The following is a 57,671-nucleotide window of genomic DNA, read 5'->3' on the forward strand; positions in this document are numbered from 1 at the left end:
TCAGCGGGTTGGCAATGGGCTGCTATCAGACCAGAAGGAAATCGCTGGTGGAGAGCGTCGAGACGTTGTCCAGGGTTGCGAGCAAGACGGATTCCTTGTCGCCGCCTTTGCCGTCGGCGTCGAACCAGAGCCGGTGCGTATCCTTTTCGTAAAGGAAGGTCGGGCCTGATGTCGTGAAGACGGCGTCGTCGGCGAGGACGAGCTTGATTGCCGTTCCGGCCTTGAGACCGAAGGCGGTGTTGTCGATGGCGATCTTGTCCTCGCCGCGCTTGAAGTCGGTGATCTGGTCGCCGCCGTCGGTGACGTAGTTGAACTGGAACGTATCCTTGCCGGACCCGCCCGTGAGGTGATCGCCGCCGGAGCCGCCGATCAGCGTGTCGTTGCCACCGCGGCCCTGCAGGATATCGTCCTTGCTGCCGCCGTACATCCATTCGCTGGCGTTCGAACCCCTGATGTCGTCGTCCTGGCTCGTGCCCCAGAACCGTTCGATGTTCTTGACCGTGAGGCCGCGGGCGAGGCCATCGTTCTTGGTGCTGTCGAGCAGGTCAAGCTTCACCGAGGCGTCGTAGCCGTAATAGTTGAAGTCCAATATGTCGCTGCCGGCGCCGCCGTCGAAGAGGTCCTTTCCGGTGAACTCGTTGCGGGTGAAACTATCGTCTCCCGCGCCGCCCAGGAGAGTGTCGTTGCCGGCGTCGTCATAGAGGAAGTCCTTGCCGTCACCGCCGTTGAGCGTGTCGTTGCCCGCATTGCCGCGCAGCGTGTCGCCGCCGGCGCCGCCGGTCACGACGTCGTTGCCCTTCGTGCCGGTGAAGTCGAGCGCTTCCATGCCGGAATAGGAGGTGGTGGCGTTGACTTTCACCGTGCCGGTGCCGGAGGTGAACTTGACGCCGGTCGTGAGCGCCGAGACGTCGACATAGACCGTATCAATGCCGGTGCCGCCGATTGCGGTGTCGCCGTTGTTGATATGGACATAGTCGTCGCCTGCGCCGGCATCGATCGTGTCGGCCGCCGCGTCGTCGTTCGATCCGGCCGCCCAGATCGTGTCGCGGCCGTCGCCGCCCTTCAGCGTGTCGCGACCATTGCCGCCGTAGATCCAGTCGTCGCCGCCAAGGCCGACAAGCGTGTCGTTGCCGTCGTTGCCGTCGAGCGAATCCGACAGGTTGCCGCCGGTGAACTTGTCGGCGCCGGAGCCGCCGGTGATGTCGATGCGCTCGAAATTCTTCAGCGTGACGTCGCCGTTGACGACGGTCGCATTGGCGCTCAGCGTGAAGGTAAGGGCTTTGGTGGTCTCGTTGCGGTCGATGATCGCGAGGTCCGTGCCGGTGCCGCCGTCGGCGTTGAGCTTGCCGAAGGTGTAGCCGAGGCCGGCATTGAACTCCACGCTGTCGTTGCCCGCGCCGAGATCGAGCGTCGTTGTATCCCCGCCGGCATGGGCCTCGAAGATCGACAGGTGCGCCTCGTCGTCGCCGTCGCCGGCCGACAGGTTGTTGTTGCCGCCGAGATCGTACAACACGTCGTCACCCTTGCCGGCGACGATCTTGTCGTTGCCGAGCCCGCTGTCGAGCAGGTCATCACCGACGCTGCCGTAGAGCTGGTCATTGCCGCTGTAGGACTTGAACCAGACGCTCTGGGCATTGCCGGCCTTGAGGACGTCGTCGCCATAGGCGGAGGTGAAGATGTTGAAAATCTCGGTGTTCTGCGCGTAGGAGCCGTTCGACAGCGTTCCCTTGCCGTTGACGACGTCGAAGGTGTAGTTGATCGTCTGGTAGCTGTAGACGTCGATGTACACCGTGTCGGTGCCCGAACCGCCATCGATCGTGTCCTTGCCCGAACCGGCGAAGATCGTATCGTTGCCCGCTTCGCCATAGAGCTTGTCGTTGCCCGCACCGCCGTCGATGGAATCGTCACCGGCGCCGGCCTTGACGGTGTCGTCGCCATCGTAGGTGACGATGTGGTCCTTGCCGCCCAGCGTGACGATCGTGTTCTTGTCGTTCGTGCCGTAGAGATCGTAGTTCTCGACATTGACGATGGTCGTGCCGTCGGCGAGCGTGTTGACGACCGTGGAGGCCTTGGCGGTGAAGGTGCCCGAGATGTTGCGGATCTCGATCTCGTCGATACCGGCACCACCGTCGACCTTGTCGGCGCCATCCGCCAGGTTGATCAGGATCTCGTCGTCACCATCGCCGGCATTCACCGTGTTTTTGCCGCTGCCGGTGATGATGTAATCCGCGCCTGCGCCGCCGTTCAGCGTGTCGTTGCCTTCGCCGGCCCAGAGATAGTCGTCGCCGTTTCCGCCGTTGAGCACGTCGTTGCCGTCTTCACCGTAGAGCGCGTCGTCGCCATTGCCGCCAGTGAGGGTGTCGTTGCCGCCGCCGCCCTGCAAGTTGTCGTCGCCATAGCTGCCGTCGAGCTTGTCGTCGCCGTCGCGGCCATAGAGATAGTCGTCACCCTGGCCGCCGTTCAGCGTGTCCTTGCCGTCGCCGCCATCGAGCGTGTCGTTGCCGCCGTTGCCGGACAGCGTGTCGTCCCCGTCCTGCCCGTTGAAGCGGTCGTTCCAGTGGCCGCCGGTCAGCGTGTCGGCGAAATTGGTGGCCGTGACCCAGTATTGTTCGATGTTCTTGACGTTGAAGCCGAACAGGTTGACCGACTTGGTCGGATCCTGCACCGTGAATTTGATGCCGGCCGTATTGTATTGCAGGTTGATGTCGAGCGTGTCCGTGCCCAACCCACCATCGACGACGTCACCCTTCCAGTCGCCGATGGAATAATCGGTGAACCGGTCGTCGCCCAGCCCGCCCGACATCGTGTCGGCACCGCCGCCGCCCGACAGGACGTCATCGCCCTGGCCGCCCGATAGCGTATCCGTGCCGAGGTCGCCATAGAGGGTATCATCCTGGAAGCCGCCGCTGAGCGTGTCGTTGCCGTCGCCGCCTGACAGGTTATCACGGGCGAACAGGCCATAGATCTTGTCATGGCCGCCCTGGCCGTAGATGTAATCCTGGTCAAGGCCGCCGTTCAGCGTTTCCGATGCATCCGTTCCGTATTTCGTCGCCATTTTGCTCACCCATGATTCTCTGTTTCGGACAACAGCGACCGCCCGCCATCCGCAGTGCGGATGCTCGAAAGTGCTGCATAAACGTTGGAAGTCAGGCCCCCGCAGTTCGGTGGCGAGTGCAGTCCCGCCGTGACCGCATCTGCTCACAAGCAGGGGGCTCATCGTGTTCCCTGGGGAACAGCTGCCTGCCCATCAGCACGACGTTGAGCGACTTCTATCGGCTAATCAAAGGTTGCGTCAGCGTTTCGAAAATACGCTGAAACAGGAACCTTGGGTGGGTTTGGGCAGTTCTTCTGTGGCAAGTTCACCAAAGGAGAACGACAATGGTCGCTGCAAATGAAATTCGCGAACATATGGAAGTGCGCGCCGCCGATGGCGGTCATGTCGGAACCGTCGATCATATGGAGGGCGAAAGCCGCATCAAGCTGACCCGGAGCGATTCCGAGGATGGCAAGCACCATCTCATCCCGCTCGACTGGGTCGACCACGTCGATGCCCATGTGCATCTCAACAAGGATGCAGACGCGGTGCGCCAGGAATGGTCCACGCTGAACTGAACGGAAAAAGCCGCCTCCGGGCGGCTTTTTCATATCCGCTTTTTGACATCAGTCCTTCTTGTTGACGAAGCTGACATTGCCGAGGCCCGTGCCGATCGTCACGGCGGCCCAGGCCTTGGTATCGGCCATGCGCGGTACTTCCGAGAGCCCCTGGACCACGGCGTCGTTGTGCATGATGACGAAGGTCGGCTGATCGTCGATCTCGGGGATAGCCTTGCGAAGTGCCTCCGGCAGGTTGAAGTGCGTGCTTTCCCAGTTGCCGCCCGGCAGGTTCTGCCCGCCGCGTGCAATCGACCCATCGGAGGCGATGATACCGGGGCAGCCGATGCCGATGACCGGAGCCAGCGCAAGCTTCGCCTTTTTCGCCTTTCCGATCAGCGTTTCGATCATGCGCACGAGATATTCGATGGTCGCGGTGCGTTTCGGCTCGTCGTCGGCATGGCGCCACAGTTCCGATTTCCAGACCTTGGCCTTGCCGAAATCCTTGGCGTCGTCGAGGTTCAGCTTGACGACGCCGGCGCGGATGTTCGTGCCGCCGATATCGACGGCCAGGATCGCGTCATGCCCCTTCAGCATCCAGGAGGGGATGAGATGGACGGCGCCGATAAGGCCCGCTTCATCGGGATGATGGGCGATCGGCATCAACTGGACCTTCACGCCCTCGGCCTTCAGCAGCAGCTGCGCGCGCGCGATCGCCATCATGCCGGTCCTGCTGTCCTTGAACCCGCCACCGACGGCAATCCGCTCCGTGCCCTTCCACGCCTCCTCCTTCAGGTAGCGCATCAGCACATCGGCAAGCTCGGCGGCGAAATCATCGACCGCCGCGCGCACGAGGGTGGCGGCTTCCGTTTCCTCGTCTTTGAGCAGCGCATCGATTTCCTTCTTGGAAAGCGTGTCGGTCGCGACCTCGCCCAGTGGATCATCGCCACCCTTACGAATGCGCATGCGCCAGGCCTCGAGTGCATCCCGGAAAGCGGATTTGTTGGCGCGGTCGCCGATGAAGCCCTGCTTGTCGCGTGTTTCGAGATTGTAGCTGGCGACCGTTACCGTCGGCAGGTCCTCGGCACCGTGGATGACGGGGGCGTCGCTGTCGGCGGTCCGTTGTGCTTTCCGATGACCCATGGCAGTTCCCTTGCTGCAATTGCGTGGCGAAGGGCACAATGCGGCGCGCGAAAACTTGTTCCTGCCGGCCTTGCCGGCGTGGCCTCGCCGATCTACTTGCAAGGCGATGGACGAGCTGGAAAAATTGCGGCCATCGGACGCCGCCACCCGCCATCTGGTGCGCCGCCTGGTCGATGAGCCGGACCGCTGGGCGCTGTTTCTCGATATCGACGGAACGCTCCTGGATCTTGCGGCGACGCCGGATGCCATTCAGGTGCCGTTGTCGCTCGCCAGCGATCTGCAGGCCGTCGCCAATCGCCTCAAGGGGGCGCTTGCGCTGGTGACGGGGCGGAGCCTGCTTTATGCCGACGCGCTCTTTGCGCCCTGCCGCTTCCCGATCGCCGGTTTGCATGGCGCTGAATTCCGAGGTGCCGACGGGCAGACGGCCGTCGTGGCGCCAACGCCGGCCTTCATCTCGCTCAAGCAGCGCCTGGTCGAGCAGACGGCGTGGATGGAGGGCGTGTTGATCGAAGACAAGGGGGCGGCGGTGGCGGCGCATTTTCGGCTGGCGCCCGCTTTCGACACGGCGCTGGAAGGCATCATGAAGGCCTTCGCCGAGGAGGCGGGGCCGGGCTGGGTGTTGCAGCCGGGCAAGATGGTGTTCGAAATCCGCCCCGCACGCGCCGACAAGGGCGACGCGGTGGCGGCCTATCTCGAACAGCCCGCCTTTGCCGATCGCCTGCCGATCACCATTGGCGACGACCTGACGGACGAGACGATGTTTGCCCTTGCCAATGCCCGCGGCGGGCAGTCGATCCGGGTCGGCTCGCTTTCGACGGCCACCTGTGCGCTGGCAAAAGCCTCGTCGCCCTCGGCCATCCGCTCGGCGCTTTCGACTATCGCTGCGGCCGGCGAGGCTTAAACCTCAACCGGGCGCGCTTCCTGCACATCCGTGCCGAAGACGCTGCGGTAGCGTGCGATCTCGTGCGGATCGCCGGTCGCCTTCAGCGGATTGTCCGACAGCTTGACCGCCGGGCGGCCGTTGGCGCTGGTCACCTTGCAGACCAGCGAGATCGGATCGAGGCCGTTGCCGCCGTCCGGGTCGCAGCCGCGGAAATCGTTGGTGAGATTGGTGCCCCAGCCGAAGCTCATGCGCACGCGGCCGTGGAAATGCCGGTAGGTCGCCTCGATTGTGTCGACATCCATGCCGTCGGAGAAGATCAACAGTTTGTCGCGTGGGTCGCGGCCCTTCTCCTGCCACCAGCGGATGATCTGCTCGCCGCCTTCGATCGGCGGCGCGCTATCAGGGCGAAAGCCGGTCCAGTCCGCCAGCCAGTCCGGCGCGTGGGCAAGGAAGGCCGTGGTGCCGAAGGCGTCGGGCAGGGCGATCAGCAGGTTGCCGTTATAGTGCTGGCGCCATTCCTCCAGCACCTGATAGGGTGCGCGGGCAAGGGCTGCGTCATCCTCGGCAAGGGCTGCGGCGACCATCGGCAGTTCGTGGGCATTGGTGCCGATCGCTTCAAGATCGGCATCCATGGCGAGCAGCACGTTGGAGGTGCCGATGAAGCGTTCACCGAGCCCTTCCTTCAGGGCCTCCACGCACCAGCGCTGCCACAAAAAACCGTGCCGGCGGCGCGTGCCGAAATCGGAAATGACGAGGTCGGGCAGGAGCCTCAGGCGCTCGACTTTTTCCCACAAATGCGCCTTGGCGCGGGCATAAAGCACGTCGAGCGCGAAGCGTCCCTTGTCGCGCATGGCGGCACGGGATTTCATTTCGTTGATGATGGTCAGCGCCGGGATTTCCCACATCATCGTGTGGGTCCACGGGCCTTCGAAATGTAGCTCATACTGCCCGTCGGCCTTGCGCAATTCGTAGTCCGGCAGCTGGAAGGCGGCAAGCCAGGCGATGAAATCCGGGCCGAACATGCGCGCCCGGCCGTAAAAGCTGTTGCCGGCGAGCCAGATCAGTTCCTTCTTGGTGAAGCGCAGGCTGCGGGCATGGTCGAGTTGGGCGCGCAGCTCTCCCTCGTCGATGATCTCGCCGAGCCGCACGCTCTTCGTGCGGTTGATCAGGGAAAAGGTCGCCTTCACATCCGGATGGAGCTGCCGGATCATCTGCAACATCAGCAGCTTGTAGAAGTCCGTATCGAGCAGGCTGCGCACGATCGGGTCGAGCCGGAAATTGTGGTCGTAGGTGCGGGTCGCGAAATCGGTGACGGTCACGCGGCTCTCCTTCCGGCCGGGTGCGCCGCGATTGGACTTGCGATAGGCATGCAGATTCTCCCGTTTCGATGGCGCCACCTTAACGCGATATCGCCGGGGTGGGAGGGGTGACGGCGATTTTTACCGTGCCGTGCCCTGCGCCAAATGCACAAAGGCCCGCGTGAGCGGGCCTTTGTTTGACGTGTGTGGATCGGTAATCAGCCGATGGCCATCAGGCTGGCATTGCCGCCGGCGGCGGCCGTGTTGATCGAAGTCGAGACCTCCTCCAGCAGCCAGTTGAGGCAATAGGCTTCCGGGTCGCTCAGCAGTTCCTCGGTCGTCGCGGCCTGTACCAGAACCAGCGGGCCGGGAAGGGCCGCGATCTTGCGGTTGACGGCGCGGACCGCCTCCGCATCGCCTTCCACCAGCGCGCCGGCGAAGGGGCCGTCCTTGGCCCAGTCCGCCGACCAGGTGAGGCGGGCGGCGACGGAGGCGGGCAGGTCGGCAAGCACGGGCTTCAGCGCGGTGGCATTGTCGATGGCAAGCATGTTACCCGTTGCGAGACCGGCGGCGACCTGACGCAGCAGGCCGGCTTCCGTCTGCGGCACGAGCAGCACGTTGCCGCGGGCATGCAGGGCATAAAGATTGCGTTCGCCGACGGGGCCGGCGAGTTCGCGCACCAGGCCGAGCGCCGAGCGGTTGGCGAAGCTGCGGGCGGTCTCGCCTTCCGCAGCCTTGCCCTTGCGGTCGAGCCAGGAGATGAAATCGCGCAACGCCTGATCGGTATGCACCGAATCCTGCTGCGGCGGCACCGGTGCCTTCTGCACGAGGCGGCCGATATAGAGCGGGCCGCCCGCCTTGGGGCCGGTGCCGGAAAGGCCGCGTCCGCCGAAGGGCTGCACGCCGACCACGGCGCCGATGATGTTGCGGTTCACATAGAGATTGCCCGCCTTGATGCGGCTGGTGACATGCGCGATCGTTTCGTCGAGGCGCGTGTGCAGGCCGAAGGTCAGGCCGTAGCCCGAGGCGTTGATGTCGTCGATCAGCCGGTCGAGATCGGCGCGGCGGAAGCGGATGACATGCAGCACGGGGCCGAAGACCTCGCGCTGGAGATCGGCGAGCTTCTTGATCTCGATGATGGTCGGCGCGACGAAGGTGCCGTGCGCGGCGGCGGCCGGCAGCGGCAACTGCTCGACCTTGTTGCCGAGGCCGCGCATGCGCTCGATGTGACCGACGATGTTGTCGCGCGCTTCGCCCGTGATGACGGGGCCGATATCGACATTCAGGCTGTCGGTACGGCCGAGCGTCAGCTCCTGAAGCGCGCCCTTCAGCATGGCGAGCGTGCGGTCGGCGACGTCGTCCTGAAGGCACAGCACGCGCAGCGCCGAGCAGCGCTGGCCGGCGCTGTCGAAGGAGGAGGCGATGACGTCGGCGACGACCTGTTCGGCAAGCGCCGAGGAATCGACGATCATACCGTTCTGGCCGCCGGTTTCGGCGATCAGCGGGATCGGCTTGCCGCCCACCGAAAGACGCTCGGCAAGCTGCGCCTGGATGAGGCGGGCGACTTCCGTCGAGCCGGTGAACATGACACCGGCCGTCTTGTCGGCGCCGACGAGGGCTGCACCGAGGGCGCCGGCACCGGGCGTGAACTGCAGGGCGCCGACGGGAACGCCGGCCTCGTGCAGGATTTTGACGCTCTCATAAGCGACGATGGGCGTCTCCTCGGCGGGCTTGGCGATAACCGGATTGCCGGCAACGAGCGCTGCGGCGACCTGGCCGGTGAAGATGGCGAGCGGGAAGTTCCACGGGCTGATGCAGACGATGGGGCCGAGCGGTAGGTGCGACGGACCGAGCGTGCGGCGGGCCTGTTCGGCATAGTAGCGCAGGAAGTCGATCGCTTCGCGCACTTCGCCGATGGCGTTGGCGGCGGATTTGCCGGCTTCGCGCATGATGATGCCCATCAGCGGCTCGATGCGGGCCTGCATGATATCGGCGGCGCGGTCGAGGCAGGCGGCGCGGTCGGCGGGGGAGACGGCGGACCAGCTTGCGACATTGTCGGCGGCCATGGCGACGATGCGTGCGGCATCCTCGGCCTTTGCCTCGGTGACGCTGCCGATGACGTCGCGGTGATCGGCGGGGTTCAGCACGTCCTGCGTTTCGCCGGCGGCGCTGCCATCCGCGAGAAGCGGGGCGGCGTGCCATTGTTTCGCGGCGGTGCCGGCGAGTTCAGCCGAGAGGCCGACGAGGGTCTCTTCGTTCGAGAGATCGAGGCCGGCGGAGTTCTTGCGCGACGCGCCGAACAGACCGTCGGGCAGGGCGATCTGGTCGTGCTGCGCGCCGACGACGGGCATGGCGGCGACGATCTCGACCGGGTCGGCGATCAGCGATTCCACCGAGACCTTCGGGTCGGAGATGCGGTTGACGAAGGAGGAGTTCGCGCCGTTTTCGAGCAGGCGGCGCACGAGATAGGCCAGCAGCGTCTCGTGGGTGCCCACAGGCGCATAGATGCGGCAGGGCCGGTCGAGCTTGTCCTTGCCGACGACCTCGTCATAGAGCGGCTCGCCCATGCCGTGCAGGCACTGGAACTCGTATTTGCCGACGGCGAAATCCGGGCCGGCGAGCTGGTAGATGGTGGCAAGGCTCTGGGCGTTGTGGGTGGCGAACTGCGGGAAGATCGCATCCGGCGCGGCGAGCAGCTTGCGGGCGCAGGCGACATAGGCGACGTCGGTATAGATCTTGCGGGTGTAGACCGGGAAGCCTTCCAGACCATCGAGTTGGGCGCGCTTGATCTCGGCGTCCCAATAGGCGCCCTTGACGAGGCGCACCATGACGCGGCGGCCGGAGCGGCGGGCGAGATCGATGATGAAATCGAGCACGAAGGGGCAGCGCTTGCCATAGGCCTGCACGACGAAGCCGAGGCCGTTCCAGCCCTTCAGCGCTTCATCGAAGCAGAGGCTTTCGAGCAGATCGAGCGACAGTTCCAGCCGGTCGGCTTCCTCGGCGTCGATGTTGAGGCCGATGTCGTAGCTCTTGGCCAGCGCTGCGAGCTTCACCACCTTCGGCAGCAGCTCGCCCATCACGCGGGCGGTCTGCGTGCGGCTGTAGCGCGGGTGCAGCGCCGAGAGCTTGATGGAGATGCCGGGACCGTTGTAGATGCCGCGGCCGCCAGAAGCCTTGCCGATGGCGTGGATGGCGTTTTCGTAGTCGCGGTAATAGCGCTCGGCGTCGGCCGAGGTCGTGGCGGCTTCGCCGAGCATGTCGTAGGAATAGCGGAAACCGCGGGCTTCCAGCGGCTTGGAGCGCTTCAGCGCCTCCTCGATGGTTTCGCCGGTGACGAACTGCTCGCCCATCATGCGCATGGCCATATCGACGCCGCGGCGGATGACCGGCTCGCCGGCGCGGGCGATGAGGCGCGTCAGGGCCGCGGACAGGCCGCGGTCGTTGACGGTAGAGGTCAGCTTGCCGGTGACGACGAGGCCCCAGGTCGCGGCATTGACGAACAGCGACTTGCCGCCACCGATATGGGAGGTCCAGTCACCCTCGGCGATCTTGTCACGGATCAGCGCGTCGCGCGTGTCGGTGTCCGGGATGCGCAGCAGCGCTTCGGCCAGGCACATCAGCGCCACGCCTTCCTGGCTCGACAGCGAATATTCCTGCACCAGACCCTCGACGCCCGTGCCCTTGTGCTTGGCACGCAGCGCCTCGATCAGCGTGCGGGCGGTGCTGCGGATGTCGTAGCGCTCGCGCTCGGATACGCGGGCAGCGGCGACCAGTGGCGGCAGGCATTCGGTCTCGGGGCGGCGATAGGCGGCCGTGATGGCCTGGCGCAGCGCGCTCTGCGGACGGATCGGCGGGGCGAAATCGGAGAACGGGGCGGTGGATGCGGCGGCGGGATTCTGCATGGAAGGACCTATGAGAAGCGTTCGGTGTCTGAAGGGATCAGCGGATGAAGGCAGGAGCAGGCTCGTCCCGGAAAGGGGCGTCATGGGTTTCGGTCGCGCCGGCAAGCATCACGCCTGCGCGATCGCTTTCGGACCGTTCCGCCCTGACGCTGCAGGCCGCCACGACGGCCCGGATGGCGAGCGGCTTGTAGTGGCGGATGAGGTCCGCCGGCATGCTAGCATCGAAAGTCCTGTCCTGCATCCCATCTCCCCTGTCTTGGCTCGGAATACGGCCGTCGCCGACACGCTCTGCTGGCGGCCGGTTCGGTGCGTTCATTGCTGGAAACTGGGCGCAATTGATATCATGCAGCTGGAAAACGGATGGACTTCATATCCGGATGATTTAGGCTATATGGGTTTACTTTTCGTCCTGTGGAGGTCCGATTGATCGAGAATTTGCAGACCGATGGGTCATTGGATGGTTTTGACCGGAAAATCCTCGAAGAACTCGGGGAAAACGGCCGCATCTCCGTCGCGGAGCTGGCGGAGAAGGTCGGCCTTTCCAAAACGCCGTGCCAGAACCGCTTCAAGCGGCTGATTGCGGAAGGCTTCATCCAGGGCTTCAAGGCGATCCTCAATCCGTCGAAAATGAATCTCGACCACATCGCCTTCGCCGAGGTGAAGCTGACCCATACGCATGAGGCGGCGCTGACGAGTTTCAACGCCGCGGTGAAGAAGATCCGCGAGGTGGAGGAATGCCACATGATCGCCGGCCGTTTCGACTATCTCCTGAAAATCCGCACGCGCGATATCAAGAAATACCGGCTGGTGCTGGGCGAGCGGATTTCAAACCTGCCCTATGTTGCCAATACCTCGACCAATGTGGCGATGGAGACGGTAAAGGAGAGCGGCTAGCGGAAAGCCGCCGGGATCGCGGTGTTACACATGAATTCGATCTTGTTGAACAATAGCATTTCTGTTATTCAACAAAAGTGGATTTCTTCGGGGCATGCAGCACCGTTCGGAGCGCGCCGCCGGGGACGAGAGGGAGGATTTTCATGAAGCCAGATCCGATAACCGCGGCTCCTGCCGATGCGAACACCCGCAAGGCGATCAGGCCGGTTGTCTGCTACCCAGTCGAGACGCTGCCGCGCCCGGATCTGTCGACCTATCGTGCGCTACGGGACGACCTCACGCTGGTCGAAACCGTGGTCGTGCCGCCGCGCGAGGCCGCGACCTGGTCGGTGCCGGCTGGGCACTTCTGCCGCATCGTCTGTTCGGAAGGCCCGCAGGTCGGCGACCTTAACCTCTTCAATGCCAACGATCTCAAGGAACGCCTTTACACCGGCAAGACGCGGGCGCTGAACGGCACCCATGTCGGCCTCGGCGACCAGCTCTTCTCGAACTTCCCCTATCTGCGCCCCATCGCGACCATCACGCATGACACGCTCGACTGGTACGGTTTCGACGAGTTCGGCGGCGCGGTGCATGACGTGATAGGCACGCGCTGCGATCCCTATACGCACAATCTGCTCAGCCACGGCGGCCAGTACCACCATTGCTGCCATTCCAACCTGACGCGCGCCTTCGCAGAGAAGACCGGCATGGCGCCGCGCGAGGCGGAGACCTATGTGCATGACGTGCTGAACGTCTTCATGTGCACGGGCTTTACGCGCGACACCGGCCAGTATTTCATGAAGGCAAGCCCGGTGCGGCCGGGCGATTATCTGGAATTCTTCGCCGAGATCGATCTTCTGGGCTGCATGTCGGCCTGCCCCGGCGGAGACTGCTCGGCCGAACACTCTTCCGACACGGCGGCCTGCCATCCCATGGTCGTCGAGATCTACAAGCCCAAGGGCCTGCCCGCAGGCTGGGCGCCGCCGCCGGTCAACGGCTACGACGGCACCCACGGCCTCTAAGGATCAGACACGTTCAGGACGGCGGACGACGCGGACTTTTCCGCTGCGTCCGCCGCCGCAGAAGAAGCGCTCGCCGCCATCGGATTCGAGGCCCGAAACGGCCGTGCCTTCGGGCATGACGAGCGTTTCCAGCACTGCGCCGGTCTCGGGATCGATCCGGCGAATGTCGCTCTCGTCCCCCTCCCAGGTTCCGTGCCAGAATTCGCCATCCACCCAGGTGACGCCCGTCACCATGCGGTTGCTCTCGATGGTGCGGAGGATCGTGCCGGTCTGCGGGTCGATCTGGTGGATTTTCCGGCTGCGGTGCTCGCCGACCCACAGTGACCCTTCCGCCCAGGTGAGGCCGGAATCGCCGCCCTTGCCGGGGGCGGGAATGGTGGACAGCACGGCGCCGGAGGCGGGGTCGATCTTGTGGATGACATCCTCGGATATCTGGAAGAGATGGCGGCCGTCATAGGCGGTGCCGGCATGGGCCGCGAGCGCGATCGCACCGACCACCTCGCCATTATCAGGATCGAGGGCATTGATCCGGTCGCCGACGGCAAACCACACCTTCTTGCCGTCATAGGTCACGCCGCCCACCTGCTCCACATCGGGAAAGGGGCCATATTCGCGCAGGATCTCAGCTTGCGAGGTCGTCATCGTCATCTCCTCTGGATCGTTGATGATCGCAATCTTAGTCGCCCGGCAGCGGGCCCGGGAGTAACAAGAGTGTCGAGAAGGCGCCCGGTGTCGGCGTGAGCCATCGCCGCGCCCGTCCGCTGCCGATCGCCTGCACCTTTCCCGCTGCCGAAAGCTGTTCCAGGGCGCGCTGCACGGTGCGGGCGCTGGTGCCGAGCGCAATGGCAAGCGCTGAACTCGACCATGCCTCGCCATCGGCAAAGAGCGCGAGAATGTCGGCATGCGGCTCGTCCAGCGGCGGCACCAGCACGGTCACCGCCCGACCACCGCGCGGCGCCAGCACGAAGCCGTATTTGGTGGCCTCGATCCCGGCGAACGGCTCCAGTTCGGCACGCAGCCGGCCCATTTCCACGCGTAGGCGGGCACGGTGCGATTCATCGGCATGCCGTGCGCGAAAGGCATTGAAGAGCAGTTTTTCCCGGCTGGCATCGCCGGGCAGGGCCTCGGCCAGGGTGCGCAGCAGGGAAAAGAGGATGGGGCGCGTGGCAAGCGACAGGATGGCCTCCTCGCAGCGCACGACATGGCGGCAGGCATCGATAATCAGCCTTTTGCCGGCAAAGAGCGCTTCTACGTCGTCGGGCAGCAGAGCCTGTTCCGCGCCGTTGGCGATTGCCCGTGCCGCCGGCTTTTCCAGCACCGTCGCGGCCAGTTCGATTTCGCGCAGCAGGGCGGGGATGCGGGCTTGTCGGGCGGCATCGATCGCGCGCGCGAAGGCGGCCCGCGCCACTTTCGTGCGCAGCCGGCGGATGGCGATGCCGGCGGCGGCAAGCTCGTGGGCGGCGCGCAGGGGTGCAGCGAGGGTGGCGGGGTCGGTTTCGGCAAGCCGGATGCTTGCCTCTTCCAGCCGACCGATGAGCAGCAGGCGGCGGATGGCGAGCGTGCGGGCATGGGCGGCGTTGAGGCTGTCGCCATGGGTGGCGAGTGTTTCGCCGGCAGCCTCAAGCGCCTTGGCCGGCCAGGTGAGGTCGCGGCTGGCGAGCGCGACCTCCGCCTCCGCCACGATACAGCGCGCCCGCGCCACCGTTTCGCGCGGGCCGAAGGCGATGATGGCACTCTTCAGCAGCGTTTTTGCCCGGTCGAGATCGCCAAGCTGCGCCATGGCGATGCCGCGCAGCGCAAGCGCCGGCGCATCGTCGCGCAGGGCCACGCGGTTCAGCGCGCCGAGCGGGTCGCCAGCGGCAAGCGCGCGGGCGGCGGCTGTGATCATCGAATCCATTGCATTCCCGTCACACTTGTCACTCCCGCCCGCGGAAGTCCGCCGCCTACTCTGGACTGGCCGTATCCGGGCAGAGCAAGGCGATCGTCCGAGGCGCATCAATAGATGGCAGCGCGATGGGTTTTGCGAAAGCGTAAAATTTCGCATGGTCGGTGTCGGAAACGGCGAATGACAGCGTCTTCCAGAGAGGCAAGCAGGGAGACTGTGCTGATGTCTTCCTGCTTCAGCCCTCGTCGGGAAGGTGTAGAGTGCGCGCCTGTCCTTGCTTTCTAGACAGGGACGGGGCGGCGCGATCAGTATCAGGTTTGGGGCGGTTCCGGCCGGGCCGGGCGATCGCGAAGGAGATGACAATGATCCATACGCATTATCGCTGGGTGATCGCGGCGGCGGGCGGCCTGCTCGGCTGCATCGCCATCGGCGCGATGTTCTCGCTGCCGGTTTTCCTTTTGCCGATTTCCAAGGATACCGGCTGGTCGGTGACGGGCATTTCCACCGCCATGACCATCGGCTTTCTGTCCATGGCCTTCGCCAGCATGGTCTGGGGCAGCCTGTCCGATCGCTGGGGGCCGCGGCCCGTCGTGCTGACGGGCTCGGTGCTGCTGGCCGCAAGCCTTGCCGCCGCAAGTGTCGCGACCTCGCTCTTGGCGTTCCAGTTCACCTTCGGCCTGGTCGTCGGGGCGGCTGCGGCGGCCGTCTTCGCGCCGATGATGGCCTGCGTCACCGGCTGGTTCGATACGCATCGCAGCCTTGCCGTCTCGCTGGTCTCCGCCGGCATGGGCATGGCGCCGATGACCATGGCGCCCTTCGCCGCCTGGCTGGTCTCCGGCCACGACTGGCGCACGTCGATGCAGATCATCGCGGTCATCGTCGCCGTCGCAATGATCCCTGCCTCACTGCTCATCAAGCGTCCGCCGGCACTGGAAGCGGGCAACGAGGCGCTTGCCGCGGCGGACGAGCCGCAGGGCGGCATGACGACGCGCGACGTGCTGCGCTCGCCGCAGTTCATCATTCTGTGCCTGACCAATTTCTTCTGCTGCGCCACCCATTCGGGGCCGATCTTCCACACGGTAAGTTATGCCATCACCTGCGGCATTCCGATGATCGCGGCCGTCACCATCTATTCCGTGGAAGGGCTTGCCGGCATGGGTGGGCGCGTGGTCTTCGGCCTGCTCGGCGACAGGTTCGGCGCCAAGCATATCCTTGTGCTCGGGCTTCTGGCGCAGTCTATCGGCGCGCTCGCCTATGTCTTCACCGGCGGGCTCGCCTCGTTCTATCTCGTGGCGGGGATTTTCGGCTTCATCTATGCCGGCGTCATGCCACTCTATGCGGTCATTGCGAGGGAAAACTTTCCGTTGCGGCTGATGGGCACGGTCATAGGCGGCACGGCCATGGCAGGCAGCCTCGGCATGGCGCTCGGACCGGTCGCGGGCGGGCTGATCTACGACACCTTTGCCAGCTATACCTGGCTCTATGTCGGCTCCTGTGGCATCGGCCTCGGTGCTTTCCTGATCGCGATGACCTTCAGGCCGATGCCCAAAACCCGCGAGGGGCTGGCGGCGGCCTGAACAGGAGGCGGGCGGTCGTTCAGGCCGCCCCCGCCGGATCGCCGATCGGCATCAGCGCGGGCTTCGTCGCCTGCTCGCGCTTGATCTTCTCGTCTTCCGTTTCCGGTTTCGTGTCGGTCTCGACCTCGCGGTTGTCGGGAGAGGAGGGCTTTGGCGTATTGTGTGCGTCGGTCTTCGTCATGGCCGTTTCCTTAAAAATTCAGGAATTGCTCGGGATCACGGCGCGCACGCATCAGGAGATCGAGCTCCCGTTTCGAGGGGCCGAATTTTTCGAAGAGCCGCTTGGCCTCCTGCGCGGGCAGGTCATAGGCCGCACGGAAGGTATCGATTGTGTAGCGCTCCCCCGAAAGCCTGCGGTGTTCGGGAAAAAGCTTGGACTGTTCCGTCATGTGCGATCACGCCCAATCATCATGGTACGGACCTTGAACCGGCAGGAGCCTCGATTGTTCCTGCCGGCCGATGGAAAAAATCAGGCGGTCTTGCAGAACTCTCTCAGCGCATGGGCGGCGGCCAGCATGTCGAAGGTGCGGTCCTCGCTGACCGGCTCGGCGTCCGTCGAGAGCTTGATCATCGCGAATTCCGCTTCCGGGTCCATGTAGAGATATTGGCCGAAAATGCCGAAGCACATGAAGACCGGGCTATCGGGCGCCTCGATCCAGAACTGGTTGTGATAGGCGCCGTTCGGAAGAGCGCCTTGGCGTTCGTTGCCGAAGACCTCGTGGTCGGCGGACGCATTGAAGCTGTCGATCCAGGCCTTCGGCACGATCTGCCTGCCATGTGCCTTGCCGCCGTTGAGGAGCAGCAGGGCGAAGCGGGCGAAATCGCGCAGCGTGGCATTGAAGCCGCCGTCGGCCAGCGCATAGCCGCCGCGGTCGAGCGTGATATAGGCGTCGTCCTCGGCGCCCATCGGCACCCACAGTTCCTCGCTGATCAGGTCGGCGAGGTGTTTTCCCGTCACGCGCTGCATGATGAAGGCGAGCACGTCCGTTTCGATGGAGCGGTACTGGAACAGCTGGCCGTGCGGGCGCTCCTGCTCGGTGAGCTGAAGGATCAGCTGCCAGACGGTCATCGGCCAGGTCGGCTCGGTCGCGTCGAACCAGCCGCAGGCCTGGCCGAGCTTCTGCATATGCGAGCCCGGCGTGGTGTAGGATTCATCGAACAGTACGCCGCTCGTCATGTCGAGCACATGCTGCACCTTGGCGCCGCGATAGCCGGTCGCCTCTAGCTCCGGCAGATAGTGCGTCACCGGTGCTTCCGGGTCGATGAGGCCGCGCTCCACGAGGATGCCGAAGACCGCCGAGGTGACGGATTTCGAGACCGACATGGCGAGGTGCTGGCGGTACGGCTTCAGGCCGTTCATGTAGCGCTCGTCGATGACAGCGCCGCGCGACAGGACGAGGAAACCGTCCGTCGCGCATTCCTCCAGCCATTGCGGAATGGTTCTGCGGCCGGCGCGGGCCTCGAAGCTGACGCCGTCGATGTCGCGCTTGCGCTCGGGCAGCGGCAGGACGGGGCCGGGTCCGCGCCAGATCTGGGCGGTCGGCACCATCTCACGCACATGCTGGAAGGTCCAGCGGTGATAGGGCGGAAAATCCCATTCGCCGCGCGGAATGATCGGGGCGCCGGGGTTCTTCGGGTCGCGCCGCCACGGCTGGGTCGTGCTGTTCATAAAGGTCTCCAAAAATCACGTGCTGAAAATCAGCCGGCCACGAGGTCCGGCAGGCGATGGATCGAGGCGACGAACTGTTGCGTATAGGCCTCGCGCGGATTGCTCAGCACATCCGCTGCCGGGCCGTGTTCGACGATCTTGCCGGAACGGAAGACATAGACGCGCTGGCAGAAGGAGCTGACCACCGACAGGTCGTGCGAGATGTAGAGCAACGTCAGCTTGCGCTCGCGCTGGAGGCGGGCGAGCAGATCGAGGATCTGCGCCTGCGTCGTCACGTCGAGCGCCGAGGTGATCTCGTCGGCGATCAGGATTTCCGGCTTGAGCGCAAGCGCACGGGCAATGCCGACGCGCTGGCACTGGCCGCCGGAGAGCTGGCCCGGCCGGCGGCTGCCGAATTCACGCTTCATCTCCACCATGTCGAGCAGCTTTTCCGCTTCCTTGAGGGCGGTCGCGCGGTCGGCGAGCAGGTGGCGCCAGATCGGTTCGGCGATCGTTTCCAGCGCGGTCATGCGCGGATTGAGGGAATCATAGGGGTTCTGGAACACCATCTGCACCCGGCGGCGGAAGGCGAGCAGGGCAGCGCCCGCGAGGTCGGCGAGCGGCCGCCCCTCCAGCGTCACGCCGCCCTCCGTCGCCCTGTTCTGCAGGATGATGGTGCGGGCGAGCGTGCTCTTGCCCGAACCGCTTTCGCCGACGATGCCGACGGTCTCGCCGGCCTTGACGGTGAGGTCGATGCCGTCGAGCGCCCTGAACGGTTCCGGCTGGCGGCGTTGCAGCACGTCGATGATGTCGCGCTTGACCGGGAAATGGACCTTCAGGTCCTTCACCTCCAGCAATGGCGCCTCGGCCGCCGCACCGCTCCAGCCGCTGGTCAGCGATTTCCGGCCCGGCTGCGAATTGACGAGCAGGCGCGTATAGGGGTGCTTCGGGTCCGTCACCACTTGCCGCGCTTCGCCTTCCTCGACGATCTCGCCGTGGCGCATGACGACGATGCGCGAGCAGATATCGGCGAGCACGCCGAGATCGTGCGAGACGAAGGCGATGGCGAGGCCGCGCTGCCGGTTGAGGTCCTTCAGCAATTCGAGGATCTTTTGCTGCACCGTCACGTCGAGTGCGGTCGTCGGCTCGTCGGCGATCAGCAGGCGTGGGGCGCAACTGATGGCGGCGGCGATCATCACGCGCTGCTTCATGCCGCCCGAAAGCTCATGCGGATAGGATTTCGCGCGCATCGCCGGTTCGCGGATGCCGACATCCTCCAGGAGAGCTACCGCCTTATCCCAGGCGGCAGAGCGAGAGAGGCCGAGATGGCGGATCATCGGCTGGGCGATCTGGCTTCCGACCGTCTGCAACGGATTGAGATGCGACGACGGGTTCTGGAAGATCATCGAGAGGTCGCGGCCGCGCAATGCGGACCATTCGGCCGGGGCGAGGCCGGTGAGCGGCTTGCCGTCGAGACGGATCTCGCCGCTGACGCTGCCGGTCGGCGGCAGGAGGCCGAGGGCGGCGCGGCAGATGGTGGATTTGCCCGAGCCACTTTCGCCGGCAATGCCGACGATTTCGCCGTGCGCGACGCGGAAGGAGACGTTCTTGACCACCGGCGCCTTGCCGAAGGAAACGCAGACGTTGGAGATATCGAGCAGGGGATGGGTCATGCGGCGGCTCGCTGACGGCTGAGATGGCCGAGGCCATCGCCGAGGAAGATGAGGCCGAGGCCGAGGCTGATGGCGGCAAGGCCGGGGAAGGTACAAATCCACCAGGCCTGGCGCAGGAAACGCGTGCCGTCGGAGATCATCACGCCCCATTCGGAGAGCGGCGGCTGCGCGCCCATGCCGAGGAAGCCGAAGCTCGCACCGGCGAGCATGACGAGCACGGCGTCGCTCACCGCATAGGCGACGACGGGGCCGAAGGCATTGGGCAGCACATGGCGGAACAGCGTGACGCGGTCGGAAAAGCCGAGGCATTTCGCGGCCTGCACATATTCGCTGCCGCGCACGGCCATCACTTCGGCGCGCACCAACCGCGCATAGGTGATCCAGGCGACGAAGGCGAGCGCGATGAAGAAGTTGACGAGACCCGGGCCGAGCACGCCGACAATGGCGAGAACCAGCACGAAGAAGGGGAAGGCGGCGGTCAGGTCGTAGAGGCGCATCAGGACGGTATCGATGAAGCCGCCGTAATAGCCGCTGACCAGGCCGATCGTCGTGCCGATGACGAGTGGCGGCAGGACTCCGGCCAGGCACATCAGGAGATCGATCCGCGCGGCATGGAGCACGCGCGAAAAGACGTCGCGACCGACCTGGTCGGTGCCGAACCAGTGCTCGGCGCTCGGGCCTTGCAGGGCGTGCACGATATCCACGGCATTCGGGTCGTAAGGCGCGATCCATGGCGCGAAGACGGCGATGAGGACCCAGAGGCCGACGAGGCTGCCGGCGACGACGAGGCTGAGTGGCAGCGGCGCACGTTCGGGAGCGGAGGTGGTGGCATCGAGGGACATGATTATTCCTAAAGGCGGGCGCGCGGATCGATCGCCGCGGAGAGGAGGTCGACGAGGAAGGTCACGGTCACGGTGGCGGCGGCGAACATCACCGTCAGGCCCTGGATGACGTGGTAGTCGCGGGCCAGCAGCGCGTTGATCATCAGGGTGCCGAGGCCGGGCACGGCATAGACCGTCTCCACCACGATGGTGCCGCCGATCAGGAAGGCGACGATGACGCCGAAGAGATTGAGCGTCGGCAGGATGGCGTTGGGCAGCACGGTGCGCCAGAAGATCTCGCTTTCGCTCGCCCCTTGCGCGCGGGCGGCGGTGACGAAATCAGCGGCCGATTTCTCGATAAGCGCGGCGCGCAGGGACTGTACCAGCACGGGCACGATCCAGATCGCCGTCGAGAGCGCCGGCAGGAAGAGGTGGTGCAGGTGGCCGGTGAAGGATTTGCCATAGCCGGAGACCGGGAACCAGCCGAGGCTGACGCCGAAGAAGCGCGACATCATGATGCCGAGCCAGAAGACCGGGATCGCCATGCCGGCGACGCCGATCAGCCGGATGATCTGGTCCGTCAGGCTGCCGGGCTTGCGGGCACTGGCGATGGCAAGCGCGATGGACGGTGGCACGGCAAGCACGATGACATAGCCGGTGAGGAACAGTGTCGGCCAGAGATACTGGCCGATGAGTTCGGCGACGGGGCGCTTGTAGCGAAGGGAATCACCGATGTCTCCGCTGAGGAGATTGCCGGCATAGATCAAGAACTGCTGCCATAGCGGCTTGTCGAGGCCGAGGCTCTGGCGGATGGCTTCGAGCGTTTCGGGCTTGGCGCGGTCGCCGGCAATCATCCGCGCCGGATCGCCCGGCACCATGTGCACCAGAAGAAAGGTGACGAGCGTGATGCCGATGAGCACGAAGACGAGCTGCAGGATGCGGCGCAGGATCATGTGCATGAAAAGGTCCCCGGATGCGGAAAAAAGGCGCGACGTCATCAGACGCCGCGCCAGCCTGGGAGGGATTATTCCTCGATGGTCATGTCCTCAAGCGTCCACTGCATGGCAGGGGTGAGCTTGAGGTTCTTGAGGCGGGTCGAATAGGCGACGGCGAAGGGCGCGTCGAAGAGCGGGATCTGGGCGACCTCGTCCGTCGCGATCTTGGCGATCTCGCGGTAGATTTCGGCGCGCTTGGCCTCATCCGTCTCGCGCGAGCCTTCCTCGGTCAGCTTGTTGACGCGGTCGTTGTTGTAGAAGGTGTTGAAGGCGTGCGAATCGCAGGCGCCGCAGATGGCCCAGCGCACGGCGGTGTCGGGGTCCGTCAGCTCGTTCGTCCACCAGGTCGGCGTCGCGTCATAGGCGGCGGTCGCCGTGTCCGACCACCAGGTGGCGACGTCCACATTGACGATGACGGGCTTGAGGCCGATCGCTTCCAGCTGCGCCTGCATAAAGAGCGCGATCTGCTGCGTCGCCTGGCCTGCGGTGACCGGGATCTTCACTTCCTTGCCGGCCATGCCGGATTCGGTGATCAGCTGCTTGGCCTTCTCCATATCGGGCGCGAAAGCGGCATAGTCCTTGTCGTGATAGTCGAGACCTGAGGGCAGCACCGTGTTGGCGGGGTTGGCGAGGCCGGTCGTGACGATCCCCGTGATCGCCTTCTTGTCCAGCGCGTAGGCGGCGGCCTGACGCGCCTTCATGTCGGAGAAGGGCGCGCGGCTGTTGTTGAGCAGGATCGTGTAGATGACATGCGAATCCTCCATGCGCATGTCGAGGCCTTCGGTCGCCGCAAGATCGGCGGCCTGCGACCACTCGATTTCGCGCATCACGTCCACTTCGCCCGATTTCAGCATGGCGGCGGCGGTTTCCGGCTCGGCGACCTCGACGAGTTCCACCGTCGCGTCCGACTTCGGATAGCCCGTGCGCCAATAGTTGGTATTCGGCGCCAGAACCAGCTTTTCGCCCGGCTTCCATTCCTTGACGGCATAGGGGCCTGAGGTGACGGGCACATCGGCGAAGGCCTGCTCGCCGCGCTTTTCGACGTCCGTCTTGGAGACGATGCCGGCATTCCACATCTCGAACTGGCCGAGCTGCGAGACCAGCGGGTTCTTGAGCTTCACGACGACGGTCTTGGGGTCCGTCACGGTAAAGGATTCCACCGCGCCGAAGGTCGAGGGCAGGGCGGATTGCGGGTCGGAGCGCACGCGCTCGAAGGAGAAGACGACGTCGTCGGCGGTGATCGGCGAGCCGTCGGAGAATTTGGCCTCGCGCAGGTGCAGCGTATAGGTCAGGCGATCGTCGGAAAGCTCCCACTTTTCGGCTAGGCCCGGTTCCAGCTCGCCGGTTTCCGTGTTGCGGTGCAGGACGCGGGCATAAAGCTGGCCGAAGGTCTCGATATTGCCGGCGGCCGCCGAGCGCGACGGGTCGAGCGTCGTCGCCGGATAGGGCGATGCGATGCGCACCAGCGCCTCGGCGTGCGCGGCAGCGCTCATGCCCATCGTCGCGATACTAAGGGCGACGGAGGCCGCCAGCACAAGCTTGCTCAGTTTTCTCATGGTTTCTCCCCTTTATGGACGGCGGCACTCCCCGGCCGATGCGTCCTTCGAGGGGATTTTGTGATCTCAGATCACGCTCGTGTCAATGTAGATTTCGTGATTTGTGATCACAAAATTCCGAACAAAACAAAAGGGCACTGCCTACCGAATCGCAAAATTTCTGAAAATTCAGGAGGTTCCGGCCCGATTCCACGAGGCGGGTCCGGCGGGAAAACTGGCGCTGAAAAAAGACCGTTTCAGGCGCGCAGGATATCGCCCGTCAGCTTGGCGCGGCGTGTGAGATAGCCGGCAAGCGGGTCGTCGAAGGCGTTGTCCGCCGAGCAGACGGCATCGAGGAACAGCGAAAACAGCGAGGCCTGCGAGGTGACGTCGAGCTTCGCATAGAGATTGCGGCGATGCAGTTTCACCGTCGCGGGTGCGATGCCGAGCTTGATCGCCGCCTCCTTGACCGAATGACCGCGCAGGATGAGCTGCACCACCTGGCATTCCCGGCCCGTGAGCACGCTGCGCCCGAAATTGCGCACGGCCTGCGCCAGCGCGCTTTGCAAGAGCGGCTCACCCTCCTGGCTGTCGGGACGAAGATCCCGATAGTGCCGCACGATGGCCTTCACGAGCAGCGGCGTTGCGGTGCGCAGGAATTTCAGGTCCTCACCGGTGAAGGCGGGGCGGGTGCTGCGGCGGGCGAGCGAGATGGCGAACTTGGTCTCCGCATCGAGGCTGACGAGCACGTTGATCTCGTCGTGCAGGCCCGAATACTGGTAGAATTCGCGGTAATAATCGCTGTCGCCGAAGCCGGCGTCGATCTGGCTCAACTGGTGCACGCCGTCGATCGTGTCCTCGAGCGTCAGCCGGTAGAAGGGGTCCATCCGGTAGTAACCCTGCAGGTATTGCTGGATGTTGGACATGCCGCGGTCGGTGCGCCAGTCGTTGAACAGGATTTTCGGCGCAAAGCCCTTGCGGTACAGCAGCACGAGACTGGCATCGAAGGCGACGCGTTCTTTCAGGGCGTTCATGATGCGCTCCTGGAAATCCAGCCGGCCTATGCCCTCCAGCAATGCCATGGCGAGATCCGCGATGGCTGCGACCTGCCCGTCCTCACCCTGCAATTCGCTTGTCATCTCTTCCCCGCAGCCGATCCCGGTATTCGTGTTCTTGCCCGCAATTCTATGCGTGAAGCTTGCGTTTGTCTCGCGCCATCAAGAAATCCAGCCAACCCCATTGCGTGATCTGAGATCACAGTATAGCGTCGAAGTGCCTGCGGGGAAGCTGCCTCCCGCAGGCATTCGCATGCCTGTTGCGGGGATGAAGCGTCGATATTCCGGGGGATGTCGGCCCGCTCCGGGGCGGCGAAGGGGTGGTGTCGGAAAACGCCTTGCATGAGGGGCCGGTAGAGCCGGGCGGAATGTCCTGCGGGTCTTTCGAGTTTCGCATGGAAACTTGCTTCGGTGATGCTGGCGGGCATACCGGGCGGGCGAACCGGCTCCACCCTTAGCAGCGGGAGAGAAAGGACAGAGCATGGTCGCCACGAGCGCCTTCGAACAGAGATACGGTTTTGTCCGCGATGCGGTGCGGCTCGGCAACTGGCGGCTGGCGCCGTTCAGCGCCTGGGCCTACCAGAATGTCGGCGAACTCGTGCCGAGCGCCCATGTCTGGGGCGGCTCTGGTGGGGACGAGACCCCGGAGGATGCCTCCGCGCTCGTTGCCGAGACCGTATCGCTGCCTGATGGCGACGAGAAGATGGCGGATTTCCTCGCCCGCTCCCATGCGGATGCCCTGACCGTCATGAAATCGGGAAAGTTCGTCGCCGACTGGTCCGCGCCGACCATGGATTTCGGCAATCGCCACATCGCCTTCTCGATCAGCAAGTCGATCGTCGCGGTCGTCGCCGGTGCCTTGCAGGCGGACGGCCTGCTCGATCCGGAGGCGCCGGTGACGCGCTATGTGTCGGAGGCCGCCGGCTCGGCCTATGGCGATGCGACGGTGCAGCATGTGCTCGACATGGCCGTCGCCATCGATATCGACGAGGCCTATCTCGACCCGAACAGCCCGTTTGCGCGCTATCGCAAGGCCATGCTGTGGAATCCGGGCGGCGGGGACGAGGGGCTGCGCGATTTCCTCTGCACGATCCAGCGGCTGCCGGGCGAGCACGGCGAGATTTTCCGCTACCGCTCGCCGAACACCGACATGCTCGGCATCATCCTGGAGCGCGCCTCCGGCCGCCGCCTGCCCGATCTGCTGCGGGAAAAAGTCTTCGCGCCGCTCGGTGCGCGCGGTGCCGTCGCTATCACCGTCGATCGTGAGGGCAGCTGCCGCGCCTCGGCCGGCATCTCGCTCACCCCGCGCGACCTTGCCCGCTTCGGCGAGATGATGCGCCAGGGCGGCGTGGCAAACGGCAACCGCCTCGTGCCCGAGGCCTGGGTGGCCGATACGATCGGCGGCGGCAGCAAGGATGCCTGGGACAGGAGCGATTTCGTCACCCTCTTCCCGAAGGGCCGCTACCGCAACAAATGGTACCAGACGGGCGAGGGCGCCTATTGCGGCATCGGCATTCACGGCCAGTGGCTCTATGTCGATCCGGCGACGGAGGTCGTCATCGTGCGCATGTCCTCGCAGCCCGACCCGGTGACCGATCCGTTCGACCGCGACAACATCGCCTTCCTCGCGCAATTGTCCCGCATGGTTTGATAACGGCACGCCCGCGCCGGCCACAGGGCTTGCGCGGGCGCCGGCAAATCTCCTACCAAGGGCAATTCCAGCAAGACGCGGCGCGGATTTCGAGGGGCGGACATGGCGAAGAAGGCGACGAGCATCACGGCGATCGAGGCCCCCGTGCCGATGCACGAGCAGGTCTACCAGCAGATCGTGCATGCGCTGATGGCCGGTCATTTCGAGCCGGGGCAGAAGCTGACCTATCGCAAGGTCGCCGAACAGTTCGGCACCAGCCCGATGCCGGTGCGCACCGCCTTCCAGCGATTGCAGGCCGTGCGGGCGCTGAACCTGCTGCCGAATGGCAGCGTGGAGGTGCCGCTCCTGACGGTCGCCGCCTTCAACAGCCTGACGGAAGCGCGCATCGCCATCGAAAGCACGGCGGCGGAACTCGCCACGCCGCGCCTCAACGGCAACAGCCTGCGCACCGTGCGCCACCACTGCAAGGCGCGCACCGAAGCGGCCAAGGCGGGCGATATCGACCGCTATCTCGAAGCCAATTTCGATTTCAAATTCGCGATCTACCAGCACTGCGGCAACGAATATCTGCTGTACATCATCGAAATTCTCTGGCTCCAGGCCGGCCCCTTCCTGCGCAAGCTGGTGGAGGGCACGACATTTACGCCGACCGAGGCGCTCGACGTCGATTTCCATGAGCGCATCATGGATGCACTGGAGGCCAAGGATGCCGCCCGTGCGCGGGACGCCGTGGCGCACGATATTCGCGAAGCCGGGCAGTTCATGCTGAGACACGCAAAGTTCATGGCTGGCTGAGCCGACCTCTCAGTGCAGCGGAAAGCCCAGTGCCGAGACGAATTTCAGCCAGGGCAGCCGCCATCCGCCCTTGGCATCCGCCGTATCAAGCGCATTCATGGTGATCTGCGCGCCGAGCCAGCGGAACGGCTCCGGCGGCACGATGGACGGCAGCTGTGTTGCGAATTCCAGCCTGCTTTCCCGCAGCGTCGAGCCGGCGAGAATGTCGAGCGCGACGCGGGCGCCAAAGCGCGAGGCGGAGACGCCGAAGCCGGAATAGCCGCCGGCATAGACGACCTTGCCGTCGAAATAGCGCTGGAAATGCACGGCCATGCGGGTGGAAAGGTCGATGGCGCCGCTCCAGGCGTGGCTGAAGCGCAGGCCTTCGAGCTGCGGGAAGGTATTGAAGAAGGCGCTAGCGAGCGGCGCATAGGTGTCGTGTGCGCGGTCGACCGCGGGCGACGTGTCGCCGTTGAAGGCATAGGCGAGACGACCGCCGAAGATAATGCGGTTGTCCTTGGTGAGCCGCATATAGTTCATCTGCGTGCGCATGTCGTAGATGCCCTGCCGGTTGCCCCAGCCGATGGCGGCCATCTGGGCATCGGACAAGGGTTCGGTGGCGAGCACCCGGTCGCGGATCGGCACGATGCGGCGCTTGATGTGCTTGTGGCCGGCCATGAAGGCATTGGTGGCGAGCAGCACGCGGCCGGCGGTGACGGAGCCGTGCGGCGTCCTCACACGCATCTTGCCGCCGGTCTCCTCGATGGTTTCGAGCGGCGTGCTTTCGTAGATTTCGACGCCGAGTTCCAGCGCCAGCCGTTTCAGGCCCCAGGCGAGCAGGGCGGGATGCACGGTGCCGGCGACGTCTTTCGTCCAGACGCCGGCCTTGTAGCGCGGCGAGCGGATATGGTCGGCAAGCGCCGACTGGTCGAGGAAGACGGCATTGTGCCCGTATTTCAGATGCAGCGCGTGTTCGTCGCGCAGGCTGTCGATCTGGCTGTCGTCGATGGCGACGTTGAGTTCGCCGCCCCATTCGGCATGGCAGTCGATGCCGTTGTCGGCGATCGTCTGCATGAAGCCGTGCATGTTCTCCTTGCCGAGCACTTCCAGCGCGGCGATATCCTTGGGGAAGATACGGGCGGCATTGGACAGGCCATGCATGACCGAGGTGGAGACGACACCGCCGGGCCGGCCGGACGCGCCGCTGGCGACGCTTGCCTTCTCGATCAGGATGACGGTGCTTTCAGGTTTTGCCTGGCGGGCCTGGATGGCGGCCCACAGGCCGGTAAAGCCGCCGCCGACCACGAGCAGGTCGGCATTGCGCGGGGCGGTGAGGGGAGGCAGCGTTTCCGGCCGGTCGGGTCGATCCAGCCAGAAGGGTTCCATTTTCACGTCGGCGAGCGCTTTCGATGTCATGGTCTGTCCTCCCCGTCTAATGCTTACTTGGCCGTCTGGAGGACGTAGATCTTGCGCATGGTTTCCAGCACCTCGAAGCGCACTTCGGTGGCCGGCGGCAGGATGTAGCTTTCGCCGGGACCGAAGGTCTCGACGGAGCCGTCCGGATTGGTCAGTGCGACCTTGCCCGAGACGATGACGGCATATTCGGTGCCGTTGGGATAGACGAGCATTTCGGCATAGGGCGTGCACTGCCAGGTGCCGATGACGAGCGAGCCGTCGGCGCTTTCGAAATGCACGTCGCCTATCTCTTCGGCAAAGCCGGAGAGAATGGCTTCCGCGGGGACGACGCTGCACTTTTCGAGCGCGTTGAGACCAACGCCGTCGCGGCCGAGCTTGATGACTTTCGACATGAATTCCTACCTTTGTTGAAGCATTTTCCCGCTTTCGCAGGGCATGTCCGTATTTGGCGCGCGGCCAAAAACTGCGGAATACGCCAAATGGGTAGGTGATCGGAGAGCGCCAGGACGGGGCCCAAAACCACGACGGGGCCGGAACATTCGCGTTCCAGCCCCGCCCTCCGGGAGAATTTTCGGGTCTATCCAGCGCGATGGCGGCGTGCTCTTGGGCCATGGACCGCAAGTTTGCCGCGATAGAGCTTCATGGCCTCGTTCACTGCGCTTGTGATCGTAATTGTATACTATAGATTTTTCAATTGTATCTTTTATTCGTCGGTCAATGTGGCGGCACCTTTCCGCACGGCCTCGTAACGGTACCGAAGGCTGAAAGCGGCACCTTTTGATGCAATTCCGTCATGTGATGATGTCGATTGCCCACGATTCTTTGTGCGAAATGACGAAGATTTTATATACGTATCTGTTGCTGTTGGATTTTTAGCATTGTACACAATTCAGGCGATCCGGGAGATCGCAATGTTGGCCGGGGTGCTGCTGGAGGGCGGTGCCATCGGCTCAACCAACACCCAATGGGAGGGGAAGCATGAAACAGGCAATTCTTTCGATCTTTGCTGCCGCACTCGGCTTGGCAGCTGCCGGCTCGGCCTCGGCCGCAACCACGCTCGAAACCGTGAAGGCGCGCGGCAAGCTCGTCTGCGGCGTTTCGCTGGCGACGCCGGGCTTTGCCGCCCCCGACGATAAGGGCCGGATGCAGGGCTTCGACGCCGACATCTGCCGCTCGATCGCGGCTGCCGTCTTCGGCGATGGCGACAAGGTCGAATTCGTCCCGACCAACATCAACACGCGCTTCCAGGCGCTGCAGTCCGGCGAGATCGACGTTCTCTCGCGCCAGACGACGCACACCTTCTCGCGCGACGCCTCGCTCGGTCTCGATTTCGGTCCGACGGTGTTTTATGACGGCCAGGGCCTGATGGTGCCGAAGTCGCTCGGCGTCACCGGCGCCAAAGAGCTGACGGAAGCCGCGATCTGCACCCTGCCGGGCACCACGACGGCGCAGAACATTTCCGACTTCTTCGCCGCCATCAAGGGCAAGTTCGAGCTGGTCGTCTTCGAAAGCCCGGACGAAAACCGCGCCGCGTTCTTCTCCGGCCGCTGCGAAGCGATCACCTCGGATCGTTCCGACCTTGCCTCTATCCGCGCCGTCGCCAACAACCCGGACGACTACGTCGTCCTGCCCGACACGATTTCCAAGGAGCCGCTGGCGCCGGCCTTCCGCCAGAACGATTCCCAGTGGGGCGACATCGTTTCCTGGTCGGTCTGGATGCTGATGGCCGCCGAAGAGAAGGGCATCACCCAGGCGAATGTCGACGAGAAGCTGAAGAGCGAGGATCCGGACGTGCAGCGCATGCTCGGCGCCACCGAAGAACTCGGCAAGATGCTCGGCCTCGACAACAAGTGGGGCTACAATGTCATCAAGAGCGTCGGCAATTACGGCGAAGTCTTCGAGCGCAATGTCGGCCAGGGCACGAAGCTCGGCATGACGCGCGGCCCGAACTCGCTGTGGAACGCCGGTGGCCTGATCTACTCGCCGCCGATCCGTTGATCGCTTTCCTTTTCTAAGCGATCGCCCGGGCGCGCGCATAGCGGTGCGCGCGCCCTCTTCACTTCCTGACATGGCGGCGAGGTTTCATGGCTTTCCTGCATGACATGCGCTTTCGCGCCTATTTTTATCAGATCGTCGCGATCGGTTTCGTGGCGCTCGTCGGCTGGACGATGTTTTCGACGGCGAGCGGCAACCTCGCCAAGCAGAATATCGCGACCGGCTTCGATTTCCTGACGCGGCCGGCCGGCTTCGTCATCACGGAATCGGCCATCGCCTTCGAGCAGACCGATACGGTCGGCCGGGCGATCCTCGTCGGCATCGCCAACACGGTGAAGGTCTCGTTGCTGGCGGCGATCTTCGGCACGGTGCTCGGCCTCGGCGTGGGCATTGCACGGCTCTCGCACAATCCGCTGCTGGCACGGCTCGCGCTCGTCTATGTCGAGCTTTTGCGCAACGTGCCGCTGCTGCTCTATCTGTTTCTGTGGTATTCGCTGATCATCCTGATCCTGCCGCCGGTCAAGCAGGCGCTGAACCTGCTGCCGGGCGTTTATCTTTCCAACAGCGGCCTCGTCGTGCCGGCAGCGCTTGTCGAAAGCGGCGGGCTGGCGCTTCTTGCCTCCCTGCTGGGCGGTGCCGTCGCGGCCCTCGTCATCCGCATCGTCTCGACCCGCCGCCGCGTGACGACCGGGCAATCCAACCATGGCGGGCTCATCGCGCTGGCCGTGATCGTTCTGCCTGCGCTGCTGCTGTGGCTGGCAAATGGCGTTGCCGTGACATGGGATTTTCCGACCGCCGGCAAATTCCGCCTGACGGGCGGGCTGCATGTGCGGCCGGAATTCGTGGCGCTGCTCTTCGGCCTAGCGCTCAGCGTTTCGGCCAATGTCGCGGAAATCGTGCGCGCCGGCATCCAGGCCGTCAACAAGGGGCAGTGGGAAGCGTCTGCCGCGCTTGGGATTTCGCGCGGCAAGGCCATGCGGCTCGTCGTGCTGCCGCAGGCGCTGCGCATCATCATCCCGCCGCTCACCAACACCTATCTTACCGTGTTCAAGAACAGTTCGCTGGCCATTGCCATCGGCTATCCGGATCTCGTCATGGTCTCCAACACCGTGATGAACCAGACCGGCCAGGCCATTGAAACGATTGCGATCTTTATGGGTGTCTATCTCGGCCTGTCGATCACCATCTCGCTTGTGATGAACTGGTACAATGCGCATGTCGCGCTGAGTGAGCGTTGAGATGACCGACGTTCAAACCCTGGTCCTCGCCCCGCCGCAGCCGGCCCCGACCGCCGCGCGTTTGAGCAAACTCTCCGCCTATTTCGGAACGCCCGGCAACACCGTCATCAGCGTCGCCTCGATCGTCGCGATCCTGTTTGTCGCCAAGCTCGCGATCGGCTGGCTGTTCATCGACGCCGTGTTTTCCGGCAGCGGCGAGGCCTGCAAACTGGCGAGCGGCGCCTGCTGGCCCTTCGTGGCGCAAAAAATGCGCTACATGCTGTTCGGCTTCTACCCCTATGAGGAGCAATGGCGGCCGCTCTCGGCATTGCTTCTCCTCTTCGGCGCCTGCCTGTTCTCCATGATGCCGCGCTTCTGGAGCCGGGGGCTGCTCATCGCCTGGATCGTCGTCATCTTGCCGCTGCTCTACATCCTCATGGCCGGCGGTGTGTTCGGCCTGACGCCGGTCGCGACGTCGAACTGGGGCGGCCTGCCGCTGTCTTTCATGCTCTCCTTCGTCGGGCTGACGCTTGCGCTGCCGCTCGGTATCGTACTGGCTCTGGCGCGTGCCTCCAATCTGCCGGCGATCCGGGTGCTGGCCGTCGGCTTTATCGAGATCGTGCGCGGCGTTCCGCTGATCAGCATCCTCTTCATGGCGACGGTCATGCTGCCGCTCTTCATGCCCGATGGCGTGACGATCGACAAACTGCTGCGTGCCCAGGTGGCGATCATCCTCTTCGCCTCGGCCTATATCGCCGAGATCGTGCGCGGCGGCCTGCAGGACGTGCCGGCGGGGCAGGTCGAGGCCGGCAAATCGCTCGGCCTGCATTACTGGCAGGTCATGCGCAAGATCGTGCTGCCGCAAGCGCTGAAGAAGGTCATTCCGCCGATGGTCGGTCTGTTCATCGGCTTCTTCCAGGATACGACGCTCGTCACCATCGTCGGTCTCGTCGATTTCCTTGATACGGTGCGCTCCGCCATCCGCGATCCGGAATGGCAGGGCATCGCGGTGCTCGAAGGTTATCTCGTCGCCGCCGCCGTCTATTTCACCTTCAGTGCCCTGATGGGCGCCTATAGCCGTTTCCTCGAAAAACATTTGAGGACGACCCATGCCTGACATTACCGTCATCCGAAACGCCCACACCGTCGTCGCCTTCAACGCGGCAACCGGCGGCCATGCCTATCTCAACGATGCCGACGTCGCCTTCGACGACAGCGGCTTCCTGCATGTCGGCGGCCGTTACGACGGCCCGTTCAAGCACGAGATTTCCGGCCGCGACCGCATGGTCCTGCCGGGCTTCGTCAATGTGCACTGCCATTCCGGCGAGGAGCCCATTTCGAAAAGCCTGTTCGAGGACCAGGGCACGGCGGCCCTCTGGGGGCAGGCGATGTACGAATATTCGACGCTGATCGAGATCAGCGACGATGCTGTGCAGGCGGCGCTGACCGTGATGCTCGGCGATCTCCTGCGCAGCGGCGTCACCACCTTCGTCGATATTGCCGGTCCGCATGACTGCTGGCTGCCGACCTTGGCGCAGAGCGGTGCGCGCGCCTATGTCGCGCCCGGTTTCCGCGAGGCGGCCTGGCATGTCGAGGGTAGCCATCGTCTCGATTTCCGTTGGGATGCCGCGCGGGGCCGTGAGGCCTTTGCGCGCGCGCTGGAAACGGTCGATGCGGCTGAGGCTCACCCGTCCGGCCGGCTCGGCGGCATCGTCGCCCCCGCGCAGGTCGAGACCTGCTCGCCGGAGCTTTTGCAGGAGGCGGCCCAGGCCGCGCGCGACCGCACGGTGCCGATCACCATCCATGCCGCCCAGACCATGGCCGAGCATGAGGAACTGCTGCGCCGCCACGGCCTGACCGCCGTGCGCTATCTCGAAACGCTCGGCGTTCTCGGCCCGGATCTCATCCTCGGCCACTGCATCTTCATCGACAGTCACGCCTGGACACGCCAGCGCACGGCCGAGGATTTCGAGCGTCTCGCGGCCAGCCGGACCAGCGTCGCCCATTGCCCCGTCACCTTCGCGCGCAGCGGCATGGTGCTGCAATCGGTCGGCCGCTATCGCAAGAGCGGCGTCAACGTGGCGCTGGGCACCGACAGCTACCCGTTCAACATGCTGGAAGAGATGCGCACGGCGCTGATCAATGCGCGCATCGCCGGCGGCACGGTGTTCGACGTTTCGACGGCGGATATTTTCGACGTGGCGACGCTTGCCGGTGCGAGGGCGCTCGGCCGCAGCGATATCGGCCGCATCGCCAAGGGCGCGAAAGCGGATTTCTCGCTGGTCGATCTCAAGCATCCCGGCATGCAGCCGGTCTACGATCCCCTGCGCAATCTGCTGCATTGCGCCGCGGAGCGTGCGGTGGCGGCCGTCTATGTCGATGGTGCCTGCGTGATGGAAAACGACCGGCCGACGCGGGTGGATTACGACGGCGCTCTGAGGGAATTGCAGGCGGTGCAGGATTTTGCGGTGCGCCGTTTGCAGGCGAACGATCCGCGCGGTCGCCCGGCTTGCGAGCTCGCGCCGCTCTCGCTGCCGGTATTGCCGCATCCGTGATGCTGCGGATCGCCAAGGGAGGAGGGACATCCTATGATGGCGTCCCCGATCCCTGAGCCGGCTTCACTTTCGATGCATCGACGCCTGACCTTCCTCCGTTCCCCCGCCGCCCTTGCCGGCGTCTGGCTGCTGCTCGTCGCTGCCTTCGGGCTCATGTCGGCTATAAGCCACCGGCAGGCGCTGGAGCAGGAGGTGTCGGAAAGCGGTCGCGCGCTGCAACGGGCGATCTCTCAGCGCGTTGCCCAGCATGATGCGCATCTGACGAGCCTCAGCGCGCTCGGTCTCGCCCGGGCGCAGCCGTCTGAGGATTTCGGCCCTGTCGCGGGGTCGATCCTGCGCTTTTATCCGCGCATCGTTGCGATCGATCTTATCAGTGTGCGTGCGGCCGAAGAGGCCGGCGTGGTGAGCTCGGCGACATCCGCGGATGGCACGACGGCCGACCCCTTGCAGGTCTTCAAGGCGGTGGAAAAGCTGCCGCCCGGCAAGGCGGTCTATGGCCCGGATGCCAAGCCCGGCCATTATCGCCTGATGAAGCGCATGGACGACGAATTGGCCGTCAGCCTGGATATCGACGGGGCACGGCTCGTCGAGGGCGAGGAACTGCCGCGCTGGGCCTTGCTGAAGCTTTCGACGGCGGCGGGGCCGCTGCTGGAAACAGGCACTACCCCACCCGCCGAAACGTCTTTCCTGGCCCGGACAGTCAGTTTTGACGCGCCGATCGCCAGCGCCACGCAACCTCTAAGGCTGTCCTTGCAGCGGCATGTCACGCTGGCTCAGCTTCTGCCGCCGCTGCCCTTGGCGCTCTTCGCGGCCGTGTCGCTGGCCGGCCTCGTGCTCGTGCGTTCGCTGCTGCGCCATCGTCACGAGGCGGCCGTCGCCCGCGAGGCGGCAGAGGCGGCGTCGCGGCGCGAGGCGCTGCGCCAGCACGAGACGAAGCTGGCCCATGCGCTGCGCATCAACAGCATGGGCGAGATGGCCTCCGGCATCGCCCATGAACTCACCCAGCCGCTGACGGCGCTGCTCAGCCAGAGCCAGGCCGGGCGGCGCATCGCGGCGGCGAACGGCCTTGCGGATACGCCGATCGACACGGTGCTGGCCGCCAATGTGCAGCAGGCCAAGCGCGCCGCCGATATTCTGGTACGGCTGCGCGCCTATGTCGGCAAGAGCGCGCCGGAGGCCGGCGTGCACGATCTGTGCCGGCACCTTGCCGATATCGTCGCGCTGTCGCGCATCGATCTCGACCGGCGCGGTATCACGCTCGATATCGATCTGCCGGATGCGCCGGCCCTGGCGCGTGTCGATCCCGTCGAGATCGAGCAGGTCATCCACAACCTCATCCGCAACGCCGCCGATGCGGTGGAGCAGGCGGGGCGAGGGGACGGGCGGGTACTGGTGTCACTGAAAGCCGCAGGCGGAAACTACGAGATCACCGTCTCGGACAACGGCACCGGCATTCCGCCGGATATTCTGCCACGGCTGTTCGAGCCGTTCTTCTCCAGCAAGGCAGACGGCATGGGTCTTGGCCTCAGCCTGTGCGAAAGCATCGTCGAACGTTTCGACGGCGGCATTTCGGGAGAGAACGACCCGAAGGGCGGCGCGGTCTTCACCGTGCGCCTGCCGGCCGCGCAGGAAACCACAGGACGAGAGGAAGCAGCGGAATGACGATGGCGCCGGTCTATCTGGTCGATGACGACGAGGGCGTGCGCAGCGCCCTTTCGCTGTTGCTCGGCACCTATGGCATCCGCATCGAGACGTTCGGCGATCCGACCGCCTTTCTGGCGCGGGCGCCGAAATTGAAGCCGGGCGTGCTGATGCTCGACCTGCGCATGCCCGCCATCACCGGCCTGCAACTGCATGAGAAGCTTCGCGCCATCGGCTGCGACTGGCCGACGATCATCTGCACCGGCCATGGCGACGTGCATGCCTGCCGCCGGGCCTTCAAGGCCGGCGTGGTGGATTTCCTGACGAAGCCGATCGACGAGCAGGTGCTAATCGAGGCCCTGCAGCAGGCCTCCGGTGCGCTTGATGCGCGGGCGGAGAAGGCGGAAGCCGCACAGCTTGTCGCGCAGCTGACCGATCGCGAGCGCGAGGTGCTCGACATGGTGGGCCGCGGCTGGTCGACCAAGGAGATCGCGGAGGCTCTGCAACTGTCGCCCCGCACGGTCGATACGCATCGCGCCAATATCGCCCAGAAACTCGGCACGACGTCGGTCGCGGAGTTCGCGCGCCTGTCGCTGATCGGCCAGGCTCCGTAGTCCTACGGACCCCGCTCCGTCCGTCCACCGATACCGCAAAAGGCGGAAATCTCCGAAAAGAGGACGTCGCCGCCAACGAGACCTGAGCGGCCCCAGATGGAGATACTCATGAAGACGTTCGTAGCCGCTGCCTTTGCCGCCCTGACGCTTGCTGGCGCCGCCCAGGCCGAAATCCTCACCGAGCGCAACATGCCGCTCGACATCGCCGTCGAAGCTGCCGATGCCGCCGTCAAGGCCTGCGCCGCCAAGAAGTTCAACGTCACGGTTGCCGTCGTCGACCGCGCCGGTCTGACCCGCGTCGTCCTGCGCGCCGACCGCGCCGGCCCGCACACGCTCGACAGCGCCGTCCGCAAGGCCTACACCGCCGCTTCCTTCCGCACGCCGACCCAGAAGATCGCCGAAAACGTCGGCAAGAACCCGGCGGCTGCCCAGCTCGTTTCGATCGACAAGCTGCTGGTTCTCGCCGGCGGTGTTCCGGTCAAGGCCGGTGAAGAAACGATCGGCGCCATCGGCGTCGGCGGCGCTCCGAGCGGTGATATCGACGACGAATGCGCACGCGCCGGCATCGAAGCCGTCAGCGCCAAGCTGAAGTAATCGCGGATTTTAATCGAGAGCCCTGGTTTCCGTTGGAAGCCGGGGCTTTCATGCCGTCCGGAAGAGGGCGTTGAAGTCGACGCGGGTTGGTTGTTCCTCGAGGTCGATCTGTGCCTCGATGTGGCGCAGGTGATGGTCCATCAGGCTTGCTGCGCGTTTGGCGTCTCTGCGCTTCAGCGCATCGATGATTTCGGCATGTTCGCCATGCGAGCAGGGCACGGCGCCGGGGGATTCGTAGAGCGCGATGATCAGCGATGTGCGCGAGACGAGTTCCTGTACGAAATCGCGCATCACCACGTTGCCGGCCATGTTGGCCAGTTCGAGGTGGAAATCGCCTGACAGTTGGACGCGGCGCTTCTTGTCGTTGCGCGCCACGGCGTCGGCTTCGTCTTCCACCATGCCGGCCAGCTGGCGAATGTTGTCTTCCGTGACCGTCAGCGCCAGCTTTTCGATCAGCAGGCATTCGATGCCGCGCCGCGCTTCAAAGACCTGCCGCGCCTCCTCGATGGACGGCCGCGCCACGAAGGCACCCTTGTTGGGAATAAGCTCGACCAGCTTCTCATGGGCAAGCCGTTGCAGCACCTTGCGGATGATGGTGCGCGAAACGCCGAAGGCGCCCGCCAGCGCGTCTTCCTGCAACGGGGTTGCGGGGCGCAGGCGATGGTTGATGATGGCGCCGTAGATCTCGCCATGGATATGCGCGTCGGTCGGGCCTGTCCGCTTTCTGGACTTCGTGGCCGCAGCGTGCACGCCGGCCGTTGTTTTCGACGCCTGGTCCATCATCTCTCCCTCGATCGGCGGTCGCTCCGCCCGACCGTTCCATCGCCGTTTTTTCCGTTCATTCCCCGGGCACAGTCCGACGGGAATGAGTACTTGCGCCGAGCAATACAAGATGGTGGACGTGATCCGCAACACACCGCGCCAGCGCTGTATACCAAATTCCGGAAATTTGCGGGTGTTCTGGTTTGGAATGCGGGATTTTACCGCTGATGTGACGCCGAATCCGGCCCCGTTTCACAATTCGCCAGGAGGCCCATGGGGCGAGCGCTTCCAGCGGAGGTTTCACGCGCCTTCGCCTGGAGATGCGCAGGAATGCCGTTCGTCGGCTGTCGTGCCGGTCACATGCAGGCTATAATGGAATATCGCTTGCATTTTGCCAAGGTCTCGCTGATGATTTTGTGTACAATAATTACTATATTTGTATGAAGAAAGGAACGGGCATGAACCAGCTGGATGTGCTCCTGCGCAATGTGACGGCGCTGACCGTCGACGAGGAACGCCGTGTCATCGAAGGCGCCTGGATCGCTGTTGCGGGTGACCGCATCGTCGGGATCGGCTCAAAGGAGGATGCGCCGCCGGAGGGGGCACAAGAGGTCATCGACGGCACCGGCATGGTTGCGATGCCGGGCCTCATCGATTGCCATTCCCATGCCGGCCACGGCCTCATCCGCGCGGCCGGTTACGGTGACGTCGACCGCTGGACCGAGGTTTGCGAGGGCGTCTATGCCCAGGGCTCGACACCGGATTTCTGGCGGGCGGAAGCGCAGCTCACCATGCTTGAGCGGCTGATGGCCGGCGTGACGACGGGCATGACGCTGCTCGGCGGCGGGGCCGATATCATGCGCACCGACGACCCGGCCTTCGGCGACGCCCATTGCGGCGCGACCGCGCAATCGGGCCTGCGCACCATTCTCGCCGTCGGTCCGCGCCGTCCACCGTTTCCCCGCAGCTTCCGCCGGTTCGACGACGGGCCGGTGCGCGATGTTGCCGTCACGTTCCAGCAGCAGCTAGATGTCAGCGAAGACCTCATCACGCGCTGGAACGATGTGCTCGGCCGCGGCACCGGCGTGTGCCTGATGATGCCGGTCTATAATGCAAAACAGATCGAGGATCCCGCCGACCGCCGGGAGATCGCCGCCATGGGCGCCGCCGTCATGGCACTCCGCGAGCGGCTGGGCGTGCTCTTCACCCAGGACGGCCATCGTGAGGGCTCGATCGCGCTCGCCCGTGATTTCGGTTTGCTCGGTCGTTTCGCGCTGCTCGGCCACAGCGTGGACCTGACGCCCGAGGATTTTGCGGCCTTGAAGGAGACCGGCGCCTCCATCATCCACAATCCGAGCGCCATCATGTCGATCTATGGCCGCTGCCCCGTGCCGGAACTGCTCGATGCCGGCATCAATGTCTGCATTGCCTCGGATGCATCCGCGCCGGACCGCGGCTACGACATGTTCCGTCATATGGCGCAGGCGATGCACTATCATCGCCGCCATTTCCGCGATCCCGCCTATCTGCCGCCTGGCAAGGCGATCGAGCTGGTGACGATCCACGCCGCCCGGGCGCTGGGGCTGGAACATGAGATCGGCTCGCTGGAAGTGGGCAAGAAGGCGGATATCGTGCTGGTCGACATGCGCAAGCCCCATCTCTATCCGCCGGGCATGCCGGTGCTGCGCATCGCGCATTTCGCCAATGCGGCCGACGTGGACACGGTGATGGTCAATGGGCGCGTGCTGATGCGCGGCCGCAAGGTGGCGCATCTTGATACGGACGACATTCTGGAAACAGCTGCCGCCGAGCAGAGGAAGGCGTTCGAGCGGGCGGGGCTGGAAGATTGCCTTTCGGAACCCTCCGGCTACTGGCGCAACACCCGCTACGAGTCCGTCGCGCAGTGAATGGAGAGCGGGGCGGCCGAAACCGCCCCATCCCATCTCATAGAATGTCCTGTCTTACAGGATGAAGTCGCCCTTGACGAAGTCGATGGTCTTGTCGAGACGGACCGAGAAATCGGCGACGCCGTCGCCGTTCACGTCACCATAGAGAAAAGTGTCGCCGTCACTGTTCACATAGCGAAGCTGGCCGGCCGATTTGGTGAAGGCCTTTTCGCCGATGAAGGTGAAGGCGTCGTTCGTGCTCGTCGATGAGCGCGCATCGATGCCTGATAGATCGATCCGGTCGCCCTGGCTCTGCGAGAAGTCGTAGATCATGTCGCGGACGGTCGTGGTGCTGTCCTTGTAGCTCGTGAAGACGAAGCGGTCGGCGCCTGCGCCGCCATAGAGCTTGTCCGCGCCGCCGCCGCCATAGATCTGGTCGTTGCCGGCGCCGCCGTTGATGATGTTGGCAGCACCGTTGCCCTCAAGCCGGTCGGCATAGGCCGAGCCGATCAGGTTTTCGATTGCGGAATAGGTGTCGCCCTTGGCATCACCGGTGTTGGAGGTCGGCTTGGCGAAGCTTGCCACGACGCCCGCCTTGGCATCCGCATAAGAGGCGGCGTCGCTTCCGTTGCCGCCGTAGAGCTTGTCTGCACCGGCACCGCCGATGAGAACGTCGTTTCCGTCCTCGCCGTAGAGCTGGTCGTTGCCGGCGCCGCCGCTGAGGCGGTTTGCAGCACCGTTGCCTTGTAGCTTGTCGCTGAAGGCCGAGCCGATGAGCCACTCGATGGAGGAATAGGCGTCACCCTTTGCCTCGCCGGTGTTCGCCGTGGGTTTGAGGAGGCTCGCAACGACGCCGCTGGTCGCGTTCTGATAGGAGGCCGTATCGGTGCCGCTTCCGCCATAGAGCTTGTCGGCGCCGGCTCCGCCATTCAGCACGTCATTGCCGCCGGCTCCGTTGAGGATGTCGTTGCCTGCGTAGCCGTAAATCGTGGTGTTGTTTTCGCCGCCTTTGATGGAGTCGGCGCCCGCCGTGCCCTTCTGGACGGCCTCGTTGGAGATGGCGGTGAGGATGAAGTCACCCTTGATGGAGGACGAGTAACCGGCGACGTCGAGGAAGACCTTGCCGGAGCTGGTCGCCTTGAATTCGATAAGAGCGGACGCGTCCGCATCCGAGCTGATGACATTGCCGTTTGCGTCGCGCAGGACCAGCTTGAGACCGCTCGCCGCCGCCGTACCCGTGCCGCTTGCCGTGAAGGTGTAGGTGACGCCGGCCTTGGCGGTGAAGCCGTACCAGTCGCTATCGGCTTGCACGTCGATCTTGCCGCCGATCGTCCGGCCGGCGAGAATGCCGTGGGTCGTCTTGACGTTGTTGAAAACGGTATCGAGGCTGGGGTTGGAAACGATGTACCGGCCGATATCGCTGCCGTTGTCCTTGACGTCGATGAAGTAGGTGCCGGAGGAGGTCGGCGTGAAGGTGACGAGACCTGTCGCGGAGGAATAGTTGGTCTCGCCGGCCACCCAGTTGCCGTTGGCATCGCGCAGGAAGATATCGCCGTCTGGCAGGCCGCTGGTGCCGGTGCCCGTCACCGTGAAGGCATAGCTGATGCCGGCCTTGAGGCTGACCTTGAACCAGTCGGAATCGCCGGCTACATCGATGGCGCTCGTGATGCTTTTGCCCGTGGCGAGAACGGAGGTCGTCGTGATGTTGCGCTGGATCGTGTCGGCGCCCACCCAGTTGAGCTTGTAGTTCCCGATGTCGTTGCCATTGTCCTTGACGTCGAGGAAATAGACGCCTGTGCGGCTTGATGCATAGGAGAAGGCGTTGACGCTGCTGCTGTAGTTCGTTTCGCCTGCCACCCAGTTGCCGTCGGCGTCACGCAGGAACAGGTCGGCATCCGGCATCGAGGAGCCGCTGCCATCGCCCGAAACGACGAAGCCGTAGTTCAGGCCTGCCTTGAGGTTGATCTTGTACCAGTCCGAATCGCCGGCGACATCCACGGTACCCTTGACGGTCTGTCCCTGGGACAGGGTCGCCGTCGTGTTGACGTCGCGGCGGATCGTGTCGTTGCCGAGCCAGGTGAGGATGTAGTTGCCAATGTCGCTGCCGTTATCCTTGACGCCGACGAAGTAGGTGCCGCCGGCAAGGGCCGAGAAGCTGATCGTCACCGTGCTGGAGGAATAGTTCGTTTCGCCTTCGAGGTAATTGCCGTTGGCGTCGTAGAGATAGAGATCCGGATCGGGCATGGACGAACCGGAGCCGTCGCCGGAAAGGCGGAAGCCGTAGTCGAGCCCCGCGGAAAAGGCGGCCTTGTACCAGTCGGCGTCGCCTGAGGCGGTCAGGTTGTTCTTGATGACCTGGCCAGTGCTGATCGTTGCGTTCGTCGATGTGTCGCCGGGAATGGTGGACATATGAACTCCTCAAATCAATAGGGGATTCTGCATGGCAGCGGCGGGCTTCGGCGCCCGTCCGTGGCAGCGGAGCGGCGAGGCTCGTCCGACGCAGCCGTGCGCCGCCCATCGCCGATCATCGAATCTCGTTCGCTTCCGCCGCGTCCGGGAAAGAACATGGCGGGCAGCACCGAAGGAGCGAATTTCTGCGAACGGCCCTGCTGCGGCGACGAGCGTCTATCGACAGGCGCGGCAATCGGCGGAATAGTCCTGATTGAACAAGGGCGGTTGCGAGGGATGGAATGGCCAGTTTAGCCGAGGCCGGTTTTGGAGCGGTGGCACGCAAGGAGACCAGGCAAAATCGGGAGGACATGGAGCGGCGCAAGGCCGTCTTCCGTCTCGCCGCTGCCTATTGGGTGGCCGTTTTCCTGTCGACGAGCGTGCTCTGGGCGGTCGCCGGAACGGACCCGATCGAATCCGCGCCAGGCAAACTCGCCTCGATCGCCTTTGCCCTGGTGCTGACGACGGGCATGACGATGCTGCTCAAGCGCACACTGTCCTGGCCGCTTTGGCAGCAGGCGATGGCAGCCTTTGCCCTCTCGCTTGCCGCCACGCCGGTTTCGGCCGTCGCCGACTACCTAATCTATGTCTTCTGCGTCTATCCGGCACCGGCGCCGGTCGATCCCAAGGAATTGGCCTATAGCCTTATCTTCGGCATGTCGCTGTTCTTCGGATGGTGCTGCCTCTATCTCGTGCTCTGCTACAGCATGGCGCTCGCCGAGGGCGAGCGGCGCATGGCGGCGCTGCGCGAAGAGGCACTGTCGGCGCAGATGCGGGCGCTCGCCTATCAGGTCAATCCGCATTTCCTGTTCAACACGCTGAACGCCATGACCGGGCTCATCGAGGAGGGGGCGAATGCGCATGCGCGCGGCATGGTGCTGAAACTCTCCGCCTTCCTGCGCAAGACGCTGACGCTCGACCCGACGCAGGATATCCCGCTCGGCGAGGAGCTGGCGCTTCAGTCGGATTATCTTGCGGTGGAAAGCACGCGTTTCTCAGACCGGATGAAGGTCTCCTTCGCCGTGGATGACGATGTGCGCGAGATCTGCGTGCCGCCGCTGATCCTTCAGCCGCTTTTCGAGAACGCGGTTAAATACGGCGTAGGCGCGACGCGGGGAGCGGTGGAGATCATGCTGCGTGCGGAGCGCCTTGACGATGCCCTGGTCATCACCGTGGAGAACGATACGCCGCCGGCCGATGCGGACGGGATGCCGGCGGGCATGGGCATCGGGCTGCGCAATGTCGCCGACCGCATCGCAGCGCATTTCTCCGGTGCGGCGTCACTCTCCAGCGGCTATATCCGCCCCGGCCGCTTCGGTGTGCGCCTCTCGCTGCCGCTTGCGCGTTCATGACCGGCGAACGCGAGCTGACCGCTGTTGTCGTCGATGACGAGCCGATCGCGCGCCGGCGGCTCGCCCGCCTGCTCGCCGCCATCGGCGGCGTGCGGGTGGTGGCCGAGGCCGGCGACGTCACGGAGGCGGTCGAGGCGGCGCGCCGGCACCGGCCGGACCTTCTGCTGCTGGATATTCGCATGCCGGGCGGCGATGGCTTCGACGTGGTCGATGCCCTGCGGGATGCACCGCCCGCCATCGTCTTCGTCACCGCCTTTGGCCATTATGCGCTTCCTGCCTTCGCCGCCGATGCCGTCGACTATCTGACGAAACCGGTGGAGGAGGAGCGGCTGGCTGCTTCGCTCCTGCGCGTGCGCCAGCGCCTCGAGACCCGCAATGCCGCAGAGCGGCTGGCGGAGATGACGGCGGCGTTCGATGCGTTGCGCAAGGCGATGCGTCAGGAGCAGGCGGGCCTGCCGCCGTTCTGGGTGCGCTCGCGCGGACGGCTGGTGCGGGTTTCGGCAGGGGGCGTCACCCGTATCGATGCCGAGCGGGACTATGCCCGCCTCTATGCCGACGGCGAAACCTATCTGCTCGATGAGACGCTCGCCTCGCTCGAAAGCCGGCTGCCGGCCGAACAGTTCATCCGCGTTCACCGATCCACGATCCTGCGCTTGGAGGCCATCAAGGGCTTTCGGCGCGGCCGCCATGGTTCCTGGTCGGCGGAACTTCTTGATGGCAGCGAGGTCCGCATCGGCCGCAGCTATCTGTCCTGTATGAAGCTCGTCGGCCTTTAGGGCGGATTGCCGGCATGTGGTGGGATCTGGGGATTCCTATTCGGCGCCCGTCGAAATATGAGTGATCCATGGATGATTCGGCAGCGATTCGTTTTTTCGGCCGCGGCGGCGGCGCGTTTCGGATGGGCTCCCTGTTGGCGACGGTCGCCATCGGGTTGCTTGGCGGTTGCGCTGCGCGGCCAGGCGCGGGCGTCGCGACGCTTTCCTCGACGGTCCCGACGGCAAGCGCGCTGGTTCTGCCCGCGCCCGGCACGCTGTCCATCGTCAGCGTGATCCAGCGCCAATACACCAATGCCATCGAGCAGCAGATCGCGCTGTCCACCTCGGCCTCGACATCGGGCCAGAATTTCATCAGCATCCAGGCCTTCGGCCCTGCCGAAACGGTTGCGATGCCGGCCGGCGGGCTCGCCTTCAAGCCGGTGCGCCATTCGGCGATCCAGGCGGAAATCCGCGCCTATGTGCCCGGTGGTCGGCTGACGATCTCCAGCAATTTCGTGCGCAACACCTATGGCCCCTTCGGCTATGCCTATGGTCCCGGCGCCGGCGATGACGGTTGCCTCTATGGCTGGCAGCAAATCCGCTCGGACGAGGCCGACCGCAACCTTCTAAACAGTTTCGGCATGCTCCAGATTCGCCTGCGCGTCTGCCAGGCGGGGGCAAGCGAGAAGGAGCTGGTCGAGCTGATGTATGGCTACACCATCACCGGCGGCTTTTCCGGCACGACATGGAACCCCTACGGCACCCCGGCGGCTGTCGATGCCGAGGTCGGCGGCGGAAAGCCGCTGCGGGTGGCGATCGAGGAGCCGCGGCGCACCGTCGTCAGCGCCGAGACCGTCGAAAAGGCGCTGGTCGTCCGGCGTGTGACCGAGACCAAGCCCGTTGCCCGGCGTGCGGAGCAGGTGGTGGCCAGGGATGCCATTGCCAAAGATGTCGTGGTGGTGCCGTCGCCCTCCGGTGGCGTGAACACCACGGTGACGGCAACGGGCGCGGAGGGTGATGCTATTGTGGTGCCGTCACCCGTATGCGTTACGGGCGCATCGGGTTCGGCAACCTGTAATTGACAAAGCGGCCGCCCAGCCTAATTTTTCCTTAACGTAATGGTGCATAAGGTCCGGGCTGGAACGCTATGATGGCGAAGGGCGGCGCATGAGACATACTGGCACGATCATCCTGTGGGCGTTTGTCTCTGCCCTCGTGATCCTCGTCATCACGCTGCCGATCAATCTGCAGACCCAGCTGATCGCCAGTATCGCGGTCGTCACCCTCATCGCCGTGATCAAGGTGCTCAGGGCGGAAGGCATCTGGCGGCTGATCGCGCTTGCGTTCGGCACCGCCGTGGTGCTGCGCTATGTCTACTGGCGCACGACGAGCACGCTGCCGCCGCTAAACCAGCTGGAAAACTTCATTCCCGGCTTCCTGCTCTATCTCGCCGAGATGTACAGCGTCATGATGCTGGCGCTCAGCCTCTTCGTCGTGGCGATGCCGCTGCCGCCGCGCAAGGGCCGCAGGGCCGAGGAGGAGCGGCTGCCTTCGGTCGATGTTTTCGTGCCGAGCTACAACGAGGATGTCGGCCTGCTCGCCAACACGCTCGCCGCCGCCAAGGCGATGGACTATCCGGCCGACAAGCTGACCATCTGGCTGCTCGACGACGGCGGCACGGAGCAGAAGCGCAATGCCGCTGCCGTGATCGAGGCGCAGACCGCCGAAGCGCGGCACCGCGAATTGCAGGACCTCTGCCGCGATCTCGGCGTCAACTACCTGACTCGCGCCCGCAACGAGCATGCCAAGGCCGGCAATATGAACAACGGCATGCAGCATTCGACGGGCGAACTCATCGCCATCTTCGATGCCGACCATGCGCCGGCCCGCGACTTCTTGCGCGAGACGGTCGGGTTCTTTGCGGATGATCCCAAACTTTTCCTTGTCCAGACACCGCATTTTTTCCTCAATCCCGATCCGCTGGAGCGTAACCTGCGCACCTTCGAAAAGATGCCGAGTGAGAACGAGATGTTCTACGGCATCATCCAGCGCGGCCTCGACAAGTGGAACGCCTCGTTCTTCTGCGGCTCGGCCGCGGTGTTGAGGCGCACCGCGCTCAACGAGGCCGGCGGCTTTTCCGGCCTGTCGATCACCGAGGACTGCGAAACGGCGCTGTCGCTGCATTCGCGAGGCTGGAACAGCGTCTATGTCGACAAGCCGCTGATCGCCGGCCTCCAGCCTGCGACCTTTGCCAGCTTCATCGGCCAGCGCAGCCGATGGGCGCAGGGCATGATGCAGATCCTGCGTTTCCGTTTTCCGCTCTTCAAGGGCGGGCTCTCGGTGCCGCAGCGGCTTTGCTACATGTCGTCCATGCTGTTCTGGCTGTTTCCGTTCCCGCGCACGATCTTCCTCGTCGCGCCGCTTTTCTATCTCTTCTTCGATCTGGAAATCTTCACGGCTTCCGGCGGCGAGTTTCTGGGCTACACGCTCGCCTATATGCTCGTGAACCTGATGATGCAGAACTATCTCTACGGTTCGTTCCGCTGGCCGTGGATATCCGAGCTCTATGAATATGTGCAGAGTGTGCACCTGTTGCCGGCCGTCGTCTCCGTGATGCTCAATCCGACCAAGCCGACCTTCAAGGTGACGGCGAAGGACGAGTCGATCAGTGTCTCACGCCTGTCGGAAATCAGCCGGCCGTTCTTCGTCATTTTCGGCGTGCTGTTCATCGCCTTCCTAATGAGTATCTACCGGTTCTATGCCGAACCCTACAAGGCGGACGTCACCTTCGTCGTCGGGGCCTGGAACCTGCTCAACCTGCTGATTGCCGGCTGCGCGCTCGGCGTTGTGTCCGAACGCAGCGAGAAGGCGTCGAGCCGGCGTGTGACGGTCAAGCGCCGCTGCACCTTCGTGCTCGACGGGCGCGACTATCCCTCGACGCTGGAAAACGTCTCTGCCAACGGTGCGCGCGTGCAGGTCTTCGGACTGGAGACGCAGGTCGAGGCGAATGCGCGCGGCTATCTGCGCTTCACGCCCTCGGGTGCGACGGAGGAGGAATCGCTGCCCGTCGAAGTGCGCAATGTCGAAAGCCTCGGCAGCGTTCTGGCCGTCGGCTGCCGTTTCATGCCGGAGGTGGCGCGCCACCATTCGCTCGTCGCTGACCTCATCTTCGCCAATTCCAACCAGTGGAGCGATTTCCAGGTTTCGCGCCGTTACAATCCCGGCCTTTTCCGCGGCACCCTCTGGTTCCTCGGCATCGCCGCCTACCAGACGAGCCGCGGGCTTATCTATTTCGTTCGCAGCTTCGGCGGCGAACGCAAGAAGGAGCGCGCGTCGTGAGGTTTTCTCCCCCAAGGTCCGCGCTGCTCGGCCTTGCTTTCCTGCTCTCCGCATCGACCGCCTTCGCCCAGCAGGCGGCTGTACCTTTCGACATGTCGGGCGAACGCGGGCCGACGACGGATACAAAGCCGGCGATCGTCGATGACACAACGCCTGCCGTCGAGACCAAGGTGCCGGATAAGGCGACGGAGGTTTCCGATACCGCGACGCGGCGCTACATCATTCCGGCGACGTCGCTGATGCTCGAAGGCGAGGCGGCGAGCCGTTCCTTCCCGGTCTATCTGACGCCGCAGCAGGCGGCGGCTGCGACGTCGATCAATCTCGGCTACTCCAACGCTGTCGTCGTCGCGCCCGAAGTCTCCAGCCTTACCGTCGTCGTCAACGATGTGACGGTCGGCGAAATGCCCGTGCAGTCGCCAGAGGGCACGAAGGACATGCGCTTCGACCTGCCGACGGGCCTGCTCAGGCCGGGCGTCAACCGCGTGACGTTCAATACCGTGCAGCGCCACCGCACCGATTGCACGATCCGCTCGACCTATGATCTTTGGACCTCGCTTGATCCGGCGCGCACCTATCTGACGGTGCCGCGCGATACCAGCGGCCGCCTGCTCACGACCGACGACATTGCCGGTATCGGCGTCGGCCCGAACGGCCAGACGAAATTCACCATGGTCGTGCCCGAGATGGGGCAACCGGTCGCCACCAATGCCCTGATGCGCCTGAGCCAGGGCCTTGCCCTGATGGCGAAGATGCCGAACCAGACGTTCGATGTGGTCGATGCGCTACCCGCGACGGGCGGGGCAGGCGAGTTGCAGGTCATGGTCGGCACCGCGGCCGATCTTGCGCCACTCTTGCCCGGCCTGCCGGCCTCCGCCCGCTCCTCGGCGATCGCCACCTTTGTCGATGCGCCCTCGGGCGACCGCAAGATCTTCGTCGTCAGCGGGCCGGACTGGCCGTCCATCGAAGGGGCGGTGGAGGGCATGGTCTCTCCCATCGACCGGCCGCTTGGTGTGGCGCGTGAGGCGCTCAGTGTACGCCAGCGCAATGCGGCCGAAATGCCGCTGGTGGCAGGCGAGGCGACGCTGAAGCTGGCTTCGCTCGGCGTGCGCACCGCCGAGTTCAGCGGCCGGCGCCTGCGCACCGGCTTCGACATCGGCATTCCCTCCGACTTCTATGCCGGCGCCTATGGCGAGGCGACGCTGCTGCTCGACGCCGCCTATTCGGCGGAAGTGCTGCCGGGCAGCCATGTCGATATCTACGTCAACGGCAATATCGCCTCGACGGTGCCGATCACCAATCGCAACGGCGGTATTTTCCGCCATCTGCCGATCCGCGTGACCATGCGGCACTTCCGGCCGGGGCCGAACCGCATCGATATCGAAACGGTGCTGATGACCGCCGCCGACAAGGTCTGCGCGCCCGGCTCCAGCGCGTCGGAAGAGCCGCGTTTCGCGCTCTTCGACACATCCGAATTCCGCATGCCGCGGTTTGCCCGCATTGCGCAGCTGCCGAACCTTGCCGCCCTTTCCGGCACGGGTTTTCCCTATTCGCGGGCGACCGATCCGATCGCGCTCTATCTCGACCGTCTCGACACGGACACGCTGTCGACGAGCGCGACCTTCCTCGGCAAGATGGCCGTTTCGAGTGGCCGGGCGTTGCTGGTGCGACCGGAATCCTCGGCGCTGGCGATCGGCGAGCGGGACGCCATCCTTTTCGGTACGATCTCGCAGCTTCCTCCCCTTGTGCTCGGCCAGACGCATATCGCGGCGGAGAGTGCTTCGAGCTGGGGTAGCGCGGGCGCCGGCGCCGGGCAGGGCGTGACACAGGATGCGCTCAACGAATGGCAGTCGCGGGTGCGTGGGGGCTCCTGGCGCGGACAGATTTCCGCGTTCGAGACGTGGCTGCAGGAGACCTTCGACATCTCGCTGTCCTCGCTTCGCCTCCTGCCGGGCGCGGAGGCACTGGTGGCGCCCGACGATACGGCCCGCTTCCTCGTGGCGCAGGGCGACAGCCCCGAGAGCACGGCCGTGTGGACGGTCGTTTCCGCCCCCACGGGTGCCGATCTTCGTGCCGGCATGGATGCGGTGGCGCAGGACGACCGCTGGCAGCAGCTCGACGGTTACATGACGCTGGAGAGCAAGGATGCCGACGCGCTCGATACACGCGCGGTCAGCCGCACGCGGTTCGTTGCAACCCAGGCGTGGACCTTCGCCAATGTCAGGTTGATCGCGGCGAATTGGCTGTCGTCGAACATTCTCGCCTATGCGCTTGTTTTTTGTGCGCTGTCGATTCTGCTGGGCATCGCGACCTCAGGGCTTCTGCGTCGTTTCGGCCGCCCGCTCTGACGAGACCCCGCAACACTGACGGGTGGCTGTTTACGGCCGGTTAACCCTATCGCGCTTTTATCAAAGCTCGTTGGTTTCTTCCCGGCGACCCTTGGCGTTGCCTTTGCGGACTGGAAGGAGCCGTGTGGTTGATATGTACCGAAGGAAGCTCGGCATGAAGTCGATCCTCATGGCGGTCGTCCTTGCCTCGGCTGGAGCGGCCGGTGTCGCCGGCCTGTCCTTCGGCGTGCCCGATGGCCTGACGAAGGGCATGCCGCGTCTCGGCGTGGGTACCGACGACGTGGCGACCGGCAGCACCGACGACGCTCCCACCGTCGCCGCCAAGCAGTCGCGGATTGAAATTGCCCAGATCGAGAGCGGTCAGGCGAAGACCACGCCGGTCGTCGAAACCGAACGCCGCCCCGCCGTCGACGAGAGCGCGTTGCGCTATTTCGCGTCGCGCGGCGATACGGCCCGGCTCAATGCCGAGATCGCGCGCCTGCGCGCGCTTTATCCCACCTGGACCCCGCCGGAAAATCCGCTTGCCGTGCCCGTCAACGAGGACAAGCAGCTGGAGGCGATGTGGGCGCTCTACAGCCAGTCGCGCTATGCGGATGTGCGTGCGGCGATCGCCGAGCGCCAGAAACAGGACCCGCAATGGACGCCGCCGGCCGATCTGGTCGACCGCCTCGATGTGGCGGAGAAGCGCGCCGAGCTGATCACCGCTTCCAATGTCGGCAAGAACGAAGATGTCGTACGGCTCGGGGCGGAGACGCCGAGCCTGCTCACCTGCTCGGATGCCGACGTGCTCTGGCGCGTCGCGGAAGCCTTCGTGAAGACCGATCGCGTGCAGCGCGCCAAGGATGCTTATGGCTATATGATCGACAATTGCACCGACGCGCCGGTGCGGGTGGCGACCGTGCAGAAAGCTTCGACGCTGCTCGGCTACAAGGACATGCAGGACCTGCTCGCCCGCGAGCATACCGGGCCTGACGGCGTCAAGGAATTCGACGCGATCCGCAGTGATCTCGCGCGCCGTTTCGTCGGTGAAGGCGACGAGGATCCCGAGATCAGAGTTGCACCGGTCTATCTCAAGCTGGTTGAAAAGCTGGTGACGGACGAGGGGCTGGCCTCCGATGCGTTGCTGCTCGGCTGGTATCACCTGCGGCGCGACCAGAACGCGGCCGCCGAACCCTTCTTCCGCAAGGCGCGGGCCGTCGAGGATTCCGCCTCCGCCTCGCAGGGCCTCGCGCTCATCCTTCTCGCCCGCAAGATGCCGGGCGAGGCCGAAGATGCGATGTATGCCTGGCGCACCACCTCCGACCAGGCGATGCAGACCTATCTCGCCGCGACCACCAATCTCCTGGCGCTCGATCCGCCGCAGAGGCTCGACGCCAAGGTGCTGAACCGCATCGCGCAGGTGACGTTGGAGGAAAAACACCCCGAGACGGGCGAGCAGTTCGGCTGGTATGCGCTGGCCATGGACCAGCCGGCTACCGCCGAGGAATGGTTTGCCCTGGTGCTAAAATGGAAAGCGGATTATGAGCCCGCCGCCTACGGTCTCGGCGTCGCACGGCTGCGCCTTCAGGACGAAGCCGGCCTTGCCGCCGTCAAGCAGGCCTGGGCCGATCGTTCCGAGCGCATCGCCCGGCTTGGCGAACAGGACGCGACGGACAAGAAGACCGAGGTGATCAGCGAACGCCAGCCACGGCTGGCCCGCACCGGGCAGCGCGTCGTTGCCCGCGAGGTCGTCGAGGAGGTTGCCGCCCGGCCGCAGCGCATTGTGCGCACTGTGCGGCATGCCGCCAATACCGGGGCCGGGTGCCGTACGACGCGCAATCCTGCCGGCCTTGCGCCCGCAAGCGCGCTGACGCTCGGTTGGTGCCTGATGGAGCGCAACCGGCCGCTGGAAGCCGCGCAAGCCTTCGAGGTGGCTCTGAATGGCGAGGGGCGCACACGCAGCGATGCGGCCTATGGCCAGAGCCTCGCCTATCTGCGTGCAGGCCTGACCAGTGACGCCGCCGTTGCTGCCACGAAGGCCAAGCTCGATGGCAGCCGCGGAGCCGAGCTGCAGACAGCCATCCTTGCCGACCGGGCCGTCAGCAGTTTCCGCGCCAAGCGTTACCGTGAGACCATCGGCTATCTCGACCAGCGCAACCAGCTGCGCGCCGAGCCGACGGACCTGATGATCCTGCGCGCCTTCTCCTACAAGAACCTCGGCATGCGGGTCGATGCGGCCCGCCTGTTCGAGGCGCTCGGCGAAACCGGGCGGCAGGACGCCATCCGTGCCCTTGCCGAAATGCGCGCCGAAGACCGGCGGCCGAACTGATCGCGCTTCGGCCGCAATTCACAGGAAGGATGCGGCATGAAAATCCGGTATTGTCTTTCAGCAGTGCTGTTGTCGTTTTGCCTTGCTGCACCGCTTGCCGCGGCAGACGGCCTCTATGTCGTCTGCGACAATGGCCTGCGCTGTTTCAAGGCGCCGTGCCCGTCCTCGACCGTGCGCGATCTTGCCACGAGAAAGACCTTCAAGAGCATCTCCCCCGTGCTGGATGGACTGGCAGAGGCTGATCGGGAGCGCATCAAACAGACGGATACGCTCTATTTCGGCCGGCTGGCGTTGCGCGGCCATGTCGAGATCCGGGAAAAGGCATCTGTGCTCATCGTCACCGGCATTGCGCGCAAGACATCGGCAGGTGAACGGCGCGGCTGCCCGGCCGGCTAGTCGCGGTCCGGTGCACCGAGCGGAAAGTATGCCCGGAAGGGGCGGCCTTCGTCCACGGCGCGTGCAAAGGACGGGCGGGCGAGCAGGCGCTTGCGATAGGCATGCACATGGGTGAAGGCCGGATCGATGGCATGGGTCCAATCCGCATAGAACAGGAACGGGCCGGCGCCGCAATCGGCCAGCGTAAACGTATCGCCTGACGCCCAGAGGCGCCCCTCCATATGCCGGTCGAGCCAGGCATAGGCGCGTTCCAGCATCTCACGCGCTTCCTTGTCGCCATAGCGGTCGCGGTCGGCTTCCGCGCGGATGGCATTGAAGACGATCCTCTGCTGCGGCGTTGAAATATAGTTGTCGAAGAAACGGTCGAGCATGCGCACCTCGATCGCCCTGTCCGGATCGGCGGGAATGAGCCTCACCGGTCCCGGATAGTGCAGATCGAGATATTCGATCAGGATGGTCGCCTCCATCACCTGGTGGTCGCCATCGACGAGAATGGGAAACCGCTTGATCGGCCAGCGCCGCTCGAAATCGGCAAGGGTCTCCGGATCGTTGTGATCGAGCAGACGGTACTCGAACGCCGTGCCGTTCTCGTAGAGTGCTGTCAGCACTTTCTGACAATAGCTGGAAAAGGGATGGGCATAGAGAACCGGTTTCATGACGACCTCCACGTTTTATGCCCTTTTGTCGCAAATCCGATTGCGAAATGCAATCGGTTTCTCAGGAAAGCCAAAAAGATGCACGCGGACGCTGTCGAGCGACCGGTTTTTGCCTTGGGAACGATGGAGTAGACGAAGGCGTTGAAAAAAGCGGCTTCAGCCGGCCCGCCAGAGAATGACTTGCGGCACGTCGGCGCCGCGCGTTCGGGAGAGCTGCACCTGTGCAAAAGGGATTGCCAGGATCATGACAACCAAGGCGGTCACGAACAGCGTTCCCGGATTGAGCAGCTTCGATTTCAAACGTCACCTCATGCAGTGTCCCAAGTCTTATGGGGGCGGAAGCTGACGGGACGCTGAACGTCGCGTCAGCTTCGTTCAGCCTGCTGTCAGCTTGCCGGGGCAGGGACGGGCAGACTGGCGCATCCCCTGCGACGCGCCGGCGAATGACGGAAGGGAAAGACGATGCGCGAAAACACGGGAGCAACGAGCCGCAAGGGTCTATGGAGGCCAGAGCTCGGCAGCATCACGGTCGCCATCCTGACGGCGCTCTATCTGCTGGCCATCACCAACCAGAGCTTCTGGTCGAAGGGCTGGGTTTATCTCGAGGGACGTCCGACGACGTTCGCCTCCATCGCCATCGGCGTCGCCTGCCTCTACATTGCGCTCTGTGTTGCCGTATCGGTGAAATATCTGATGAAGCCGATCTTCATCCTTCTCATTCTGGCGAGTGCCGCCGGCGCCTGGTTCATGGATCAGTTCGGTGTGGTCATCGATGTCGAGATGATCCGCAATGCCGCCGAAACCAACAGCGCCGAAGCGGGGCATATGATCACCCCCGGCTTCGTGCTGCACATGTTGGTCTTCGGCATCCTGCCTATTCTGCTGCTTGTCTGGGTGAAGGTGCGCCACCGCCCCTTCCTCTGGAAGGTGCGCGGCAATCTCGCCGTCATCGCGCCCGCACTGGTCATCGCGCTCGTCGCGGGCCTTTCGCATGCCCGCGTCTATGCCGCGGCCGTGCGCGCGCATCACGATTGGTTCGAAACGCTGAACCCCTTCGTGCCGCTCGTTACCGCCGTCCAGTTCGCCGTGGGTGAGTCCGGGGACATCAACATTGTGGCGGCACCGCTCGGAGAGGATGCGCGGGTCAGCGATGGGCCGGTCGCCACGCGCAAGCCGCGCCTCATGATCGTCGTTGCCGGCGAAACGGCGCGCGCCGACAATTTTTCACTCGGCGGCTATGAACGGGACACCAATCCGGAACTGGCGAAAAAGGACATCTTCTATTTCCCGCAGACGACGAGCTGCGGCACGGCGACCGCCGTCTCGCTGCCCTGCATGTTTTCCGTCTATACCCGTGCCGAATATTCGCACCGCAAGGGTCTCGCGACCCAGAACCTGCTCGACGTGCTCTCCCATGCCGGCGTGAACGTGGAATGGTGGGACAACAATACGGGTAGCAAGAAGATCGCTGCGCGCGTGAAGGAACGCTCGGTCATCAAGGACGGCGATCCGCGCTATTGCGGCAACGGCGAATGCCGCGACGAGGTGTTCTTCGGCGATCTCGACGCCTGGATCGGATCGGTGAAGACCGACACGGTGCTGGTTCTGCACCAGATCGGCAGCCACGGCCCGGCCTATTCCCAGCGCTATCCCGAGGACTTCAGGCGCTTCAAGCCCGATTGCCGCAGCGCGGATTTTTCCGAATGCCAGCGCGAGGAGATCGTGAATGCCTATGACAACACGATCGCCTATACCGACCACATCCTCGCAGGTGTGATCGACCGGCTGGCCGGCCAGCAGGACCGGCTCGACGTCTCCATGCTCTACATGTCGGACCACGGCGAATCGCTCGGCGAATTCGGCCTCTACCTGCACGGCGCGCCCTACATGATTGCACCGCCGCAGCAGACCCATGTGCCCTTCGTGCTGTGGCTCGGCAAGGACGCCAAGGCCGCCTATTCGGCGGATTGCCTGAGGGATGAAACGAAGAAGCCGCAGTCTCACGACAACCTGTTCCACTCGGTGCTCGGCATGATGCGGGTGGAGACCAAGGTGCGCGACCCCGCACTCGATCTCGTCTCGGCCTGCCGGCTTGGCGCGACGAGCTGACGGACCCAACCGGCTGGCGGATTTGACGCGTGCTTGCGAGCGAAAGGCGTGATGCCTATTGTGGCTCCCGGTTTCGGGAGTGTGGCTTGAGAATCCTTTTGATCGAAGACGACGCCGTTTTGGGCGAGGCGGTGCGCGATTACGTGGCCGGTCTCGGCCATGCGGTCGATTGGATGCAGACGCTGGATGACGGCAGGGCGGCGGCGCGGGCGGTCGATTACGATCTCATCCTGCTTGACCTGCGCCTGCCCGATGGCCGCGGGCTGACGCTGCTGATGGAGCTGCGCCGTGCCGGCGCGGTGACGCCCGTCATCATCCTGACGGCCCATGACCAGATATCCGACCGGATCGAAGGCTTGAACAGCGGCGCGGACGATTATCTCGTCAAACCGTTCAATCTAGGCGAACTCGGTGCGCGCATGCTGGCCGTGGCGCGGCGCTATGCCGGTTTGTCGCTTCCAGTCTTGGAGACCGGCGCGCTCTCCATCCAGCTTGCCGATCGCCGGGTGCTGCGCGACGGCAAGCCGGTCGATCTCTCCGGCCGGGAATGGGCCGTGCTGGCGCGTCTTGCCAACCGTCCGGATGCCATCGTCTCCAAGAGCGAGATCGAGGAGGCGCTCTATGCCTTCGGCTCGGAGATCGAGAGCAACACGGTGGAAGTCTACGTCAGCCGGCTGCGCAAGAAGCTCGGCAAGGATTGCGTCGAGACGCTGCGCGGCATCGGCTACAGGCTGGGACGATGACGGAGGACGCAAACACACGCCGCGCGGCGCGCCCGAGACACCAAAGCCTCGCCGGCCGGCTGATGCTGTGGGTCACGGTCACCATCACGGCGCTATGGCTTGTCGCGGTCGGCTTCGGTGCGCTGATCATGCAGGACGAGTTCGGCGAGATCTATGACAGCGCCCTGCAGGAAACGGCCGAGCGCCTGACGCCGCTTCTGCTCGACGATCTCAGAAGTCGGGACGATCCGGACGAACCCCAGCGCATCGAGGCGCTGCGCGCACCTGTCGAGGAGGAGTATCTATCCTATCAGGTGCGTGACCTGACGGGCCGTGTCCTGCTGCATTCGCATTCCGCGACGATGAAGCCATTCGAGGCGCCGTTGAAGGAGGGCTTCTGGCAGGCCGAGGACGGGCGCATCTATACCGCGGTGGCCGCCGACGGCGCGACCTTCGTGCAGGTCAAGGACACGGCCGAGGAGCGCGAGGAGGCGACACGCGAAGGATCGCTCGCCCTGCTTTTGCCGGTGCTGCTGATCGTGCCGATCACCATCGCAGCCGTCTGGTTTGCCGTGCGGCGCGTGCTTGCGCCGGTCGAACTGCTGCGCGCGGCGATCGCGGAGAAGGACGGCGGCAATCTCGCGGCCATCGAGGCGGCGCATCTGCCGCACGAACTCCAGCCGATCCTGCGCTCGGTCAACCTGCTGCTTTCACGCCTGCGCGCCGTCATCGCCGCCGAGCGGGAATTCACCTCCAACAGCGCGCATGAACTGCGCACGCCGATTGCCGGCGCGCTCGCGCAAACGCAGCTTCTGCTTTCGGAACTCAAGGACAGCCCGAGGCGCGCGCGTGCGCAGCAGATCGAGGCCTCGCTGCAAAAACTCACAAAGCTGACGGAAAAGCTACTCCAGCTCGCCCGTGCCGAAGCGGGCATCGGCGTTGCGGAAACCACATTCGACATCACCGATGTCGTCGGCGTCGTGGTGACAGATTTCCAGCGCGCCTGCGAGGATGCGGACCGTATCCATTTTACGAACAGGCTTGCCGCGCCGCGCCTTTACGAGGGCACGGCTGACGCCTTTGCCATCGTTCTGCGCAACCTCATCGAGAACGCGCTGCTGCACGGAAGGACCGAAGAGCCTGTGGAAATCCACCTGACGGGCGAAGGAAATGTGCGGATTTCCAACGGTTCACTCCCGCTTTCCGAAGCGGAGCTTGTGGCTGTGCGCAAGCGGTTTGCCCGAGGCAAAACCACGGCAGCAGGCTCCGGTCTCGGCCTTTCCATTGCCGACCGCCTGCTTCAGCAGATGCGGGCAAACCTTGTGCTGACCTCGCCCGTGCCGGGCCGCATCGACGGCTTTCAGGCCGAGATCGTGTTTCCTGCCGCCGGATGAGGTTTTCCGGCGCGCCCCTGCGTCATTTCTGAACAATCTCGTTTTCCAGCATTCCAGCGCCGAAAGGTCCTGTGAATCCCCACAATTATTTTCATTTGGCATGTGAGAAATGTGTGGCTTTTTGCCGCATTGTGTGGTTTTCTGTGGGCATAATCAAAAAAGGTGGGGAACATGGGTCGCAAACCGGAAGACTATGCGCGGCTTCTTGCCGGCGCACTCGACAAAATTCATGCAGCAGAATGCCATGGGCTCTCGGAGCCGCTGTCCGAGCACTGCGTGCGCGTGATCGGCCAGACCATCGCAGCCGCGATGGACGAGGCGCGAAAAATCCATATCGAACAGGAGCTTGTGGCGATGCGTGAACGCCGCGAGCGAATCCATCTGCATTCCTGATTGTGAGATCGGCGGACTGCTCCCTGCGAGACAGCCGCGCCGCCTTGCTGGTCAAGCGTGGAAACACGTCGTAGAACGGGCACGCCCCGGCTGCGCCGTCGCTCCGTACTGCTTCCGCCGTTTTCGGCCTGGATGTACGAATGGTCGCGTTCCGCGCGCCGGGCGTGACAGGGCAGGATGAGAGCGGCGGAGGGCTGACATGACCGATTGGGGCAAAACCGGCAACGGCAGGATCGCACTGGTGACGGGTGGTGGCACGGGCATAGGCCTTGCCATTGCGCGGGGCCTGAGTGCGGAGGGATATCGGGTCGTCATCACCGGCCGTCGTGCGGACGTGCTGGAAAAGGCGGCGGCGGATATTTCCGGTGAGACCGGCAATGCGGTCCGTGCCATCGCCTGCGATGTCGGCAAGCCGGACGACGTTGCTGCGGCGTTCGAGGCGGTG

General features: G+C 64.5%; 48 protein-coding genes (1 of these 48 running past the window's edge). 27 read left to right on the plus strand and 21 right to left on the minus strand.

The annotated features are described in order from the left end of the window. Positions 1-25 precede the first annotated feature (25 nt). The gene (locus AC27VQ_RS13575; RefSeq protein WP_488716668.1) at positions 26-3,055 is read right to left on the minus strand and encodes a beta strand repeat-containing protein; all 3,030 of its coding nucleotides are present in this window, start codon (positions 3,053-3,055) and stop codon (positions 26-28) included. 323 nt (positions 3,056-3,378) lie between these two features. On the opposite strand from AC27VQ_RS13575, the gene AC27VQ_RS13580 reads away from it, so the two are divergent. Next, complete coding sequence (locus AC27VQ_RS13580; RefSeq protein ID WP_421593009.1) at positions 3,379-3,612, plus strand: DUF2171 domain-containing protein; 234 nt, start codon at positions 3,379-3,381, stop codon at positions 3,610-3,612. Between the two features lie 48 nt (positions 3,613-3,660). Here the strand turns inward: AC27VQ_RS13580 and AC27VQ_RS13585 are convergent, their stop codons facing one another. After that, positions 3,661-4,734, minus strand: coding sequence for an ROK family protein (locus AC27VQ_RS13585; RefSeq protein ID WP_488716669.1), 1,074 nt, complete (start codon positions 4,732-4,734; stop codon positions 3,661-3,663). A gap of 106 nt (positions 4,735-4,840) precedes the next feature. Here AC27VQ_RS13585 and otsB point away from each other — a divergent pair, with 106 nt between their 5' ends. Then, positions 4,841-5,635, plus strand: coding sequence for a trehalose-phosphatase (otsB, locus tag AC27VQ_RS13590; protein WP_488716670.1), 795 nt, complete (start codon positions 4,841-4,843; stop codon positions 5,633-5,635). Here the strand turns inward: otsB and pncB are convergent. From pncB to AC27VQ_RS13605, 3 genes are all read right to left on the minus strand, one after another. Beyond that, the gene (gene pncB, locus AC27VQ_RS13595) at positions 5,632-6,936 is read right to left on the minus strand and encodes a nicotinate phosphoribosyltransferase (protein ID WP_488716671.1); all 1,305 of its coding nucleotides are present in this window, start codon (positions 6,934-6,936) and stop codon (positions 5,632-5,634) included. The two genes, otsB and pncB, sit on opposite strands and share 4 nt — an antisense overlap. 197 nt (positions 6,937-7,133) lie before the next feature. Beyond that, positions 7,134-10,817 (minus strand): trifunctional transcriptional regulator/proline dehydrogenase/L-glutamate gamma-semialdehyde dehydrogenase, encoded by a 3,684-nt coding sequence (putA, locus tag AC27VQ_RS13600; protein ID WP_488716672.1) that lies wholly within the window; start codon positions 10,815-10,817, stop codon positions 7,134-7,136. A 37-nt stretch (positions 10,818-10,854) separates the two neighbouring features. After that, positions 10,855-11,058 carry a hypothetical protein gene (locus AC27VQ_RS13605; RefSeq protein WP_488716673.1) on the minus strand — a complete coding sequence of 68 codons (204 nt, stop codon included), beginning with the start codon at positions 11,056-11,058 and terminating at the stop codon, positions 10,855-10,857. A 182-nt stretch (positions 11,059-11,240) separates the two neighbouring features. Between AC27VQ_RS13605 and AC27VQ_RS13610 the strand changes: the two genes are divergently transcribed. Further along, entirely contained in the window at positions 11,241-11,711 is a 471-nt protein-coding gene (locus tag AC27VQ_RS13610; RefSeq protein WP_488716674.1) for an Lrp/AsnC family transcriptional regulator, read from the plus strand. A 143-nt stretch (positions 11,712-11,854) separates the two neighbouring features. Continuing rightward, positions 11,855-12,715, plus strand: a complete 861-nt coding sequence (locus AC27VQ_RS13615; protein WP_488716675.1) for an urea carboxylase-associated family protein — start codon at positions 11,855-11,857, stop codon at positions 12,713-12,715. Between the two features lie 3 nt (positions 12,716-12,718). Here the strand turns inward: AC27VQ_RS13615 and AC27VQ_RS13620 are convergent, their stop codons facing one another. Both AC27VQ_RS13620 and AC27VQ_RS13625 read right to left on the minus strand, forming a co-directional pair. After that, positions 12,719-13,357 (minus strand): Vgb family protein, encoded by a 639-nt coding sequence (locus AC27VQ_RS13620; RefSeq protein WP_488716676.1) that lies wholly within the window; start codon positions 13,355-13,357, stop codon positions 12,719-12,721. 34 nt (positions 13,358-13,391) lie between these two features. Continuing rightward, complete coding sequence (locus AC27VQ_RS13625; RefSeq protein WP_488716677.1) at positions 13,392-14,612, minus strand: helix-turn-helix domain-containing protein; 1,221 nt, start codon at positions 14,610-14,612, stop codon at positions 13,392-13,394. Positions 14,613-14,962: 350 nt separating this feature from the next. Here AC27VQ_RS13625 and AC27VQ_RS13630 point away from each other — a divergent pair, with 350 nt between their 5' ends. Further along, on the plus strand, positions 14,963-16,177 hold the full coding sequence (locus AC27VQ_RS13630) for an MFS transporter (RefSeq protein ID WP_488716678.1): 1,215 nt from the start codon (positions 14,963-14,965) through the stop codon (positions 16,175-16,177). A 19-nt stretch (positions 16,178-16,196) separates the two neighbouring features. Here the strand turns inward: AC27VQ_RS13630 and AC27VQ_RS13635 are convergent, their stop codons facing one another. From AC27VQ_RS13635 to AC27VQ_RS13670, 8 genes are all read right to left on the minus strand, one after another. Further along, positions 16,197-16,358 carry a hypothetical protein gene (locus tag AC27VQ_RS13635; RefSeq protein ID WP_313531432.1) on the minus strand — a complete coding sequence of 54 codons (162 nt, stop codon included), beginning with the start codon at positions 16,356-16,358 and terminating at the stop codon, positions 16,197-16,199. A 10-nt stretch (positions 16,359-16,368) separates the two neighbouring features. After that, the gene (locus tag AC27VQ_RS13640) at positions 16,369-16,566 is read right to left on the minus strand and encodes a hypothetical protein (protein WP_488716679.1); all 198 of its coding nucleotides are present in this window, start codon (positions 16,564-16,566) and stop codon (positions 16,369-16,371) included. Between the two features lie 80 nt (positions 16,567-16,646). Next, positions 16,647-17,846 (minus strand): serine hydrolase domain-containing protein, encoded by a 1,200-nt coding sequence (locus AC27VQ_RS13645; protein ID WP_488716680.1) that lies wholly within the window; start codon positions 17,844-17,846, stop codon positions 16,647-16,649. 29 nt (positions 17,847-17,875) lie between these two features. Next, a complete protein-coding gene (locus tag AC27VQ_RS13650) occupies positions 17,876-19,498 on the minus strand; it encodes a dipeptide ABC transporter ATP-binding protein (protein WP_488716681.1) in 1,623 nt (540 codons plus the stop codon). After that, complete coding sequence (locus AC27VQ_RS13655) at positions 19,495-20,340, minus strand: ABC transporter permease (RefSeq protein ID WP_488716682.1); 846 nt, start codon at positions 20,338-20,340, stop codon at positions 19,495-19,497. Before AC27VQ_RS13655 ends, AC27VQ_RS13650 begins: the two co-directional genes overlap by 4 nt. Positions 20,341-20,348: 8 nt before the next feature. Further along, complete coding sequence (locus AC27VQ_RS13660) at positions 20,349-21,278, minus strand: ABC transporter permease (RefSeq protein ID WP_488716683.1); 930 nt, start codon at positions 21,276-21,278, stop codon at positions 20,349-20,351. A 65-nt stretch (positions 21,279-21,343) separates the two neighbouring features. Then, complete coding sequence (locus AC27VQ_RS13665; protein ID WP_488716684.1) at positions 21,344-22,870, minus strand: ABC transporter substrate-binding protein; 1,527 nt, start codon at positions 22,868-22,870, stop codon at positions 21,344-21,346. A 236-nt stretch (positions 22,871-23,106) separates the two neighbouring features. Continuing rightward, positions 23,107-23,988, minus strand: coding sequence for a helix-turn-helix transcriptional regulator (locus AC27VQ_RS13670; RefSeq protein ID WP_488716685.1), 882 nt, complete (start codon positions 23,986-23,988; stop codon positions 23,107-23,109). A 397-nt stretch (positions 23,989-24,385) separates the two neighbouring features. Between AC27VQ_RS13670 and AC27VQ_RS13675 the strand changes: the two genes are divergently transcribed. Beyond that, complete coding sequence (locus tag AC27VQ_RS13675) at positions 24,386-25,555, plus strand: serine hydrolase domain-containing protein (RefSeq protein ID WP_488716686.1); 1,170 nt, start codon at positions 24,386-24,388, stop codon at positions 25,553-25,555. A gap of 102 nt (positions 25,556-25,657) precedes the next feature. Next, the gene (locus AC27VQ_RS13680; protein ID WP_488716687.1) at positions 25,658-26,350 is read left to right on the plus strand and encodes a GntR family transcriptional regulator; all 693 of its coding nucleotides are present in this window, start codon (positions 25,658-25,660) and stop codon (positions 26,348-26,350) included. 9 nt (positions 26,351-26,359) lie between these two features. Here the strand turns inward: AC27VQ_RS13680 and AC27VQ_RS13685 are convergent, their stop codons facing one another. Both AC27VQ_RS13685 and AC27VQ_RS13690 read right to left on the minus strand, forming a co-directional pair. Continuing rightward, positions 26,360-27,745 (minus strand): NAD(P)/FAD-dependent oxidoreductase, encoded by a 1,386-nt coding sequence (locus AC27VQ_RS13685; RefSeq protein WP_488716688.1) that lies wholly within the window; start codon positions 27,743-27,745, stop codon positions 26,360-26,362. A 23-nt stretch (positions 27,746-27,768) separates the two neighbouring features. Next, entirely contained in the window at positions 27,769-28,137 is a 369-nt protein-coding gene (locus tag AC27VQ_RS13690) for a cupin domain-containing protein (protein ID WP_488716689.1), read from the minus strand. A gap of 586 nt (positions 28,138-28,723) precedes the next feature. Here AC27VQ_RS13690 and AC27VQ_RS13695 point away from each other — a divergent pair. The 7 genes from AC27VQ_RS13695 to AC27VQ_RS13725 all read left to right on the plus strand — a co-directional run bounded on the left by AC27VQ_RS13695 (position 28,724) and on the right by AC27VQ_RS13725 (position 36,361). Continuing rightward, positions 28,724-29,743, plus strand: a complete 1,020-nt coding sequence (locus AC27VQ_RS13695) for an amino acid ABC transporter substrate-binding protein (protein ID WP_488716690.1) — start codon at positions 28,724-28,726, stop codon at positions 29,741-29,743. A gap of 86 nt (positions 29,744-29,829) precedes the next feature. Further along, positions 29,830-30,978: an amino acid ABC transporter permease gene (locus tag AC27VQ_RS13700; RefSeq protein WP_488716691.1), complete on the plus strand. Its 1,149-nt coding sequence runs from the start codon at positions 29,830-29,832 to the stop codon at positions 30,976-30,978. Between the two features lies 1 nt (position 30,979). Beyond that, a complete protein-coding gene (locus AC27VQ_RS13705) occupies positions 30,980-32,074 on the plus strand; it encodes an amino acid ABC transporter permease (RefSeq protein ID WP_488716692.1) in 1,095 nt (364 codons plus the stop codon). Continuing rightward, positions 32,067-33,512: an amidohydrolase family protein gene (locus AC27VQ_RS13710; RefSeq protein WP_488716693.1), complete on the plus strand. Its 1,446-nt coding sequence runs from the start codon at positions 32,067-32,069 to the stop codon at positions 33,510-33,512. The genes AC27VQ_RS13705 and AC27VQ_RS13710 overlap by 8 nt, the downstream gene beginning before the upstream one ends. Positions 33,513-33,545: 33 nt before the next feature. Beyond that, on the plus strand, positions 33,546-35,174 hold the full coding sequence (locus AC27VQ_RS13715) for a sensor histidine kinase (RefSeq protein ID WP_488716694.1): 1,629 nt from the start codon (positions 33,546-33,548) through the stop codon (positions 35,172-35,174). Then, complete coding sequence (locus AC27VQ_RS13720; RefSeq protein WP_488716695.1) at positions 35,171-35,767, plus strand: response regulator transcription factor; 597 nt, start codon at positions 35,171-35,173, stop codon at positions 35,765-35,767. Before AC27VQ_RS13715 ends, AC27VQ_RS13720 begins: the two co-directional genes overlap by 4 nt. A 108-nt stretch (positions 35,768-35,875) precedes the next feature. Then, on the plus strand, positions 35,876-36,361 hold the full coding sequence (locus AC27VQ_RS13725; RefSeq protein WP_313532522.1) for a GlcG/HbpS family heme-binding protein: 486 nt from the start codon (positions 35,876-35,878) through the stop codon (positions 36,359-36,361). Positions 36,362-36,409: 48 nt separating this feature from the next. On the opposite strand, the gene AC27VQ_RS13730 is transcribed toward AC27VQ_RS13725, so the two are convergent. Further along, positions 36,410-37,144 carry a GntR family transcriptional regulator gene (locus AC27VQ_RS13730; RefSeq protein ID WP_488716696.1) on the minus strand — a complete coding sequence of 245 codons (735 nt, stop codon included), beginning with the start codon at positions 37,142-37,144 and terminating at the stop codon, positions 36,410-36,412. 437 nt (positions 37,145-37,581) lie between these two features. Between AC27VQ_RS13730 and AC27VQ_RS13735 the strand changes: the two genes are divergently transcribed. Continuing rightward, positions 37,582-39,030 (plus strand): amidohydrolase family protein, encoded by a 1,449-nt coding sequence (locus AC27VQ_RS13735; protein ID WP_488716697.1) that lies wholly within the window; start codon positions 37,582-37,584, stop codon positions 39,028-39,030. 54 nt (positions 39,031-39,084) lie between these two features. On the opposite strand, the gene AC27VQ_RS13740 is transcribed toward AC27VQ_RS13735, so the two are convergent. Further along, on the minus strand, positions 39,085-41,418 hold the full coding sequence (locus tag AC27VQ_RS13740) for a pre-peptidase C-terminal domain-containing protein (protein WP_488716698.1): 2,334 nt from the start codon (positions 41,416-41,418) through the stop codon (positions 39,085-39,087). Positions 41,419-41,699: 281 nt separating this feature from the next. Here AC27VQ_RS13740 and AC27VQ_RS13745 point away from each other — a divergent pair, with 281 nt between their 5' ends. From AC27VQ_RS13745 to AC27VQ_RS13775, 7 genes are all read left to right on the plus strand, one after another. Then, positions 41,700-42,809, plus strand: coding sequence for a sensor histidine kinase (locus AC27VQ_RS13745; RefSeq protein ID WP_488716699.1), 1,110 nt, complete (start codon positions 41,700-41,702; stop codon positions 42,807-42,809). Beyond that, positions 42,806-43,585: a LytR/AlgR family response regulator transcription factor gene (locus AC27VQ_RS13750; protein WP_488716700.1), complete on the plus strand. Its 780-nt coding sequence runs from the start codon at positions 42,806-42,808 to the stop codon at positions 43,583-43,585. The genes AC27VQ_RS13745 and AC27VQ_RS13750 overlap by 4 nt, the downstream gene beginning before the upstream one ends. 122 nt (positions 43,586-43,707) lie before the next feature. After that, positions 43,708-44,646, plus strand: coding sequence for a cellulose biosynthesis protein BcsN (gene bcsN / locus AC27VQ_RS13755; protein ID WP_488716701.1), 939 nt, complete (start codon positions 43,708-43,710; stop codon positions 44,644-44,646). Between the two features lie 85 nt (positions 44,647-44,731). Further along, positions 44,732-46,903, plus strand: a complete 2,172-nt coding sequence (bcsA, locus tag AC27VQ_RS13760; RefSeq protein WP_488716702.1) for a UDP-forming cellulose synthase catalytic subunit — start codon at positions 44,732-44,734, stop codon at positions 46,901-46,903. Further along, complete coding sequence (locus tag AC27VQ_RS13765) at positions 46,900-49,248, plus strand: cellulose biosynthesis cyclic di-GMP-binding regulatory protein BcsB (RefSeq protein ID WP_488716703.1); 2,349 nt, start codon at positions 46,900-46,902, stop codon at positions 49,246-49,248. The genes bcsA and AC27VQ_RS13765 overlap by 4 nt, the downstream gene beginning before the upstream one ends. A gap of 154 nt (positions 49,249-49,402) precedes the next feature. Continuing rightward, a complete protein-coding gene (locus AC27VQ_RS13770) occupies positions 49,403-51,556 on the plus strand; it encodes a cellulose synthase (RefSeq protein ID WP_488716704.1) in 2,154 nt (717 codons plus the stop codon). Between the two features lie 36 nt (positions 51,557-51,592). Further along, entirely contained in the window at positions 51,593-51,952 is a 360-nt protein-coding gene (locus AC27VQ_RS13775) for a hypothetical protein (RefSeq protein ID WP_488716705.1), read from the plus strand. Here the strand turns inward: AC27VQ_RS13775 and AC27VQ_RS13780 are convergent. Further along, entirely contained in the window at positions 51,949-52,608 is a 660-nt protein-coding gene (locus AC27VQ_RS13780; RefSeq protein WP_488716706.1) for a glutathione S-transferase family protein, read from the minus strand. The two genes, AC27VQ_RS13775 and AC27VQ_RS13780, sit on opposite strands and share 4 nt — an antisense overlap. 156 nt (positions 52,609-52,764) lie before the next feature. Beyond that, positions 52,765-52,908 (minus strand): hypothetical protein, encoded by a 144-nt coding sequence (locus tag AC27VQ_RS13785; RefSeq protein WP_313529965.1) that lies wholly within the window; start codon positions 52,906-52,908, stop codon positions 52,765-52,767. 162 nt (positions 52,909-53,070) lie between these two features. Between AC27VQ_RS13785 and AC27VQ_RS13790 the strand changes: the two genes are divergently transcribed. The 5 genes from AC27VQ_RS13790 to AC27VQ_RS13810 form a co-directional block, all read left to right on the plus strand. Continuing rightward, complete coding sequence (locus tag AC27VQ_RS13790; protein ID WP_488716707.1) at positions 53,071-54,717, plus strand: phosphoethanolamine transferase; 1,647 nt, start codon at positions 53,071-53,073, stop codon at positions 54,715-54,717. A gap of 86 nt (positions 54,718-54,803) precedes the next feature. After that, positions 54,804-55,460, plus strand: a complete 657-nt coding sequence (locus AC27VQ_RS13795; protein WP_488716708.1) for a response regulator — start codon at positions 54,804-54,806, stop codon at positions 55,458-55,460. After that, on the plus strand, positions 55,457-56,833 hold the full coding sequence (locus AC27VQ_RS13800; RefSeq protein ID WP_488716709.1) for a sensor histidine kinase: 1,377 nt from the start codon (positions 55,457-55,459) through the stop codon (positions 56,831-56,833). The genes AC27VQ_RS13795 and AC27VQ_RS13800 overlap by 4 nt, the downstream gene beginning before the upstream one ends. Before the next feature lie 171 nt (positions 56,834-57,004). Beyond that, positions 57,005-57,226 carry a hypothetical protein gene (locus AC27VQ_RS13805; RefSeq protein ID WP_488716710.1) on the plus strand — a complete coding sequence of 74 codons (222 nt, stop codon included), beginning with the start codon at positions 57,005-57,007 and terminating at the stop codon, positions 57,224-57,226. Positions 57,227-57,425: 199 nt separating this feature from the next. Then, on the plus strand, positions 57,426-57,671 hold the 5' end (the start) of the coding sequence (locus AC27VQ_RS13810; protein ID WP_488716711.1) for an SDR family oxidoreductase. The gene runs 531 nt beyond the window's last position; only the first 246 of its 777 coding nucleotides appear in the window; its start codon is at positions 57,426-57,428; the stop codon falls past the right edge of the window.

It is taken from the genome of Shinella sp. 20P9.1.1 (genome assembly GCF_057798995.1).

Coding starts and splice junctions, on each gene's coding strand:
- AC27VQ_RS13575 (WP_488716668.1), bottom strand. CDS start 3,055: ATGGCGACGAAATACGGAACGGATGCATCGGAAACGCTGAACGGCGGC.
- AC27VQ_RS13580 (WP_421593009.1), top strand. CDS start 3,379: ATGGTCGCTGCAAATGAAATTCGCGAACATATGGAAGTGCGCGCCGCC.
- AC27VQ_RS13585 (WP_488716669.1), bottom strand. CDS start 4,734: ATGGGTCATCGGAAAGCACAACGGACCGCCGACAGCGACGCCCCCGTC.
- otsB (WP_488716670.1), top strand. CDS start 4,841: ATGGACGAGCTGGAAAAATTGCGGCCATCGGACGCCGCCACCCGCCAT.
- putA (WP_488716672.1), bottom strand. CDS start 10,817: ATGCAGAATCCCGCCGCCGCATCCACCGCCCCGTTCTCCGATTTCGCC.
- AC27VQ_RS13605 (WP_488716673.1), bottom strand. CDS start 11,058: ATGCAGGACAGGACTTTCGATGCTAGCATGCCGGCGGACCTCATCCGC.
- AC27VQ_RS13615 (WP_488716675.1), top strand. CDS start 11,855: ATGAAGCCAGATCCGATAACCGCGGCTCCTGCCGATGCGAACACCCGC.
- AC27VQ_RS13620 (WP_488716676.1), bottom strand. CDS start 13,357: ATGACGACCTCGCAAGCTGAGATCCTGCGCGAATATGGCCCCTTTCCC.
- AC27VQ_RS13625 (WP_488716677.1), bottom strand. CDS start 14,612: ATGGATTCGATGATCACAGCCGCCGCCCGCGCGCTTGCCGCTGGCGAC.
- AC27VQ_RS13630 (WP_488716678.1), top strand. CDS start 14,963: ATGATCCATACGCATTATCGCTGGGTGATCGCGGCGGCGGGCGGCCTG.
- AC27VQ_RS13635 (WP_313531432.1), bottom strand. CDS start 16,358: ATGACGAAGACCGACGCACACAATACGCCAAAGCCCTCCTCTCCCGAC.
- AC27VQ_RS13640 (WP_488716679.1), bottom strand. CDS start 16,566: ATGACGGAACAGTCCAAGCTTTTTCCCGAACACCGCAGGCTTTCGGGG.
- AC27VQ_RS13645 (WP_488716680.1), bottom strand. CDS start 17,846: ATGAACAGCACGACCCAGCCGTGGCGGCGCGACCCGAAGAACCCCGGC.
- AC27VQ_RS13650 (WP_488716681.1), bottom strand. CDS start 19,498: ATGACCCATCCCCTGCTCGATATCTCCAACGTCTGCGTTTCCTTCGGC.
- AC27VQ_RS13655 (WP_488716682.1), bottom strand. CDS start 20,340: ATGTCCCTCGATGCCACCACCTCCGCTCCCGAACGTGCGCCGCTGCCA.
- AC27VQ_RS13660 (WP_488716683.1), bottom strand. CDS start 21,278: ATGCACATGATCCTGCGCCGCATCCTGCAGCTCGTCTTCGTGCTCATC.
- AC27VQ_RS13665 (WP_488716684.1), bottom strand. CDS start 22,870: ATGAGAAAACTGAGCAAGCTTGTGCTGGCGGCCTCCGTCGCCCTTAGT.
- AC27VQ_RS13670 (WP_488716685.1), bottom strand. CDS start 23,988: ATGACAAGCGAATTGCAGGGTGAGGACGGGCAGGTCGCAGCCATCGCG.
- AC27VQ_RS13675 (WP_488716686.1), top strand. CDS start 24,386: ATGGTCGCCACGAGCGCCTTCGAACAGAGATACGGTTTTGTCCGCGAT.
- AC27VQ_RS13680 (WP_488716687.1), top strand. CDS start 25,658: ATGGCGAAGAAGGCGACGAGCATCACGGCGATCGAGGCCCCCGTGCCG.
- AC27VQ_RS13685 (WP_488716688.1), bottom strand. CDS start 27,745: ATGACATCGAAAGCGCTCGCCGACGTGAAAATGGAACCCTTCTGGCTG.
- AC27VQ_RS13690 (WP_488716689.1), bottom strand. CDS start 28,137: ATGTCGAAAGTCATCAAGCTCGGCCGCGACGGCGTTGGTCTCAACGCG.
- AC27VQ_RS13695 (WP_488716690.1), top strand. CDS start 28,724: ATGAAACAGGCAATTCTTTCGATCTTTGCTGCCGCACTCGGCTTGGCA.
- AC27VQ_RS13700 (WP_488716691.1), top strand. CDS start 29,830: ATGGCTTTCCTGCATGACATGCGCTTTCGCGCCTATTTTTATCAGATC.
- AC27VQ_RS13705 (WP_488716692.1), top strand. CDS start 30,980: ATGACCGACGTTCAAACCCTGGTCCTCGCCCCGCCGCAGCCGGCCCCG.
- AC27VQ_RS13710 (WP_488716693.1), top strand. CDS start 32,067: ATGCCTGACATTACCGTCATCCGAAACGCCCACACCGTCGTCGCCTTC.
- AC27VQ_RS13715 (WP_488716694.1), top strand. CDS start 33,546: ATGATGGCGTCCCCGATCCCTGAGCCGGCTTCACTTTCGATGCATCGA.
- AC27VQ_RS13720 (WP_488716695.1), top strand. CDS start 35,171: ATGACGATGGCGCCGGTCTATCTGGTCGATGACGACGAGGGCGTGCGC.
- AC27VQ_RS13725 (WP_313532522.1), top strand. CDS start 35,876: ATGAAGACGTTCGTAGCCGCTGCCTTTGCCGCCCTGACGCTTGCTGGC.
- AC27VQ_RS13730 (WP_488716696.1), bottom strand. CDS start 37,144: ATGATGGACCAGGCGTCGAAAACAACGGCCGGCGTGCACGCTGCGGCC.
- AC27VQ_RS13735 (WP_488716697.1), top strand. CDS start 37,582: ATGAACCAGCTGGATGTGCTCCTGCGCAATGTGACGGCGCTGACCGTC.
- AC27VQ_RS13740 (WP_488716698.1), bottom strand. CDS start 41,418: ATGTCCACCATTCCCGGCGACACATCGACGAACGCAACGATCAGCACT.
- AC27VQ_RS13745 (WP_488716699.1), top strand. CDS start 41,700: ATGGCCAGTTTAGCCGAGGCCGGTTTTGGAGCGGTGGCACGCAAGGAG.
- AC27VQ_RS13750 (WP_488716700.1), top strand. CDS start 42,806: ATGACCGGCGAACGCGAGCTGACCGCTGTTGTCGTCGATGACGAGCCG.
- bcsN (WP_488716701.1), top strand. CDS start 43,708: ATGGGCTCCCTGTTGGCGACGGTCGCCATCGGGTTGCTTGGCGGTTGC.
- bcsA (WP_488716702.1), top strand. CDS start 44,732: ATGAGACATACTGGCACGATCATCCTGTGGGCGTTTGTCTCTGCCCTC.
- AC27VQ_RS13770 (WP_488716704.1), top strand. CDS start 49,403: ATGAAGTCGATCCTCATGGCGGTCGTCCTTGCCTCGGCTGGAGCGGCC.
- AC27VQ_RS13775 (WP_488716705.1), top strand. CDS start 51,593: ATGAAAATCCGGTATTGTCTTTCAGCAGTGCTGTTGTCGTTTTGCCTT.
- AC27VQ_RS13780 (WP_488716706.1), bottom strand. CDS start 52,608: ATGAAACCGGTTCTCTATGCCCATCCCTTTTCCAGCTATTGTCAGAAA.
- AC27VQ_RS13790 (WP_488716707.1), top strand. CDS start 53,071: ATGCGCGAAAACACGGGAGCAACGAGCCGCAAGGGTCTATGGAGGCCA.
- AC27VQ_RS13800 (WP_488716709.1), top strand. CDS start 55,457: ATGACGGAGGACGCAAACACACGCCGCGCGGCGCGCCCGAGACACCAA.
- AC27VQ_RS13805 (WP_488716710.1), top strand. CDS start 57,005: ATGGGTCGCAAACCGGAAGACTATGCGCGGCTTCTTGCCGGCGCACTC.